The sequence below is a fragment of the Clostridium intestinale DSM 6191 genome (genome assembly GCF_900130055.1).
GTDB classification, from domain to species: domain Bacteria; phylum Bacillota; class Clostridia; order Clostridiales; family Clostridiaceae; genus Clostridium_T; species Clostridium_T intestinale.
Window position 1 is genome coordinate 1 of the sequence record NZ_FQXU01000021.1, and the last position, 46,705, is coordinate 46,705.

Consider the following 46,705-nt stretch of genomic DNA (forward strand, 5'->3'; position numbering starts at 1 on the left):
CCACCTCAAGATAAGATTTCCCATAGAGTAATCTAGTAAGATCCCTTGAAGAACACAAGGTTGATAGGTGAGGGGTGTAAGTGTGGTAACATATTTAGCTGACTCATACTAATAGATCGAGGGCTTGACCAATAAGTTAACTGGAATATATATTATTAAATGAACTTACGTGCAATTTTGAAAGAACAAAATTCTTTCATAATATATTTGGTGATAATGGCATAAAGGTAACACCCCTTCCCATTCCGAACAGGATCGTTAAGCTTTATTACGCCGATGGTACTGCATGGGAGACTGTGTGGGAGAGTAGGAAGTCGCCAAATATTATGGTTCACTAGCTCAGTCGGTAGAGCACATGACTTTTAATCATGGTGTCCGGGGTTCGATTCCCCGGTGAGCCACCAAAAGATTCTAGAATTTTCTAGGATCTTTTTTTATTTTAAAAAGTTTATAATAAAAGGATTGATTATTAGTTTATTTAATAAATTTTAAAAAATATAGTTGTGTTTTATATGTTTACACTTTACAATTGACATTATAAGGTTTTAAAACAGGTATTAGTTGAATGAAGTTAAAGTCTTATATTATCATTTTAGTAAGAAGGTGAATATGTGAATAGCTCTTTAAAAGAAGATTGTGAAATAATTAAAGCATTTAATAACAACATAGTACTTGTTCAATCGGAAGGAAAAGAAAAAATGCTCTTTCAGAAGGGGATTGGATTTAGCAAAAGACCAGGAGATAAAGTACTTAAAGGAACAGAAATAGAAAAGATATTCATAATTGAAGATAAAGATAATATAAGAAATTTTAAGACTTTAATAAGTAATTTAGAAGAAGAGTTTGTTGGTTTTTGTGAAGAGCTTATATTTTTTATATCTAAAGAATTAAATGAGGAGTTAAGTGAAAATATACATATAGGATTAATAGATCACTTATTCTTCGCAATAAAAAGATTAAAAGGTAATGAAGAAATACAAAATCCATTTATAGCTGAAATAGAGACTTTATACAATAAAGAGTTTACTTTAGCGCAACAGGTTGCAATAAAAATAGAAGAGTCTTTAGGTGTATATATACCTGATGGAGAGGCTGGATTTATTGCCTTGCATATACATTCTGCAAGAAATAATGGTAAACTTTCTAATACTATTAAATATAGCTTTATAAGTAACACTATAATCGAATATATTGAGGATACACTAGATATTGAAATAGATAAGAAATCATTAGACTATGCTCGATTTTTAACACATCTAAGATTTGCGATAGAAAGAATAAGAACTAATACACCTATAACAAATGATTTTATAGATGTCATAAAGCGTAAATATCGTAAATCATATAATATTGCTAAGTATGTTGCAGAAATATTAAAAGAAAATTTAGATGATGTGGATGTAGTTGAAGATGAAATAGCCTATTTAGCTATGCATATAGAAAGGTTTAGAGTTTCTCTATCAAAATAAAAAGGTGCTAAGATTTAGCACCTTTTCTTATTTTGTTTTATAAGTTAAAATAGTATCTTTTCCCGCTTCTACAGATTGACCTATAGAAGGATTAAGTGACTTTACAGAATCCATATTTGTAATAACTATAGGAGTTACTAATGGTAAATTTTTTGATTTTATGAATTCTCTATCTATTTTTAAAAGAGGAGTTCCAGCTTTAACCTTTGCACCTTGTTCACATAGAAGCTCAAAACCTTCTCCATCTAAAGAAACTGTATCCATGCCAATATGAATTAATAATTCTATTCCATTGGATAAAGTCATAGCTAGAGCATGTTTAGTTTTAAATACTAGAGTTAATTCTCCATCAGCTGGAGCTACTACTAAGTCTCCTGTTGGGTCTATTGCTATACCATCACCAGTCATTTTTTCTGCGAAAACTGGATCTGGTACAGCGGAAAGATCTACAGTTTTACCTGAAATAGGAGCTACAAGTTTTAATTCTTTACTAAATAATCCAAACATAAATATTAACTAATTATTTTATAAAAACAATTAGTACAGTTCACTTCCTTTCAATTACTAATTTAAATATACATGTTAAATGAGGTGTAATCTAATAAGCATTCTTTAAATAGTTCTTATAAATTTACACAACCTATTAAAAAAAGGCATAAGTTTAATACTAAACTTATGCCTGATTAACAGTTACATGTTCAATGTAATTATATACACTGATATATATTTTGTCAATCAATAGTAATTTGTATAAAAATAAAAATTTAAAAAATAATTTAATGTAACCGTTGACTAATAAAAAATAATAGTATATACTTGTCTTGTAATTAATAAGTAACTGATACAGCGTGTAACTAGTATAGGGCATTAGCTGGAAAGAGTATATTATGTGTATATTCTTTTCCAGCTTTTTTATTTGCAATTATTTATGATAATTTGCTGATATCAGTAAAAACTATATTCAGGAGGGATTTATATGTCAAAAGGAAACAACAGAGTATTAGCTTTCTTACAAAAGATAGGTAAAGCACTAATGACTCCAGTAGCAGTAATGCCAGCTGCCGCTATACTATTAAGATTAGGTCAAAATGATGTATGGACATGGACTGGTAATAAGTACTTAATGGAAAAAGGTATTCCAATAATAGCTCAAGCTGGAGATGCTATTTTTGGTACTTTATATTTAGGTAAAGGTGATGGGGCAACACCTATTTCGATACTGGGGTTATTATTTGCAGTAGGTATTGCAATTGGTTTAGCTGAAGAAAATAATGGAGTAGCGGCACTATCAGCAACAGTAGGATTTTTAGTATTACAAAAGGTTGCATCAGCTATTAACCCAACTATAAACATGGGAGTATTTGCAGGATTTATAGCAGGTATATTAGCAGGTATATTATATAATAAATTTAAAGATATTCAACTTCCACAGTTTTTAGGATTTTTTGCCGGTAAAAGGTTTGTACCTATAGCGACATCTTTCATTATGATCGCGTTAGGTGTATTAGCAGGTTATGTATGGCCAGCTATCCAAACAGGATTAGATTCATTTGGAAACTTCGTTGCTGATTCAGGTTCAGCAGGAACATTTGGATTTGGACTATTAAACAGATTACTAATACCATTTGGATTACATCACGTAATGAACTCTATATTCTGGTTTACATTTGGAACATTCACTAATGCAGCTGGTGAAATAGTTAGAGGAGACTTAACTAGATACTTTGCAGGAGATCCAGCTTCTGGAGCATTTATGACTGGATTTTTCCCAATAATGATGTTTGGTCTTCCAGCAGCTTGTTTAGCAATGATAACAGCAGCTAAAAAAGAAAAGAAAAAAGAAGTTACAGGAATGCTTTTAGGAATAGCATTTACATCATTCTTAACAGGTATTACTGAACCAATAGAATTCTTATTTATGTTCTTAGCTCCAGTATTATATGGAATACATGCAGTTTTAACTGGTATAGCAGGAGCAGTAACATATGCTCTAAACATGAAATTAGGATTTGGATTCTCAGCAGGATTTATAGATTATGCATTAAACTTTAGCAAATCTAATACAAGTAATCCATTAGGATTAGCACTGGTTGGTTTAGTATTTGGAGCTATATACTACTTCGTATTCTTATTCTACATTAAGAAATTTGATGTAAAAACTCCAGGTAGAGAAGATGATGATGAAGTTGAGATTGAAGTAAAGGCATCAACAAAATCTTCTGATTTAGCAGGTAAAGCTAAAGGAATACTTGAAGCAATAGGCGGAAAAGAAAATATACAAACAATAGATGCTTGTGTAACAAGAATAAGATTATCTTTAAATGACGGAAATAAGATAAATGAGAGAGAACTTAAGAAGTTAGGTGCTTCAGGAGTAATGAAGATGGGCGAAGGTAACTACCAAATAGTAGTAGGTACTTTAGCAGATCCAATAGTTAGTCAAATGAAAAAATTATTATAAGTAATATATTAAGAGGCTAGGAAATTTCCTAGCCTTTACTTTTATATTTTAATATTAACATTATAAATATCAAGCCACATATTTAATTGAATCAAATAAGCTATAAATTGAGGACCCATCATAAGCTGACCATACCAAGGAATTTTATATGATTCTCCTTTACTATCCACAATTTGCTGTATTTTTGTTTTATCAACAATTTCGAGTATAGGTGAAGATGGATTATTTAAAATCTTGTTCATCTCTTTGCATACAGCTTCAGTATAAATAGGATGATAGGTTTTTGGGTAAGGGCTTTTCTTTCTTTCAACAATTTCTTTCGGCAATATATTTTTTAATGAGCTTCTTAATAGACCCTTTTCACGTCCATGTAGGAATTTGATTTTTGAAGGAATATTAAATGCATATTGAACTAGTCTAGGGTCAGCAAAAGGAACTCTAACTTCAAGAGAGTTAGACATGCTCATTCTATCTTTTCTGTTTAATAAGTTTACCATAAACCACTTTATATTAAGATAAAATAATTCTCTCATTCTATGCTCATAACTATTTTCATTATCCAAATGAGGGACTTTAGCTAAAGAAGCATTATAATGATAATTTACCATTTCTTCTATCTTTAAATTTTTCATATTTGGACTTAAAATATCAAGTCTATTTGAAGTGAATCTAGACCAAGGAAAGGTATTGGCTTTATACATGTCTTTATTTGTAAACCAAGGATAACCACCAAATATCTCATCTGCACATTCACCAGATAGGGCAACTACGTAATCTTTTCTTATTTCTTTACAAGCCAAGAAAAGAGATGAATCTATATCTGCCATACCAGGTAAATCTTTTGCAATTAAAGCATCCTTTAAATAACTTACTAAATCTATATTTTTTATCATTATTGTTTTATGATTGCTATCTATATATTTAGATGTGAATAAAGCCCATTCCTCATCAGAGGTTGGTTGAAAAAGAGAAGCTTTAAAATAGTTTTCATTATCCTCAAAGTCAATTGAGTAGGTAGTTAATTTTTTACCTTTGTCTTTAAAGTTTTTTGATGCTACTGCAGCTATAGCAGAGGAGTCTAATCCTCCAGATAAAAAGGTACATAAAGGAACATCACCTACAAGTTGTCTACTAATTGCATCAACTAATAAAGACTCTAAATGTTCAACAGCTTCATCTTCGTTTTCGGTGTATTCCTCTGCCTTAAGAGTCCAATATTCTTTTAAATTAAATTCTTTAGGAGAAAAGGTTATAAAATTTCCAGGCGGAACTTCATCTATATCATTAAATATACCACTACCTAGAGCTGTAGCAGGTCCAAGTGAAAGAAGTTCTGTAATTCCAGTTTCATCTACTAAAGTTGATATATAAGGATGAGCTAAGAGTGTTTTTATTTCAGAACCAAATATTAAAGAGTTTCCTTTAACTGAATAGAATAGGGGTTTAACACCTAACGGATCTCTAGCTAAAAATATTTCTTTAGTTTTTTTATTAAAAATACAGAATGCAAAAATTCCATTAAATTTATCTAAACAGTCTATACCCCAATGAATATATGAGGTTAAGAGAACTTCTGTATCTGAATATGAATCAAATTTATATCCATAAGACAATAAATCTTTTCTTAGATCCTCTGTGTTATATAATTCACCATTATAAACTAAAACATACTCATTTCCATTGATAACTTTAGTCATAGGTTGGCTACCGCCCTCTGGATCTACTACTACTAGACGTCTATGACCTAATAGTACATTTTCATTGGTATAAAAACCTCCACTATTTGGACCTCTGAGTTTAAGAGTATCCGTCATACTTTCAATTATATGATAAAAAGAAGATAAATCTTTAGAAAAATCAATCCAACCAGCTATTCCGCACATAATCATTACCTCGCTATAAATTTAATATATTTTATTGTATAAGTTATACTATGAAATATTAAAAAATATAGTTACAAATGAATGTTTTACTGAGGATTTTAGTAAAGAGAAAAGGCTTTATAAAGAAAGTCTTTATAAAGCCTATATACAGAAATCTGGTTCGATTTTAGATTTATACTCATCCACTAAATCTGCTAAAGTTATATTATCAACAACATTATCAACAGCGTCCCTCATCTTATTCCATATTCCTATAGTTACATAAATAGTAGCATTATCGGAATTAGGTTTGTTAGTTGGATTGTAATCTACTGGGTAAAAAGGACCTTCCAATACTCTCAGTAACATACCTATAGTTATATCTGATGGATCAGAAGCTAACATATATCCGCCTTGAGATCCACGTACACTTCTAACATATCCAGATTTATTTAGTGGAGTTACTATCTGTTCCAGATATTTTTCAGAGATTTCTTGTCTTGCCGCAATATCTTTTAATGGTACTAAATCTTGATTATAATGAATAGCTAAATCAATCATTAGCTGAACGCCGTATCTACCTTTTGTGGATATTTTCACTACATACACCTCTTTTGATTAAAAATTCTTTTCTCATTATAAGTTATTATAAAGCATATCAAGTTACTAGGCAATTATAATATTTATGTAAACTGACAAGGTATTTGTACAATATAAAAAATAGTAATATTATTTTAGCTAAATTATAATAATATTATTGATAAAATTATAACTGTATTAAAATCCTATAGGAATTATATCAATTAACTATTTTCATATAAAAATTAAAATAAATTGATATTCACAGATAATAGAATTTAGTATAATAAAAACTATAAAACTTAAGGAGGAAAATCAATGGGAATTAAATCTAGAAAAGTAGCAATTGTAGGAACTGGATTAGTGGGATCTAGTATAGGATTTAGTTTGATTACTCAGGGTGTATGCGAAGAGATTCTTATGATAGATATCAATGAAGAAAAAGCACTTGGGGAAGCGATGGATTTAAATCACTGCATTGAGTATTTAGATCAACATACAAAAGTAAAAGTAGGAAGATATGAAGATTGTGGAGATGTTGATGCCATAATAATAACGGCTGGACCACCACCAAAGCCAGGAAAATCAAGACTCGATACCTTAGATGCATCAGCTAGAATAATGGAATCTATAATAACACCTATAATGGAAAGTGGATTTAGCGGTCATTTTATAATAATATCAAATCCTGTAGATATAATGGCTTATCATGTTTGGAAGTTATCAGGATTACCTAAAAGTCATGTTATAGGTACTGGAACTTCAGTAGATTCAGCGAGATTGAAACACTTTATTGCAGATTTATTTGATGTTGATCCTAGAAGTGTTCAGGCATATTCTATGGGAGAACATGGTGACTCTCAAATGGTGCCTTGGTCACATGTATATATAGGTGGAAAGCCATTTAATAAAGTTATAAATGATAACAAACATAGAGTTGGAGATATAGACTTAGATAAATTAGTATCAGATACAGCTAAAGCTGGATGGGAAGTATTTAATAGAAAAGGTACGACATATTATGGAATAGCTACTGCTGCAGTAGGTGTTTTAAAGGCTATATTTAATGATGAAAATAGAATTATACCCGTATCTACGCTATTAGAAGGTGAGTATGGATTTGATGGAGTTTTCGCAGGAGTACCAGCAGTATTAAATAGAAATGGAGTTAAAGAACTAGTTGAAATAGAGATGACAGAAGAGGAAAAAGTAAAATTTGATAAATCAGTTAACCTAATTAAAGATTACTGCAATACATTGAAATATTAATTATTATTGACAATAATAATTAAATAATATATAATTTAAAATTGTGTTATGTAGTACGGGATTCACTAGCTCAGTCGGTAGAGCACATGACTTTTAATCATGGTGTCCGGGGTTCGATTCCCCGGTGAGTCACCAATTATATAATTTAACAAGATAACTTGCTTAGCTTAAAATAAGAAAATGCTGTTTTTTGTATCTTACAAGAAACAGCATTTTTATTTAGTCTGTAATAAATTCTGCTTTTGGTTCTTCTTCAACCTTTAAAAATATTATTCCACCAACAATAAATAATATGATTAAACTTAAAATTCCATACCTAGATTCTCCAGTAAGGGTTCCAACAATACCTATTAGTAAGGGCCCAAATATTGATGAAATTCTTCCAAAGATATTATATATACCAAAATATTCAGCAGAATTTTCTTTAGGTATTAACTTTCCAAAATAAGATCTACTTAAAGCTTGTATACCACCTTGAGCACTAGCTACAAGAAATGATAATATCCAAAAGTCCAATGGTGTTTTTAAAAAGAAACCGTATATAGAAACTATGCTATAGGTTATTATCCCTACTAAAATCATTATTCTAGGAGAAAAAACCTTAGATAATTTGCCGTATAAAAGTGCAAAAGGAAAAGCTATTATTTGTATAAATATGAGTATTATCATTAGTGTATTGCTATTGATTCCAACATCTATACCATAAGCAGTAGCCATGGTTATTACTGTATGAACACCATCTATATAAAAGAAATATGCTAAAAGAAAATAGAAAACATTTTTATTGTTTTTAGTAGCCTTTATTGTAGTAATTAGCTTCTTAATGCTAGTGCTTAAATGTTTAGGACTACCTTCTATATAGTATTTTTGATGGACATTTCTAAACATAGGGACAGTAAATATAAACCACCAAACAGCTGTAAGTAGAAAAGAAATTTGTGTAGCAAGTATTGTATTCATATTTAAACTTTCAGCGTTTGTTATTAATAAAATAGATAAGATAAATGGAATTGTTCCACCTATGTATCCCCAGGCAAAACCAGAAGATGAGATTAAATCCATTCTTTCATTATCAGTTACATCTGTTAAAAATGAATCATAAAATATATTTGAGCCAGAAAATCCTATGGTTGTGATGATGTAAATAACTAAGCAATAAATCCAATTGTTTTCGCCAACAGTAGCTAAAAGTGCCGTTGAAATAATAGAAATAAGTGCAAAAATAGAAAATAATTTTTTCTTAAATCCTTTATAATCTGCAATAGTTCCTAATAATGGAGCTAGTACGGCTATTATTAAAGTAGCAAAAGAATTGGCATATCCCCAGTAGGCTGTAGAAATATTATCCGCTAATCCAACGCCTGCAACACTCTTAAAAAACACAGGTAAAATAGCAGTAGTTATGGTTATGGAATAAGCAGAATTTCCGAAATCTTGTAGTATCCAGCTTCTTTCTTCTTTATTCACTTACACTCCCCCTTAAACTTTTTCATAATTTAATTATAAATCAGAATAAGTGAAATATTTGTATAAATTGGGAGAGTTAACAATAATTAATTTAGCTTTAACAAATATCTCTATAATATTACATACTTTAATTAATTTTATGGAGGCTGTTTATGGATATATATGCTCAAATTACAATTTTGTTTTTAATAATGCTTATAGGAGGTTACGCTAGGAAAAAAGATATATTGAATGAAACCTTAGAAAGAGGATTATCAAATTTTTTATTAAATATAACATTACCGTTACTTGTAATTAATTCTTTTGATTTTAATTTTAGTAAGGATATGTTCAACAATATTATATTAGCACTTATTTACAGTATTATTGCATTTATAATTGCTATAATTTTGTCTAATATCATATTTAATAGAGTTGAAGTTGGAAGAAGAGAGGTATTAAAATTTTGTGGAGTATTTTGTAATTGTGGATTTATGGGATTTCCTATAATAGAAAGCATTTATGGAAAAGAAGGATTAGTTTATGCGTCTATATTTAATATGATTTTTACTATACTTATTTGGACCTATGGAGTAAGACTTTATGGAGGTAAGAGCAGTATAAGTAATTTAAGAAGTTTACTCAAAAATCCAGGAATACTATCCGTAATAATTGGGTTATTTATAATGGCTACACCAATAAATCTTCCCTCAGTAATAAAATCTGTGATTGAGATTGTAGGCGGTATGACGACTCCTCTATCTATGATAATTACGGGGAGTATGATGGCAGGTATATCATTAAAAGCACAATTTAAAAATAAAAGTATGTATTTAGGCATAGCTACAAGACTTTTGATTATACCGTTAGTTTTATATATTATTACGTTAGCAATAAATCTAAAATCTGTGCCAGCGAGTAGCATAGTAATAATTGAGGCTATGCCAGTTGGAGCTACGGCATCTATTTTCTCTCAGACCTTTAATAGGGAAAAAGAACTGTCAGCTTTTTCTGTTTTTATGAGTACATTAATATCAATGATTACTATACCTATAATAGTTGGGATTGTTGTATAGAGATAGGGAAAACCCTATCTCTATTTAAAAATATTTTTATACAAAACATAAAGTAAACGTTTATACTTAAGTAAAAATATGGTAAGATATAAGTGGTTTGATATAGTTTATAATTTAAGTATAGCTAGGAGTGTATATTATGACAAAAAGAACTCATATTATAGGAATCCGGTATAAATTAATGACAAGCTTATTATCTATTTGCTTAGTACCATTGTTAATATTGGGCATCGGTAGTTACTTGCAGGCCAGATCATCATTAATAGACAAGTTTGAGATTTCCAGTGAACAAGTGATTCCTGAAGTAATTGAAAAGTTTAATAAATACCCTGTGCAAATATCAATGGCTTCAAGTAACACTATACTTATGGATTCTAAATCAGAGCAGAAGGATATTAAGGATTATTTACAGAAATTCAAAGAGAGAAATGAAGATGTGTTAAATGTATTTTTCTTTACTGAAAAGGGAGAAGCTTTTTCTTATCCTGATGAGAAGAAAATAACTAACCCTAAAAGTGAAGTTTGGTATGAAAAAGCTATAAATAATAATGGAAAAGTTATAAATAGCGACCCGCATAAAAGTTTGATGGCTGATGAATCGGTAGTTACTTTTGCGAAAACTGTTGAAGATAAAGGAAAGATTGTAGGTGTTATAGGTATGGAGATATCTATTAATAAACTTTCCTCAATAACTAATAAATATAGAATAGGAAACAAGGGATACATTTTTGTGGTTAATGAAGAAGGAAATGTAGTTACCTACCCAAGCAGGATAATTGGAAGCGATTCAGATACTAAAATATCTAATTGGGATGTAATTAAAAATAATGAAAATGGATCTACAGAAATAGATTTTAATAAAAGTCATATATTTACGACTTTTGGTACAGATTTAGGTACTGGCTTTAAAATTATCGCTGCTATGGATGAGTCAGAGTTAAAAGCGGATATAAGTGGAATAAAAAATATGATTTTCATAACAATTGGGGCAGTGATTGTGATAGCAGCATTGTTTTCTTTTTGGTTAAGCAATGGATTAGCTAAAAGTGCAAAGAAGCTAGAACAAGGGTTTAAAAAGGCTGCCGAAGGTGATTTAACAGTTAAAGTTGACATAAAGTCAAAAGACGAGTTTGGAGAATTAGGAAAAAACTTTAATTTTATGATAAAAAATATGTCAGCACTAATGCTAGAAGTTAAAAATTCTTCTAAAACGGTATTTGATACATCAACGAATTTAGGAGTTATGGCAGAGGAGAGCACGGCGTCTGTAGGACAAGTATATAATTCTATAGAAGAAATATCTAGGGGAATAATAGGGCAAGCTGGAAGTGCGCAAGAAGGAGTAAGTAATATAAATGAACTCTCAAACGAGATAGATGGAATAGTTGAAAATACTAAGGTTCTAAAATCTGTATCCTTAAATGCCTTAGAATTAGGAAATAAAGGCTTGAACATGGTTAAAGTTCTTGGTGAAAAATCAGATAGAAGTAAAATATCATCAAATGAAGCTAGCAAAATTGTATTAAATATGAATAAGAATACTGAAGAAATTAATAGAATTTCTGATGCTATAAAGGAAATAACAGAACAAACTAACCTTTTATCACTAAATGCGAGTATTGAAGCTGCAAGAGCAGGGGAAGCTGGAAGAGGATTTGCTGTGGTAGCCGATGAAATAAGAAAACTAGCAGAGCAATCTAGAAAATCTACTGAAGAAATAAGAAAAATAATTGAGAAAGTTCAAAGTATGTCTAAAGTAGCTATAAGTGCTATGGAGGAATCAAAAGTAACTGTAGAGGAGCAAGAGGTAGCAGTAAATGAAACAGAAAAAATATTTACACAAATACTAGATGCTATAAATCAGTTAACTAATAGAATAAAAGGTATTGCAGAATCAACTAGTGAAATATATTCAAAGAAAAATAAAGTAGTTCAAAAAATAGAAAGTATATCTGAGATATCGGAAGGGACAGCAGCTTCGTCGGAAGAAGTAGCAGCATCTACTGAACAGATAAATACAACTATGGATGAGGTAGCAAAGGGAGTAGAGGAACTTAGTTTAATAGCAAGTAATCTACAGTATGCTGTAGGAAAATTTAAATTATAATATATTAGTTAGCCGTTGTATAGAGTACAACGGCTTTAGATTTTTTAATAAAATATATTGACATCTATTTAACTATGATTTAATATAGTATAAAGTACATCGGAATAGTAGGAATAAAAACTATGAAAAAGTAGAGTAGCATAGAAAGTAGTTTCAGAGAGAAGGATTATGGTGGAATTCCTTTACGAAAGTCTATGTGAAGTGCACTTTTGAGATGAAGCTTGAACATATCTTCTATGTATAGATGATAAAGTATGGCTATCCGGAGTCATCCGTTATAATGATAGAATATGTAAATATTCAATAAGTGGAGTCATTTTGACTTAAATAGAGTGGAACCGCGGGGTAATCTCGTCTCTGTATATTAAATTATATAGAGGCGACTTTTTTATATAGTAACAATAAGGGGAGTGGTACTATGAAGGTGGAAAAATTATTAAGAGATAGTCCGGTTAATGAGCAAGTATCCCAAAAATTAAACGAGCTAATAAAAGGAATCAGTTATGGAACAGTTACAATAGTAATTCAAGACGGCAAGATTATACAGATAGAGAAAAATGAGAAATTCAGAATGAGGTGATGAGTATAATTACAAAACTAGATATAGGTTTAATAAACCTTATAAATAAGACAAGTTCAACTATGGATATATCCATTTATAATGAAAGTTTTTGGCATAGTATTTCTAAGGGAGGACTTTACAGTAATAAGCAAGGAAAACTTGTGTGTTTTCAAGAGGTACAATCACCAATGATAAATAGAGATATAGTAAATAGTAGGATTGAGATAAACATTATTGAGGACAAGAAAGTAAGCTTAAGGGTAATTGGAATTATTGAGAGATTTATAATAGATGAAGATGAGTTTAGGGGTTATGAAGAGACAATTAATAAGCTATTTGAAGATGTATTTTTAGATAATATATCTATAATTCGTCCTTATGAGATAATCAGCGATGACTTTGTATTTAGATTAGGGTCTGGGTATATTAATACATTAAGCATTCAGATAGATAAGGTGGTCTAGGGAAACTTGAAAGTTCAAAATTTAAATTAGAGCAAAGGAGAGTTTATTATTAATATATCAACTAAAGGAAGATATGGATTAATAGCTATGGTTTTTATAGCAATGAATCAACAAGAAGAGTACATTCCTTTGAATTTAATTGCTGAAAGACAAAATATTTCTCAGAATTATTTGTCTCAAATCTTTTTTTTGCTAAGGGGGGCTAATTTAGTTAAGAGTGTAAGAGGGTTTCAAGGAGGGTACTCACTTGCTAGAAAAGCCTCAGATATATATGTAGGAGATATACTTAGGGTAATAGAAGGAGAAACAAATTTAGCAAACATTCATAGTCACAATGACATTGAGGAAAGAATAAATATAGCGGTATGGGAAAATATAGATAAGCAGATAAATTCAGTATTATATTCAATTACTTTGGAACAATTAGCCAGTTCAGAGGGAGTATTCTTTTTAAATTCTATAAATTAAATATAGTATAGTATAGTAAAGTAAATACTGACTAGAGAACTAGAGGTATAAATCATGGAATAGTGATTTATACCTCTATTTTTTATATAAACGGAGGAGATTTTATGGCAGATTTTAATTTAGTTAAAAAGAAAAGCAGTGATTTTACACACCTTGCAAAATCCCATCCATGTTTGGGGGGAGAGGCACATAATAAGTTTGGTAGACTACATTTGCCAGTCAGTCCATCTTGTAATATACAGTGTAATTTTTGTAAAAGAGATTGTAATGGAGATGAAGACAGACCAGGAGTTGCTAATGGGATATTAAATTATAAGGATGCAGTAGATACAGTAAGAAAAGCTTTGGAACTTTGTCCTGAAATAACTGTTGTAGGAATAGCTTGACCAGGGGACACATTGGCAACCCCACATGCGTTGAAAGCTTTCGAATTAGTGGACAAGGAATATCCAGATCTTATAAAATGTTTGAGTACAAATGGGTTACTACTCCCTAAATATTATAAAAAAATTTATGATGTGGGTGTAAGAACTATAACAGTTACAGTTAATGCAGTTGATCCTAAGATACAAAGCCAAATAACTTCCTATATAGTACATGATAAAAAAGTATATTATGGGGAAGAAGGAGCTTCAATATTGATAAAAAACCAATTAGAGGGCATCCGCTTAATTAGTAGATTAGGAGTAATAGTAAAAGTAAACTCTGTATTAATACCTGGAATTAATGATGAGCATATTGAGGTTATATCTAAAACAGTTAAAGAAGCTGGAGCTACTTTATACAATATAATTCCACTTATTCCTCAACATGATCTAAGCCATATCAAGGCACCAGATTGTAATCAGCTAGATAAAGCAAGAATTGAAGCTGAAAAACATCTTGAAGTATTTAGGCACTGTAAACATTGCCGTGCAGATGCTTGTGGTATACCAGGGAAACAAGATTTATCAAGTAAGTTATATGGGACTAATAAATTTCTTGAAACTTTTTCGCATGGATAGAGTTTGGTTAAGTTTCTTACGGGTATAAAATTCAGGTATTTAAAACTTTAGAAACGTAGAAAATTAGAAATGTAGAAACGTAGAAATTTACAAACGTACAAATTTAGAAAATTAGAAACGTAGAAATTTTTAGTTTACAAAAAAGAACTTCTATGAAAAATCACAGAAGTTCTTTAAAAATAACTAAATTATTTTACTTCAGGAAACATGTTTACAACTCTATCTAAAATTCCATTTAGATGAGCAATAGCAGTACCAAAGTTTGTTATAGGCATATCATCAGCTTCAGCTTTAATAAGCCTGCTCATTAATTGTTTTCTTGTGAACATACAGCTTCCACATTGAATTATAAGCTTAAATTCTTTAAGATCTTCAGGGAAGTCTACTCCAGTTAAGTTTACGAATTCAACATCGCCGTACTTTTCTTTAATCCATATAGGAAGTTTTTCTCTTGCTATATCACCTTTTAATGCATGGTGAGTACAAGCTTCTGCTATAAGAACTTTATCTCCAGATTTTAGAGAATCCATAGCTCTAGCTCCTCTAACGAAGGTAGCTAAATCTCCTTTATATCTTGCCATAAGAATTGAGAAAGATGTTAAAGGAATATCTTCAGGAACTATTTTACTTACCTTATCAAACATTTGAGAGTCTGTTATAACTAAATCAGGAGCGCATTTTAAATCTTCTAATACGTCTATAAGCTCAGTATCTTTAACAGTTAGAGCCATTCCATCATAGTCTAATATGTCTCTGATTATTTGAACTTGAGGAAGTATAAGTCTTCCTTTTGGAGCTTGGATATCTTGAGGTGCTACTAAAACAACTCTTGCTTTTGGTCTAAGTATATCTCCAACTATAGCAGGAAGTTCAAAATCTGTAGGAGCAACATCTATGATAGCTTGTTTAAAACTACCTATGTTTTTCTTTTCCTTAGCACTTAAAGATACAAAAGGAATATTAAAATCAGATTTTAAAGAAGTTTCATCTAAAGAAAATTGATCTATCTTATTTATTACTCCTATTATAGGAATATTTCTTTTAGTTAATTCTTCTTTCCATGTCATCTCCATTGAGAAATCAGTAGATTCTCCTGTAAATACTAAAATAGCTAAATCTGTTCTATCCATTATATCGAAGGTTTTCTTTATTCTAAGTTCTCCTAAAGCTCCTTCATCATCTAAACCAGCTGTATCAACTATCATTACAGGGCCTAATGGAAGTAATTCCATTGCCTTAAATACTGGATCTGTAGTAGTTCCAGGAGTATCAGACACAAGGGCTATGTCTTGATTTGTTAAGGCATTTACTAAACTTGATTTTCCTGCATTTCTCTTTCCAAAAAAAGATATATGGAGTCTATTGGCTTTTGGGGTATCTAACATGTTTTTATTCCTCCTCTTAATTAGAAACGTAAATCTCTTTCTCCATTTTCTATTCTTTCAAGCTTCTTTAAGCAAGCTTCTTTAGCAGCTTCATTTGGTATGGTTTCAAGGTTTTTAAGTATAGCTTTTTCACCAACTTCTTTAGTTTCTTCATCAGCATAATCTATTAAATATTCTTTAAAAGTAAGTAAGGCATTAGGAAGACATACATTGTGTATTTGTCCAGATTTAGCTAAAGCCATAAATCTTTCTCCAGTTCTTCCTTCTCTATAACAAGCTGTGCAGTAACTTGGGACATATCCTTGATTACATAGGCTTCTCATAACTTCGCTAGGACTTCTTTCATCACTTACTTCAAATTGTGCTGTGTTTTCTTTAATTTTATTTTCATCAGCATATCCACCTACTCCAGTACAAGAGCCAGCAGAAACTTGAGATACACCTACAGATAATACTTCTTCTCTAAAATTAGCTTCTTCCCTAGTTGACAATATGATTCCTGTGTAAGGAACAGTTATTCTAAGGATTGCTACTAATTTCTTAAATTCTTCATCTTTTAACATGTGAGGATATTTATTTGTATCAACACCTTCAGCTGGTCTTAACCTTGGAACAGATAAAGTGTGTGGGCCTACCCCTGTTTCTTTATCTAAATGTTCTGCATGCATAAGTAAAGCTATAGTGTCGTATTTATGTTCATATAATCCGTAAAGTACACCCATTCCAACATCATCAATCCCAGCAGCTCTAGCTCTATGCATTGCTGTAGTATGCCAGTTGTAATTATGTTTTGGACCATTTGGATGTAGATTTTCGTAAGTAGGCTTATGGTATGTTTCTTGGAATAATATATAAGTACCTATACCAGCATCTTTAAGCAGTTCATATTCTTCAACAGTTGTTGCAGCTATATTTACGTTACATCTTCTGATAGCTCCATTATCAAATTTTAATGAATATATAGTTTTTAAAGATTCAAGAACATACTCTATAGGATTATTAATTGGATCTTCTCCAAGTTCTAAAGCAAGTCGTTTATGACCCATAGCTTCTAAAGCTTGTACCTCTTTTGCTATTTGATCTTGAGTTAATTTCTTTCTTAATAAATCGCTGTTGCAGTGTTGATAACCGCAATATTCACAATTATTTACACAGTGATTAGAAAGATATAAGGGAGCAAATAAAACGATTCTGTTTCCATAAATTCTTTCTTTAATTTCTCCAGCAACTTTAAACATTTCTTGAACTAACTCTTCATCTTCTACAGATAAAAGTACAGCCGCTTCTCTGTGGGTTAATCCTTTAAAGTCCCTAGATCTTTCAAGAAGGTTTTTTACGTATTCTTTATCTTGGGCTAATTTTTCACCTTCTTCAATACTTGAGTAAATTTCTTCATCAATAATAAATTCTTCTGCCTTATATTCTCTTATCATAATAAAAACACACTCCTCTAATATTACTTCTTTGTAATAGCAGACTTAACTTGAACGTACTTTATTCTTCCAAGCTTACCTGTTAAAGCACCTATTTCATCCGTTGTGCCGTCAACAATAATAGAAATTACAGATACCCCTTTTTCTCTATAGGGAATACCCATCCTGCCTACTATTATCTTGGCATAGTCATGAAGTATTTCATTAACAGAAGGAGCAGCTTCTAAGTTATCTAAAACAATGGCAACTACACCGACTCTATTTTCCATAATTACCTCCAAAAAATAAAACCCTCTGTCAGCAGAGGGTTAAAATTTTAACAAACTAGGAAAAAACAAAAATTTAATTAATCCAGTTGTCATATTAATCCTTTTGCTTAGAAACTTCCTTGCAATTAGAATGAAACTATATAACTAATTCCTAAAGTCAACTAAAAGAGAAAAGCTCTTCTAATTCAGTTTAAGAAGAATTACAATATATATTGTACATCAGTTAAATCCAGATATCAATAAACGGATACAAATAAAGCATATGAAAAGAGGTTTGAAAATATGAAATGGTATATAAAAGAATTTAAAGATTTAAGTATAAATGAACTTTATGAGATAGTTAAATCAAGGTTTGAAGTTTTTGTTTGCGGACAGAAAATAGATGAACAAGACTTTGATGATGTTGATAAAAAATGTGCACATATATTTTGTGTAGATAATGATAGAGTGGTAGCTTATAGCAGAATAATACCAAAAGGAATAAGTTATGATGCCCCTTCAATAGGAAGAGTTTTGGTTTTAGACAGCTATAGAAGAAGAGGATTAGCTGTAGAAATGATGAATAGAGCCATTGAATATATAAAGGATGTTTATAAAGAAAAAGAAATAATATTATCTGCACAAGAGTATGTAGTAGCTTTATATAAATCAGTAGGATTTGAAGAAATATCTGAGGTTTATTTAGAAGCTGGAATTCCTCATAAAAAAATGAAGAAATATTTGTAGTTATAGAAACCTCTAACCATCACTATCCTCTGTGTTTTCGCATATTATGGAAATATGTACCAAAGAACGATAAAGAGGAAGTGGTCGTATGACACCTAATATTATTAATTACTATGGGGGAGGAAATACAGCACGAGGGTTCGTGAATTACTATGACTCTATATTAGAAAATATAAAGGACATATATGTTATAAGAAATGCTCCCCAGGTGATAAAGACATCGGTTATAAAAAATATTGCACAAGCCTATTTAGCAAAAGGTTACGAGATAGAACTTATAAATAGTTACATGGGAGATGAATATGTAGAAGGTGTAGTTATTCCTAATGGGAATGTGGCTTTTATTGATGGAAACCCTATATACGGAACAAAACTTGAGAGTATAAAAAAAGATAAACAATATATAGACTTATCTCAAATTATGGATGAAAACTCATTAAAAAAAAGGCACAAAAATATAGAAAACTTAAAAGTATTAATGAAGGAAGAAATAAAAAAAGCTCATGTTGCATTTAGGGAGGGACTTAAAATTCATGATAAATGGGAAGCAATATATATAGAAAACATGGATTTTAGTAGAGCAGATGATTTTGCAAAGGAATTAATAATTAGAATATTAGCAGAAACAAACTTAAATAAGAAATCAAAAACTGTGCATAGGTTTTTAGGAGCAGCGACTCCGGATGGACCAAAGGATTTTATACCAAGCATTACTAGAAACGTTGGGAAGAGGTACCTTATAAAGGGCAGACCAGGCACAGGAAAATCAACTATATTAGGAAAGCTTTTAAATGAAGCTGAAAAAAGAGGATATGATATTGAAGCTTATCATTGTGGATTTGATCCTAAAAGCTATGATATGATAGTTCTTAGAGAACTTAGTATTGCAGTTTTTGATAGTACTAGACCTCATGAATATCTAGCAGAACGACATACAGATGAGATTGTAGATACCTATGAAGAACTAGTTTATCCAGGAACTGAAGAGAAATATAAAGACGATATTGAAAATATTAAACAAGAATATACTAAAAAAATAAAAGAAGCAACAAGTTACCTAGCCCTAGGTAAAAAATATATGCTAGAACTAGAAAGCCTATATCTTCAGTCTATAAACAAAGAGAAGTTAAGAAATCTTGAAAAAGGCTTAGGTACATTAATTGAGATGTTTGTTAAATAGAGTAAAAAAGAAATCCATAAATTAAGTGGATTTCTTTTTTGTTTCTTATTTTCTATTTAACTCAAAAAATATTCCGTCCCATAAAGTTATCAAAGTATTGTCGTCTTTAACATAAAAGGTGTTTCCAAAAAAAGAAGCCCAGTTAGAATTAACATTTTGAATAACATCAACCTTTTTAACAGAAGCTGAGCTTATTCCTATAGTTTTTAAAGAAACTTTGTTTTCTGAATTAAAATCACTATCAGACAAAGTAGTTTCTTCAAAGGTAGGATTAACTAGATTCTCCTTATCAAAAGATACCTTTTTTTCTGTTAAATAAAGCTCTTTTCCTATATAAAACTTTATCTTATCTTCAGACATAGCATACACTGGAGTAGTTGCAATTTTCTTACTTACAACCCAGGTTCCGAAATAGGGCTTAGAAGATGTACTAGTGTCGTCAGTATTAGTTATAGGAGAAGAGGGTTTTTCAGAAGATTTATTAGAATTAGAAGTAGTTTCTTCTTTATTAGAATCGCTAGTATTTTCATTTTTTGTGGTTTCTTTATTAACCTCTTCTTTTATTTCATTACTACTAGTATCCTCTTTTGTGTTTCTAGAGCAAGATATTAAAGTTAAAGTTAGCATTATAATTGATATCATTAAGACAAATAGTTTGTTTTTTTTCATAATTTCCTCCACTTGACATTACTTTAATCATTTATAATTATAGAACTATAGATTTGTAACTTAAAGTTTTTAGTGTAAGAATTAAGAAAAAATTAGTTTTTGAGATTATTTTGTAAATTAATGATGTTATTTTGTTTTTTCGTAAAGTGAATAGCTAGTTGTTATGGTAGATTTATCAACTTTATCTTGTTCAGAAGTTTGAGAAGTATATTTAGCGGTGATAAGTTTACTTCCATCTTCACTTAAGTGAAACCATAGGTTGGTTTTCTCTCCATAGATAGAACTATACAGAAGTTGTGTATTAGTTAATGAATCTTCAGATATATTTGCTGCATAAAACTTTGATTCATAGCAAGAGGTATCGTAAGTAAATGCATATATGATAGTATTATCTGTTGTATAAAAATTAATCCAAGATAACTTGTCAGTAGATTCTTTAGGAGATACTTTTAGTAAAGAAGTATCTTTTCTAGTTAATAAATCAAATTTACTGAGATATAGATCTCCGTTAGACTTATCCTTTTGAGGGAGATAAATATAGTCTCCTTTATCACTTAATTGAAAATTATAGCCGCCCATCTTTGAAATGTCTAAAATATTCCTAGGGATCATGTTATCGAGTGAAAATTCCATAATATTTTGTGAGGTAATTGATGATGTATAGAATTTGCTTGTTATTTCACTATAAAAAATTTCTGGAGAAATACCTTGGTCTTCCATTAGAGGACTGCTATAAACATTACCAGATTTTAAATCTATTATGCGAATAATACTTTTATAAGTATCTCTGGATGGAGTAAAAGATAATATACTTACATAGTCATTGTTACCATATAATTTATGTGGGTATGTTGATAAATCATCTTTTATATCAGGAAGATTAATAATTAGACTCTTTTCTTTTTTATTAATATCATATGACCATAATTCAGTACCTTTAAAATAAGTAATAAGTATATTACTAAAATCTTTATAAATGTTGACTGAAAGATTTTCTATTAAATTAATAGAGTTATCTGAATTTAAGGTAAATAAATCATCATAAAGCTCATTTGAATCTTTAAGAAACTGTCTAAAAAATACAGGAGAAGAGTCATTTGCAACTGAGATTATAGAAGATCCATCTATTTGGGGCATGTCTAAATCCCTAACCTTAGCAAATATCCTACCATCCTCATCTAATTCATTACTCACCTTCTGAACATCATCCTGTAAAGTAACTGTCTTTTCTTCTGTTGTACAACTAGTTAAAAATAAAGAAGAGATTAAAATGGATATTGTAATAACTTTTAATAGATTGTTTTTAAACATAAAATTTCCCCCTTTCAGTGTTATTTTCATGATAACTTTTAGTAGTTACAAAACTTAATTAAATTGTTTCAGAGATATTACAGAAAGAAGGAAAAGTTGTTATAAGCTTAAAGTTTTTTTCAGTTAGTTCTATGGTGATTTCTCCATTTAATGAATGAACTATCTCCTTGCATATATATAAACCTAGGCCATTGCTGTCTTCTGTTGAGTTAGTACCTTTAACAAAAGGTTCAAACAGCTTGTCTTTTGCAAATGAAGTAGAGCCTTCATAAGAATTTTCTACTGTTAAATAAACTAAGTTATCTTGAGTTTTTAGATTTATGGATATAACTCCATTATCTAGAGAATATTTTATGGCGTTATCTAAGATGTTTGTTAATAATGAAGTGATATTTTCAGTATCTGACAGTATTAATGTATCCCCCATATCTAGACTTAGTAAATAAGATTTATTTTTCCACTTAATTTTTAGGTTATCAAGAATTCTTGATATAAATGTGGATAATTCTATTGGAATTAATTCTTTCTGTGGATTATTTAAGTTTTTAGATATATTTATTAGCTCCACTATTAAGGAATGCATTCTTTCACTTTCTTGAAAGATACCATTTATAGCTCTGACTCTAAAATTCTTATCCTCTACCTTGGGCGAAAGCAATAACTGACTATAACCTGATATAGTAGTTAAGGGAGTTTTAAGCTCATGAGTTACGTTATTAAAGAAGTTATTTTTACTTTTTTGAAGAAGTAGTGCATTTTCTTTTTCTTTCATAAGATATTCTAATTGTTTTTTTATCTCTTTTTTCATATTAGAAAATTCTTGTGATAATATCCCTATTTCATCTGAAGATGAAGATTCAAAAGAATAATCAAAATTACCTAAAGAAACTTCTTTAACGCCTTTAATTAATGAGGATATAGGTTTAGTTATACGAGAAGAGATTAGATATGTAATCAAAAGTATTAGAATACCCAAAAAAACTTGAAGCAAAGTTATAATATTTAATATTTTTATATAATCCAAATAATTTTCACTAAAATCTTTTGTTAAATAAAGAGTATAATCACTTTTATCATTTATATAAATAGGATAGGAAATTGAAGCTGTGTAGGTGTTTTTAACTCTATATAGTTTTACTACAGCTTTGTTTTGTGAAGCTTCATTAATTAATGATATATCCTCTTCTGAATTATTTGTGGTGGTTAAGGAGTTCTTATTATCTGAAGAATAAAGGCTTCCATAGGTTTTATAGAGTTTTTTTATATCCCATAAAACCTCAGAGCCAACATCAATCCAATCAGAGTTAGAATAAGAATCTTTTAATAAAAGTTTGTTTTTTATTAATTCTCTTGAATTTATCATTAAATTATTCATTGAATTAGTCGTGTTTTTTTCAAAATCATTTTTAAGAAAAAATCTTATAGATAAATTAAGCACAATGGAAAAAATAATAAATAAACACATAAACCACAAGGTTATTTTGCTTTTTATACTTTTCATAAATTACCTCATTACATATCCAACACCAAATACAGTCTCTATATGAGAAAAATCAGGTGTATCTATTTTAGCTCTAAGTCTCCTTATATGAACATCAACTGTTCTATCTTCTCCAAAATACTCATAACCCCAAATAGTGTTTAATAAAGCATCACGAGTGAAAATTTTATTTCTATTTTTAGAAAGTAAAGAGAGAATTTCAAATTCTTTTGGATTCAGTTTTATCTCCTCGTTATTTTTAAGAATTATTCTGCCATCAAAATCAACCTTTAGCACTGGGCTTATGGCTACAGGCTGGTTTGATAAATCATTTGTGAATATAGAAGAATATTTAGTTGTGGATCTTAAGGCTACTCTAATTCTAGCTATAACTTCTTTTATATGAAAAGGCTTAGTTATATAATCATGAGCCCCTAACTCTAAGCCTAGAACCTTATCAACAACGTCATTTCTAGCAGTAATTAAAATTATAGGAATACTAAGTTCTTTATTTATGTATTTGCACAACTCAAATCCATTTATATCTGGCAAATTAACATCTAAAAGAACTATATCTGGAGCAAAATCCATTAAGTTTTCCTTTAATGATTCTCCATTAAAAAGACTTAAAACTTGAAATTTTTCTTCCTCTAAAGCAGTAGTTAAAATATCATTTATATAAAATTCATCCTCAACAACAATAATCTTTTCTCTCATAAACAAATACCTCTCAAATTATACTAAATATATTTTAACATGAGCTTGTTACAAAGTTGTTATAATTTAGAAAATACTAATTTATAGGAGTTTCTTCTCAAGCGTCATTAGATTCCTTCTTCCTCAGCTTCATCAAAGACATTCTAGCTAATAAAAACTTAAATATTAAAAAAACAGAAAAACAGAAAAACAGTTAACCAGTTAAGAATATAAGAAGTTAACCAGTTAAGCAGTTAACAATTTAACTGGCTAAAAATAGATTTAAATTAGTATAGTGTTTGTGAAGATTAAGATAATTTTTAAATTAAAAGTAATAACAGATTTTGAAAATTAGGCATAGTTTTCCATGAGGTTGAGTTATAATTTATATTGAACGGTTTGCTTATTTAAATAAAGATGGAGATGAAGTTTTTGAAGCATTATAAGAAGTATATAAAAAAATATAAAAAACCATTTATTATAGCATTATTTTTTCTATCCATAGAGGCCATTTGTGATCTTATGCAGCCAACTATAATGTCAAAGATAGTTGATGAAGGCGTTGCTAGTAGAAATATGGATTATGTTTTAGTAAATACGCTAATTATGTTTGGAGTGACTCTTATGGGAGCTATAGGAGCTACTATGAGGAGTATAATAGCAAGTCATGTATCTCAAAAGTTTGGGAGAGATTTAAGAGTTGATATGTATGAGAAGATTCAAAGTTTTTCCTTTGATAATATAGATAATTTTGATAAAGCTTCATTGGTTACTAGACTTACTAATGATGTTAATCAGGTGCAGATGTTTGTAAATGGAATGATGAGGGTTTTTGTTAAGGCGCCTATGTTATGTATAGGAAGCTTAATAATGGCTTCTAGATTAAATTTATCTTTATCAGTAATTTTTTTAATAATAATTCCACTCGTTATTGGGATAATAATTTTAAATATGAGGATAGGATACCCTAATTTTAGAAAGATACAAAAATCTTTGGACAATGTTAATAGTAATATAAGAGAGTATTTATCTGGGGTTAGAGTTGTTAAAGCATTTAATAGGTTTAAATACGAAGAAGAACGATTTGGTAAGAAAAATGATGAACTTTTTAATATTTCTACTAAGGCTATGAAGACTATAGCCATATTTAGTCCAACTATTACGGCTACAGTTAATATTGGAATAATAGCAGTGCTTTGGCTAGGTAATATAAAGATAAATAACGGCAGTATACAGGTCGGAGCAGTTATGGCATTTATAAATTATATGACTCAAATACTGTCTTCTCTTATGACCATGACCTTTGTGTTTAATATGTTTGTTAAAGCCAGAGCATCTTCTGAGAGAATAGTTGAAGTTTTTGATCAAGAACCAACTATAGAAAATGGGGATGAAGAAGTTAAAAAGGGAGAATTACAAATAAGTTTTGAAGATGTAAGCTTCACTTATAGTGGGGGAGTTAGGGAAGCTGCTCTTAAAAACATCAGCCTTAATATTAATTCTGGCGAGCTTTTGGGAATAATAGGGTCTACGGGTTCTGGGAAGAGCACTTTAGTTAAATTGCTCCTTAGATTTTATGATGTTACTAAGGGAAAGATAAAAATCAATGGAGTTGATATAAAGAATATTTCTATGGAAAGTTTAAGAGATAGGATTTCTATAGTTCCTCAGGCTTCTTTATTATTTACAGGAAGTATAGTAGATAATATAAGGTGGGGGAAGGCTGATGCTACTATGGAAGAGGTTATAAATGCAGCTTCATTAGCAGAGGCTCATAAATTTATATTAAAACAGGCAAAAGGATATGACACAAAACTCGGTCAAGGTGGAGTGAATCTCTCTGGAGGACAAAAACAGAGGATATCAATAGCTAGAGCGCTAATTAAAAAACCTCATATCTTGATATTAGATGATTCAACTAGTGCTGTAGATGTTACTACTGAAAAGAAAATAAAAGAAGGATTAAAGAAGTTCTCAAAAGACTTAGTTACTATAATAATATCTCAAAAAATAACATCAGTAATAGAAGCAGATAATATACTGGTACTTGATGATGGAGAGATAGCAGGTTTAGGTTCTCATGATGAGCTTATGGATGGCTGCAGTGTGTATAAGGATATATTTAATTCTCAGATTGGGAAGGAGTTAATATAATGGGAGAAAAAAATAAGAAGATAGACGAAATACCTTCCATAAATATATCTGGAAGAAGAACTACAAAAGGCATGGATAGATTTGCTCCTAAAGCTAAACCTAAGAATTTTAAGAGAACTCTAAAAAGAATTTTTGGATATATTTCTAGTGAGAAAAGATCCCTTGTAGTTATATTTAGTTTAATAATAATAGATAGCTTTATAGGACTTATGGCACCATATCTAATAGGTAGAGCTATTGATTATATGGCAGATTTTCAGGGGACTAAAAATTCAAGTGGTTTAATAATAGTGATATTTGTTTTACTTATTTCTTATATAGTAAGCGGAGGAATAAATATTGCTGAAGGTAGAATCATGGCAAAAATATCTCAAGGAATTGTTAGAAAGTTAAGAGGAAATTTATTTTCTAAACTGCATAAGCTACCTATAAGCTTTTTTGATACTCACAGCCATGGAGAAGTTATGAGCAGACTTACTAATGATATTGAAAATGTAAGTAGTACTGTTTCTAGCTCAACTACTCAGTTAATGTCTGGAGTAATAACAATATTAGGGTCATTTATAATGATGCTTATTTTAAGCCCGATTTTGACACTTGCAAGTTTAATAACAGTACCTTTGGTAGGAGGGTTAACAAAAGTAATAGCCAGTAAAACTAAGGTTTTATTTAAGAAGCAACAAGTTGAGCTTGGAAATTTAAATGGATATATAGAGGAAACCATATCCGGAGTTGATATAGTGAAGGCTTTTAATCGTGAAAAAGAAGCTATGGATTCCTTTAGGGGGATTAATGATAGACTTTGTGAGGTTGGATTAAAGGCTCAGATTTGGTCAGGATTTTTAATGCCTATCATGAATGTAATAAATAATATAGGTTTTATGGCTGTAGCTTCTGTTGGAGGTATACTTGCTGTTAAGGGACTTATAACTGTAGGACTAATAGCCAGTTTTTTAAGTTATTCAAGACAATTCTCTAGACCTTTAAATGATTTGGCAAGTATATTTAATAATTTGCAATCTGCAGTGGCTGGAGCTGAGAGGGTATTTGAGATTTTAGATGAAAATGAAGAGAGTGTAGATAGCGAGGAATCTAAGAAGATAACAAATCCTAAGGGTGAAGTTGTATTCAATAATGTGAGTTTTGGATATTCAAAAGATATAAGTGTATTAAAAAACATAAGTTTTAGTGCTAAGGAGGGAAGTTCTACTGCTTTAGTTGGAGCTACAGGAGCTGGAAAAACCACAATAATAAGTTTACTTACTAGATTTTATGAGGTTACGGATGGAAGTATATTAATAGACGGAGAAGATATACGTAAATATACAAGAGACAGTTTGAGGAATATATTTGGTATAGTACTTCAAGATACTTATCTATTTAGTGAAAGTATAAAAGATAATATACGTTATGGAAATCCAAAGGCTACAGATGAGGAAATAGAAAAAGCAGCAAAATTGGCCTGCGCAGATAGTTTTATAAAAAGACTTCCAGAAGGATATGAAACTAAAATTGTAGAAGGGGGAAGTAACCTTAGCCAAGGTCAAAGGCAACTTATAACTATTGCTAGAGCTATGTTATCTAAACCTTCTATATTGATTTTAGATGAGGCAACAAGTAGCGTTGATACTCGTACAGAAAAGCAAGTTCAAAAAGGTATGTTAAATATAATGAAGGGAAGAACTAGCTTTATTATAGCGCATAGATTAAGTACTATTAGAGATGCAGATAATATACTTGTTGTTGGAAACGGGGAAATTTTAGAAAGTGGAAATCATTATGAACTATTAGATAAAAAAGGTGTATATTACAATATGTACTTTAGCCAGTTTAATAACGAAACTAATGATATTTAGTTATGGTGTATGTTATAATTGAAACTGATAAAATACTGTAAGATAAGGGGTATGGTTGATGCGAAAAATGCTAGCTACTGATTTAGATGGAACTTTAGTAGAGGGTTTTGATATTACAGATGATAATATTAAGGCAGTAAAAAAACTAGAAGAACTAGGACACGCTATAGCAATTACTACTGGAAGACCCTACAATGGAGTAGAGTTTTTGAAAAGTAAATATGACATAACAGCGGACTACTTTGTTCTACTAAATGGAGCACTTATTTTTGATAAGGATTTAAATCTAATGCATAGCGAGGAGTTAGATTTAAATATATGTGATTCAGTTATTAAGGATTTTAGACATAGAACTACTGGGGTGGCTCTAGAAACTGGGTTTACTACTTATATAGTAGGTAGAGGTTTTGAAAATTTTAAGGTTCCTAGCATGAAAAGTATAGATACCTTAGTAGAGTTAGGAGATGACAAGGTATCATTACTTTGCTTCGAGTTTCAGGGGAAGGATGCAGCCTATATTAAAGAAGTTTGTGATGATATCAATAAAAAGTATGGGGATTATCTTGTAGCTTATAGAAATACTAGATATATAGATATAGTTAAGGTAGGTTGTTCAAAAGGAAATGCCTTAGAAATGATTATGGAAAAAGAGATAATAGATGCAAGCAGAGTTTACTCTATAGGAGACTCATGGAATGATTTATCAATGTTTAAAGTCGCAGGAAATTCCTTTACTTTTACAAGCTCAGAGGAAAGCTTAAAAGAGCATGTAGACTATGTAGTTGATTCAGTAAGTGAATGTATATTAAATAATATGGTATCATAACTTTAAATAGGTATGGTATTAACATATTATTAATGAAATCAGATGCATATTATCAAAAGTATACGGTTAGAATAATAAATTTAAACAAAACAAAAAATAACAGTTGATTTTTTAATAGTATGAGAATATAATATTAACAAGATTTAGTCGAACAACGGTGTTCTACAGAGTTACTTACAAATTTTTAAAAGTATTTCTAGTAGTGCGCCGTTTTATTGCATATGTAATTTTGCAAATAATTAATGCGAAAAGGGGAGTATATTATGGCAAAGTATTCTAAAGAGGATATTATTAATATCGTTAAAGAAAATGGTATTAAATTTATAAGACTTCAATTCACTGATTTATTTGGAACACTTAAAAATGTTGCGATAACTGATAGTCAACTTGAAAAGGCTTTAAATAATGAGTGTATGTTTGATGGGTCTTCTATAGACGGTTTTGTAAGAATAGAAGAATCAGACATGTATCTTAGACCAGATTTAGATACATTCGTTATTTTCCCATGGAGACCTCAACAAGGTAAAGTTGCAAGATTAATTTGTGATGTTTATAGACCAGACGGAACTCCATTTGAAGGAGATCCAAGAAATATATTAAAGAAAGTATTAAAAGAAGCTGAAGAGTTAGGTTACAGCATGAATGTTGGACCAGAATGTGAATTCTTCTTATTTAATACAGATGAAAAAGGTGAACCTACTACAGTAACTCACGATGAAGCTGGATACTTTGACTTAGGACCAGTAGATTTAGGAGAAAATGCTAGAAGAGATATGAGTCTTGCATTAGAAGAAATGGGCTTTGAGATAGAAGCATCTCACCATGAAGTTGCAGCAGGACAACACGAAATAGATTTTAAGTATGCAGATGCACTTACAACAGCTGATAATATAATGACTTTTAAATTAGTTGTTAAAACAATAGCTCAAAGACATGGAGTGCATGCTACATTCATGCCTAAACCTGTATATGGAATTAATGGTTCAGGAATGCATGTTAATATGTCATTAAGTAAAGATGGAAAAAATGCTTTTGTTGATGAGAATGGAGAATTAGGTTTAAGTAAAACTGCATACAGTTTTATAGCAGGTCTTGTTGATAATATTAAGGGAATAGCAGCTATAACTAATCCTTTAGTTAACTCATATAAGAGATTAGTTCCAGGTTATGAAGCACCAGTTTATATAGCATGGTCTGGAAGTAACAGAACATGTCTAGTAAGAGTACCAGCTTCAAGAGGTGCTGGAACAAGAGTAGAATTAAGATGTCCAGATCCAAGCTCAAATCCATATTTAGTATTAGCTACATTGCTTTCAGCTGGTCTAGAAGGAATAAAGAAAGATCTTACACCTCCACCATCTGCTGAAAAGAATATATTTAAGATGAATGAAGATGAAAGAGAAGCAGAAGGAATAGATTCGTTACCAGGAAGCTTAGAAGAAGCCATTAAATATATGAAAGAAAGTGAATTGGTGAGAAAAACATTAGGTGAACATGCATTTAACACTTATTTAAAGGCTAAATCCTCTGAATATAAAGATTATGCTATAAGCGTTCACCAATGGGAAATTGACAACTATATCAAGAAATATTAATCAGAAAAAAGGTGAGTTTGCCATGGACTTTCGCAGAGGAATAATTATAGCCTTAAACAATATTGATACAGCTAAAAAGGTAGAGATTATTTTAAGAAATGAAGGATACGAAGTACTTGGAGTATGTACTTCAGCTAATGATTTAATAAGAAGAGCCATGCAAGAATCTCCTAGCTTAATAATAATGAGTTATAAGCTTTCTGAAATGACAATTATAGATATTAGTAGTAATCTAGGTGATATATGCGGATTCTTGGCTATAGTAAATGAACCCTACAAATCCTTCGTTCAAGAAGAAACGGATATATATTGCATAAGTAATCCTATATCTAAACCAGTTCTATTAAATGCTGTTGATTTAATCTTTCAAAGTCAAAGAAGAATAATGAAGCTTAGAGAACAAGTTGAGAAGTTAGAACACAGCATTGAAGATAGGAAGCTTGTTGAAAAAGCAAAGGGAATCTTAATGACGAATAAAGGACTTTCTGAAAAGGAAGCTTTTAGATACATTCAGAAGACAAGTATGAATAATGGACAAAAGATGAGTGAAGTTGCAAAGGCAATTCTTGCCCAAGAAACTTAACTTTCTTTACCAGTAAACCCCAACAATTTAACTTATTTTTTAATTGATTTTGCGAGTGCTATATTTTATGATATAGTTACTCGCTGTTTGTTCCTACAATGATATCAAAGGCGATATTAATAAACTAAGGGGGGGCTATAAATGCACAAAAATTATCCAGAGAAAATGGGATTATATAATCCTAGTTTTGAGCATGATGCATGCGGAATTGGTGCAGTTGCTAATATTAAAGGAATAAAGACACATAAGGTTTTAGAGGATGCTCTAAACATTTTAATCAACTTGGAACATAGGGGTGGAATAGGTTCAGAAGAAAACACAGGAGATGGTGCGGGAGTATTATTTCAAATACCGCATAGATTCTTCAAACAAGAAGCCCAAAAACTTGGAGTAATTCTGCCACAAGCAGGAGATTATGCAGTAGCAATGGTGTTCCTACCTCAGAAGGAAACTATGAGGATAGAAGCAAAAACTCTTTTTGAGGAAACTCTTAAAGAAGAGGGAGTTAAATTGTTAGCGTGGAGAAAGGTGCCAGTAAATTCTAAGGATTTAGGGGAAACTGCGCTTTCTTGTATGCCATACATACTTCAAGCAATTGTTGAAAGACCAGAAGAAGTTAATAGGGGTATAGACTTCGAAAGAAAATTATACGTAGTTAGAAGAAAAGTTGAGAAAAAGGCTCTTAAAGATACTTTACTTCATGGAGAGACTTTCTACATTCCATCTTTTTCTTCTAGAACAATAGTTTATAAAGGAATGCTTTTAGCAACTCAGCTTAAGGATTTCTATAGAGATCTAGGAAATGCTAAAGTAGAATCATCTTTAGCATTAGTACACTCAAGATATAGTACTAATACATTCCCAAGCTGGGAGAGAGCACATCCTAACAGATATATGATACACAATGGGGAAATTAATACATTAAGAGGTAATGTAAATAAAGTTCACTCAAGAGAAGCAAAACTTGTCTCAAAATACTTAGGTGAAGATTTAGGTAAGGTGTTGCCTATAATAGATCGTGAAGGATCAGATTCAGCCATTTTAGATAATACCTTAGAATTCTTATTAATGAATGGTAGAGACTTGCCAAAAGCTGTAATGATGGCTATTCCTGAACCATGGGCTAAAAATGAAACTATGAGTAAGGAAAAAAGAGATTTTTATGAATATTATGCTACTATGATGGAACCATGGGATGGTCCTGCTGCCATAGTATTTACTGATGGAGAAAAATTAGGTGCCGTTTTAGATAGAAATGGGCTTAGACCAGCTAGATATTATGTAACAGATGATGATTATTTAATACTTTCATCTGAAGTAGGGGTATTAGATGTTGAGCCTCATAAGGTAGTTGAAAAGAATAGACTAACTCCAGGTAAAATGTTATTAGTTGACACTGTAAAGGGTGAATTAATAGATGATAAGGAATTAAAAGATAAGTATGCTAAAGAAAATCCTTATGGAGAATGGTTAAAAGAAAATCTTATAAATATAGAAGATATTGATGATATAGAAGTTAAGGATGAGGCTATAGAACCAGAAGAAAGAGCGAAACTTCAGAAATCTTTTGGTTATTCTTATGAAGATTTAAAGAATAATATTTTAAAGATGGCAGAAGTGGGAGAAGAAGCTCTAGGAGCTATGGGTATAGATACTCCGCTTGCTGTATTATCAGAAAAACCTCAACCGTTATTCAACTACTTCAAGCAACTATTTGCTCAGGTTACTAACCCTCCAATAGATGCTATAAGAGAAGAAATAGTTACAGCTACAGATGTTTTCTTAGGTACAGAAAGAAACTTATTAGAAGATGTTAAAGAAAATTGTAGACAAATAAAACTTAGTTCTCCAATATTATCAAATGAAAACTTCTTAAAAATTAAAAATATAAACAGAGAAGGCTTTAAGGTTAAGACTTTAAGCATATTGTTTGATAAAAATAAAGGTGAAAATGCTTTAGAAGAAGCTTTAGAAGGTTTATTTAATGAAGCTGATAAAGCATTTGCGGATGGATATAATGTATTAATACTTAGTGATAGAGGAGTAGATAAAAATAATATTTCTATTCCATCACTACTAGCAGTTTCTTCTCTTCATCATCATTTAGTAAGAAAGGGTGCAAGAACATCCTTAGCTCTTATACTTGAAAGTGGAGAACCAAGAGAAATACATCATTTTGCTACGTTATTAGGTTTTGGAGCTTCAGCTATAAATCCTTATTTAGCATATGAATCTATAAGAGAACTTATTGAGGAAGAGTTATTAGAAATTCCTTATGAAAAAGGTGTCTACCATTTTAATAAAGCAATACTTAAGGGAATAGTTAAGATATTATCTAAAATGGGTATATCTACTATACAATCTTACCAAGGAGCACAAATATTTGAGGCTCTAGGAATTGCAGACAAGGTAATAGATAAATACTTCACTAATACTATAAGTAGAATTGGTGGAATAGAGATAAAGGATATACAAAAAGAAGCTGAATTAAGACATGCAACTGCATTTGATAAGAGAGGACTTACTCTAGATTTAACTTTAGATTCAGTGGGAAGCCACAAGTTTAGAAGTAATCAAGAAGAACATATGTATAATCCTCTAACAATTCACAAGCTTCAAGAAGCTGCAAAAACAGCTGATTATAGATTGTTTAAAGAATATACTTCTTTATTAAACCAAGAAGAAAGTACATTAACATTAAGAGGATTAATTGACTTTGATTACTCAGGGGTATCAGTACCTTTAGATGAAGTAGAGTCAGTGGATTCAATTGTTAAGAGATTTAAAACTGGCGCTATGTCTTATGGTTCTATATCTAAAGAAGCACATGAAACTTTAGCTATAGCTATGAATAGATTAGGTGGAAAATCTAATACTGGTGAAGGTGGAGAAGACCCAGAAAGATGGATACTAGATGAAAATGGAGATTCTAGAAATTCAGCTATAAAACAAGTAGCATCAGGTAGATTTGGAGTTACTTCAGAATACTTAGTAAATGCTAAAGAGTTACAAATAAAAATGGCTCAAGGAGCAAAACCAGGTGAAGGAGGGCAACTTCCAGCTAGTAAGGTATACCCATGGGTTGCTAAAACTAGAAGATCAACTACAGGGGTTGGTTTAATATCGCCACCACCACACCATGATATATACTCAATAGAAGATTTAGCACAGTTAATATATGACCTTAAAAACTCTAATACAGGAGCAAGAGTATCTGTTAAACTTGTTTCTGAAGGTGGAGTTGGAACTATAGCAGCTGGAGTTGCTAAAGGTGGAGCAGATGTTATCCTTATATCAGGTTATGATGGAGGAACTGGTGCATCACCAAGAACATCTATTCAACATGCAGGATTACCATGGGAGCTTGGACTTGCAGAAGCTCATCAAACTCTAGTTATGAATAACCTTAGAGAAAGAGTAGTAGTTGAAGCTGATGGTAAACTTATGACTGGTAAAGATGTAGCTATTGCAGCTTTATTAGGTGCAGAAGAATTTGGATTTGCTACAGCTCCATTAGTAGTTATAGGCTGCGTAATGATGAGAGTATGTAATTTAGATACATGTCCAGTAGGTATAGCAACTCAAAATGAAGAGCTAAGAAAAAGATTTGCTGGAAAACCTGATTACGTAGTTAACTTCATGAGATTCATAGCTGAAGAGTTAAGAGAATACATGGCTAAGCTTGGCTTTAGAAGTATCGATGAAATGGTTGGTAGATTCGATAAGTTAAAAGCTAAAGAAGATATTAAGGGTTGGAAAGCAAAGAAAGTTGATATAAATTCAATCATAAATGCTCCACAATTAGAAAAAGGGAAGGCTATAAGCTTTAAAGCAGACAAAGCTTATTCTCATAAATTAGATGAAGTTTTAGACAGTGAATTATTCTTAAAGTTAGCTAAAGATGCTCTAGAGAATGGAAATAAAGTTGATATAGAAGTTGATATAACTAATATAAATAGAACTTTAGGAACTATATTAGGTTCAGAAATAACTAGAAAATATGATGCCTCAGGACTTCCAGAGGATACAATAACTATAAAATGTAATGGATCTGGAGGACAAAGTTTTGGCGCATTTGTACCTAGGGGGCTTACTTTAAAAATAGAAGGAGATTCTAACGACTACTTAGGTAAGGGATTATCAGGTGGTAAGCTTGTAGTTTATCCTTCAAAAGATAGTAAGTTTAAAGCTGAAGAGAATATAATAATAGGAAATGTTGCTTTATATGGAGCAACTTCTGGAAAAGTATTTATAAATGGTATAGCAGGAGAAAGATTCTGCGTAAGAAACTCTGGAGCTACAGCAGTAGTTGAAGGAGTAGGGGATCATGGCTGCGAGTACATGACTGGAGGTAGAGCTGTTATCTTAGGATCAACAGGACTAAACTTTGGTGCAGGTATGAGTGGTGGAGTTGCTTATGTTCTTGATGAAGATGAAAGCTTTAAGAATAAAGTTAACTTACAAATGATTGCAGTAGAAGAATTAGGTGAAGAAGATATAGAAGAGCTTAAGGGTTTAATTGAAGAACACGTAGAAGCCACTGGATCTAATAAAGGAAAATCAATATTAGAAAACTTTAATGAGTTCTTACCTAAATTCCATAAGATTATGCCTCACGACTATAAGAGAATGCTTTCTATTGTAAAAGAGAAAGAGAAGCAAGGGCTTAAAGGTGAAGAAGCTTTAATAGCTGCATTTTATGAAAATACTAGGATTAACAAGTAGGAGGGAGGAAGTATTATGGGAAAACCAACAGGATTTTTAGAATTTGAAAGAGAAGAAGGTAAAAACATTGATCCTATAGAAAGGTTGGAAGGCTTCGAAGAATTTCATAAACTCCTACCTAAGGAAAAGCAAGAAAAGCAAGGCGCAAGATGTATGGATTGCGGTATACCATTTTGTCAATCTGGAATATTGATAAATGGTATGGTTTCAGGATGTCCTATAAATAATCTTATACCTGAATGGAATGACCTTATTTATAGAGGTAAATGGAAATTAGCACTTAAACGTCTTTTAAAAACAAATAACTTTCCTGAATTTACAGGAAGAGTATGTCCAGCTCCATGTGAAGCTGCATGTACAGCAGGTATTAACGGACCGGCTATTACAATAAAAGAGAATGAAAGATCAATTATTGATAGAGCATTTGAGGAGGGTTTAATAAAACCAGAACCTCCAAAAGTAAGAAGCGGTAAAAAAGTAGCTGTAATAGGTTCAGGTCCAGCAGGACTTGCAACAGCTGACTCCTTAAATAAGAGAGGACACAATGTAGTTGTGTTTGAAAGACACGATAGAATAGGTGGACTTCTTATGTATGGAATTCCAAACATGAAGCTTGATAAATCTGTTATAGATAGAAGAGTTAACTTGATGAAGGAAGAAGGAGTAGAGTTTGTAACTAATGCAAATGTAGGAGATGACTATAGAGCAGAAGATATTCTAAATAATTTTGATGCTGTAGTTCTAGCTACAGGTGCTTCAAATCCAAGAGATTTAAAAGCTCCAGGAAGAGAGCTTAATGGTGTACACTTTGCTGTAGATTTCTTAAGAGCTAGCACTAAGAGTTTATTAGATTCTAACTTAAGCGATGGCAACTTTATTTCAGCAAAGGACAAAAATGTAATAGTTATTGGTGGTGGAGATACTGGAACAGACTGTGTGGGAACTTCATTAAGACATGGATGTAAATCTCTTGTTCAATTTGAAATTATGAATAAACCACCTTTAGAAAGAGCTGATAATAATCCATGGCCACAATGGCCAAGAATTCTTAAAGTTGATTACGGTCAACAAGAATTTGAAGCAAAATATGGAGAAGATCCTAGAAAATATGCTATAAATGTTAAGAGTTTTGAAGGAGATAGCGAAGGCAATCTGACAAAGGTTAACACTGTAGATGTTAAATGGGAAAAAAATGATAGAGGTGCTTTTATGCCTGTAGAAGTACCAGGTAGCGAAAAGGAATGGAAAGCTGAGCTAGTATTATTAGCAATGGGATTCTTAGGAACTCAAGACTATGTTTCAAATGCTTTCGGAGTTGAACTAGACGCAAGAACTAATGTCAAAGCAGGTTATGGAAACTTTAGAACAAATGTAGATAAAGTTTTTGCAGCTGGAGACTCAAGAAGAGGTCAGTCCTTAGTAGTATGGGCTATAAATGAAGGTAGAGCTGTAGCTAAAGAAGTAGACAGCTATTTAGCAGAATAATAAGTAAAGAGAGAAATCTAAATTTTATGATTAGATTTCTCTCTTTTTTAAATTATATAAAAATAAACTCAATAAAAGATTAAATAATGTAGCATATTTTTATTGATTATGTAAATAAATGATGAATTATTGATTAATAGGACGAGCTTTGTTAATATATAATTAAGTAATTTGATATGGCAAAGGAGCTAAAAAAATGAAAAATATTATTCCAGAAATTTTTGTAGATAACTGCAAAGAGGCATTAGAGTATTACAAAGAGATCTTTGGTGGAGAAATAAAAAATGTTCAATTAGCTGACGGAAACCCTATGTTTAAAGGTAAAGAGGGTAAAATCATTCATTCTGAGTTACATATTAATGAAAACTGCATAATATATTTAGTTGATATATTAAGTGAGGAACACGATAGTAAAAACGTAAATATATTGCTTGAATTAGAAAATGAAGAAGAAATAAATAAAATATACGAACTATTGAAAAATAAGGGATTTGTAAAGTTTGAATTGCAAAAAACTTTCTGGGGAGCTTATCATGCCGTAGTTACTGACATAAACGGAATCATATGGGGATTAAATTATTCTAATAACTAAAAGAAGAAATGCATTGTAAAATTTCACAGTGCATTTCTTTTTTTTATTACTTGACAAAAGCATGTGAAATTTGATAATATACTTACATAAAGTAAGTGAAAATAATTATCAATTATGATTATAAAGGAGATAGAAATGAGTAAAGTATTATATATTAAAGGAAATGCACAATTAGAGGAAAAATCAAAGTCATTACAAGTAGGAAAGATATTTTTAAATGAGTATAAAGGGGTTAACCCAGAAGATGAAATCATAGAGATTGATTTATATGAAGATAATATACCAATGTTAGATAAAGAAGTGTTTAATGCATGGGACTCTTTAGCTAAAGGTGAAGCTTTTGAAAGTCTATCAGAAAGTCAAAAGAACAAAATAATAAGATTAGGTGAAATAGTTGATCAGTTTATGGAAGCAGATAAATATGTATTTGTAACACCTTTATGGAATTTCTCAATACCTCCAATGGTTAAAGCATATATAGATGCTATATGTATAGCAGGAAAAACATTTAAATATACTGAAAATGGACCTGTAGGTTTATTAAAAGGTAAAAAATTATTGAACATTCAAGCTAGCGGAACTAAATTCTCTGAGACACCAATAGAAAATCTTGAACATGGTTCAAACTATATTAAAGTTGTAGCAAACTTTGTAGGTATAGAAGATGTCAGTGTATTCCATGTTGAAGGGATTGCTCAAAACCCTGATAGGGCAGAAGAGATATTTGATAAAGCAAAAGCAGATGTTGTTGCAGTAGCTAAAAACTTTTAGATTGAGTATATTAAAAGACATTCGTAAGAGTGTCTTTTTATTATATAAAATAATAAATTACATATACTTATAGAAAGATATTGACAAGGAATTTATTGATGATATAATAACATTAATAAGAGTAATAAATAACTCATAAAGAGTTATTTAAAATTAAAGGAGGGTATTATGATAGTAACAACAACTAACAATATTGAGGGAAAAGTAGTAAAGGAGTATTTGGGAGTAACATTCGGAGAAGTAATCACTGGAGTAAACTTTGTGAAGGACTTTATGGCAGGAATAAGAGACTTAGTAGGTGGAAGATCTAAAACATATGAAGATGAACTTATAAATGCTAGAAGAGAAGCTATGGAAGAGCTTAAGAGAAGAGCTGCTTCAATGGGTGCAAATGCAGTTATAGGAATCGATGTAGATTACGAGGTTTTAGGAGCTAGTTCAGGTATGTTAATGGTAACAGTTTCTGGAACTGCTGTAATAGTTGAATAGATTAATCTAAGTTTGAAATAATAAAGTCAGAATGATATCATTCTGGCTTAATTTTTTTATTGACAATGGAATATAAAAGCTATAAAATTTAATTGTACACAATTTAATTTTATAAGGAGAGGTTGGTTAATATGAATATATATGATTTTAAAGCTGTAGATTCAATGGGAAAAGAGAGAAATTTTGAAGAGTTTAAGGGTGAGGTGTTATTAATAGCTAATACTGCAAGTAAGTGTGGATTTACACCTCAATATAAAGAACTAGAAGAATTGCATAAAAAATATAAGGATCAAGGGCTAAAAGTTTTAGCATTCCCTTGTAATCAGTTTGGAAAACAAGAGCCAGGTAGTAATGAAGAGATAAAGAACTTTTGTGAAATAAACTATGGAGTAACCTTTGATGTATTTGAAAAAGTTGATGTTAATGGAGAAAATACTCATCCTGTATTTAAATACTTAAAAGAACAAACTGGTGGGATATTAGGAAAAAGCATTAAGTGGAACTTTACTAAGTTTCTAATAGATAAAAATGGTAATGTTATTGACAGATATGCACCAACTACAACTCCGTTAAGCCTAGAAGGAAAGATAAAAGAATTACTTTAGAAAATAGATATAGAGTATAAGGATGATGCAGAATTAATAAAAATTAGTTTTGCATCATCCTTATTATTTTAGCCACCTAAAGTTATATCTTGAGTATCATACCAATTTAATGCGTCATATATATGATCAGTTTTAAAATTAGGCCAATAATCATTTATTATATAAAAATCAGAATAAACAGATTGAACAGGAAGAAATCCACTAAGTCTTCTTCTCCCACCCCATCTTATAATTAAATCAATTCTAGATATTTCAGATGAAGCTAAAGAATTTATTATCTCTGAAGTTTTTTTACCTCGAGTTTTATCTGTTAGACAATAGTTCAGATCCCAACTCCAACCGTAATTAATAAGGAAGTTTACATTAATAAGTCCCTTTCCAAAATTAACACGCTTATTAGCATAAGGAAGCAATTCTTTAGGGAAAACAGATGAATCACTATTTCCAACAACTAATATATTGGCATCTTTATTAACTAGAGAAAATACCGCATCTACACATGCTTTTTGAAAAGCTTTGGTTTGAGAAGATGGTCTTTTGGTATTATCAGTTGTAAATCCATAAAAGGTTAACTCTTTAACTCCTAAACTTAAGCAAGTATCATATAATTTAATACCAGGTTCAACACCAAACTCATAACCTTCATGTTTTTCTTTATTATTACTTTGAGCCCAACGTCTATTTCCATCAGGAATAATTCCAATATGAGAAGGAATTCTTTTATAATTTATATTGTTCATAATATACTTCCTTTCATGTCGTATATATGAAATTATTTCCTAATTATCTTAAATTATTACTTAACTAATCTCAAATCTTTTAATATAAAAACAAAAAAATCCTTTACTCCCTCAATATCTTCTTTCATAGTACTATCCTCTTCGCTGGTCAAATATCCATTTATGTACATACCTAAAAATAAAAATAATATTGATAGATTTATATATATATCTTTAAAATCAGCTATAAATAAATTACTTATACCTATAAAATCTAAACTTCCTCCATAGAATACCTTATCTATTAAGGAACATAGGCATCCTGCTATTAAGAAGACAAAACACATATCGCCCCAGAAATCTTTATTTCCTTTGAAATTATAATATCTATAAATCTCGATGAAAAAAAGTAGGGCTAAAATGTTCAGTACAATTAATAAATTAAAGCTTACACCAGCACCAAAACGTGCATTTAGCCAAGAACCTTCAGTATTAATTATAGGTGAAAAGTATAAAAAGTCTTTTATAATAGTAAATTCTTTATGGAAAAAATATAGTTTAATGATAAGTTTGAGACCTTGATCAATTAAAAATATTATTCCGAATATTAGCCAAAGGACTTTAGCTGAAAAGCCATTTTTGTGATTTATACCTATTTTATATATTATATAACCTGTTAAAGCGAATAATATAGTTATAAGAAGATTCATAATAATACTATAGGAATCGGTTAATCTTCCAGTTACTAATTCGAATAAAAAATAGGCAAGCCACATTACAGGCAATACACCTATTGCTACAAGTTTTTCTTTTTTCATAAAAAATCCTCCCATTTATATCTTATGATATTATATCATAAATCCATAAATGGATATATTAAAACAGTTAAAGGATTTTAGGTAGAAATTTTCAGAAAATTGAGATATTATAGGATTATATAGGAATAATATAGGGTATAAAAGGAGTGCTTAAATATGTTAACAATGTATGCAATATCGGATTCTATAGGTGAAACTGCAGCACAAGTAGCAAATGCAGCAGCAAGTCAGTTTAAAGAAAAAGTTGAAGTTAAAAGAATACCATATGTAAAGACATTAGAGGATGTAGATGATGTTATAAAAACTATAGATGCTTGTTGCGATCAATGTATGGTCATATCTACAGTTATAACAGTAAATGTAAGAGAATTTTTGACTCAAAAATGTGTAGAGAAAAACATTAATATAATAAATGTATTAGGTCCTATAATAAATGTAGCGTCCAATATAATTAATACTTTACCAGACTACAATCCAGGAGCTATGTGGAAAACTGATGAGGTATATTTTAAGAGAATTGAAGCTATGGAATTTGCGATGCAATATGATGATAGTAAGGATTATAGAGGGCTAAAAAATGCAGATGTTGTTTTACTAGGTTTATCAAGAACCTCAAAAACTCCTTTATGTATGTACTTAGCAAACAAGGGTATAAAAGCTATAAACATACCACTAGTTCCAGAGGTAGGTGTACCTGATGAACTTTATCAAGTAGATAAGAAAAAGGTTTTTGGATTAACTATAAATCCACTTCAGCTTATTGAAATAAGAAAAAGAAGATTAGATAAATTCCATCGAATATCCTCTAGTATAGAATATGCAGGGGACGCAAGAGTTTTAGAGGAATTTGAATTTGCCGATAAAATAATGCGAAAAGTTGGTTGCAAAACTATAGATGTCACACAAAGAGCTATAGAGGATACAGCATTAATAATAATGGATTATATAGGACATAACAGAAATAAATAAAATATTTTTATAGTCAAGAGTCGTCATATAAGGCTCTTGGCTTTTTTTATACGAGAAAAACAGAAAATATTGTCTATTCTAAATATTGATAATATTCTAACAATTTATATTGTATACATATGGAAGAGGGTGTAAAATTAAGATATCATTGTTAAATTATTAGCATTAAATAATGAAAGGAAGAAACAATATGTGTGATTGTAAGACAAGTTCTAAATTCAAAGATCTGGACAGATTTATTGAAACACAAAATAACGATGAAGCTGCCCTAATACCTGTACTTCATAAAGCCCAAGAATTATATGGTTATGTCAGTGAAGAAACTCAAGTATTTATTGCAAAAAGGTTAGGTATTCCGCCATCACAAGTTTATGGAGTTGTTACATTTTACTCTTACTTCTCAACAAAACCTAAAGGAAAATTTGTTGTAAGCGTATGTACAGGAACAGCATGTTTTGTTAGAGGTGCGGGAGATATACTTCAAGAGTTTAAATCCCAGCTGTCTATTAAAGAAGGCGAAACTACCGAAGATGGTCTTTTTACATTAGATACCTTAAGATGTGTTGGTGCATGTGGAATAGCTCCTGTAGTATCTATTAACAATAAGGTATATGGACACTTTTCTAAATCAGAAGTAATAAACATTCTAAAGAGTTGTGAGGAGTTTGATAAAGATGGAGATCATAAACAATTATAGTGAATTGATTGATTTAAAAAATAAATACGCACATAAATTAAACTTAAGAAAATCAAGAGGAATGAGAACTGAATTAGTAAAAGAAAGAAACATAATGGTTTGCGGAGGGACAGGCTGTAAATCATCTGGCTCAGATGAAATAATAAATGCACTTAATGAAAATATAGAGAAACTTGGTCTTAAAGATAGTGTTAAAGTAATAGCTACAGGATGTTTTGGATTCTGTGCTAGAGGCCCAATTATGCATATACAACCGGACAATATATTTTATACTCAGGTAACAGAAAAAGATGTTCAGGAAATAGTTTTTAGTCACCTATTAGAAGGGAATATAGTTCAAAGATTATTGTATGAAGATCCAGAAACAAAAATAAAGTTATTGTCTCAAGAAGAAATGCCATTTTATAAAAAACAAAATAGAATAGCACTAAGAAACTGCGGGATAATAGACCCTGAAAACATTGAAGAAGTCATAGCTAGCGGAGGATATCAAGCACTAGGAAAAGCTGTATCAGAAATGACTCAAGATGAAGTTATTAATGAGGTTAAAATATCAGGGCTTAGAGGTAGAGGAGGCGGAGGTTTCCCTACAGGCAGGAAGTGGGAAGCAACAAAAAGAGCTAATAATGATACAAAATACGTAATTTGTAATGCTGATGAAGGTGATCCAGGAGCATTTATGGATAGAGCTATATTAGAAGGTGATCCACACAGTGTAATAGAAGCTATGGCTATATGTGGATATTCTATAGGATCAAGCAAGGGATTTGTATATATAAGGGCTGAATATCCCTTAGCTGTTCATAGATTAAAGATTGCTATTTCACAAGCAAAAAACGCAGGCTTATTAGGAGAAAATATATTAGGAAGTAACTTTAACTTTGATATTGAAATAAAATATGGAGCTGGAGCCTTTGTATGTGGAGAGGCTACTGCTTTAATACATTCTATAGAAGGAATGAGAGGGGAACCTACAATGAAACCCCCTAGAACTTCAGAAAAAGGATTGTGGTTAAAACCGACTTGTGTAAATAATGTTGAGACATTTTCAAACATAGCTCCTATTATAAATAACGGAGGCTCATGGTATGCATCTATAGGAACCCCTAAATCTACAGGAACTAAAGTTTTCGCTTTAGCTGGAAAGATTAATAATGTAGGACTTGTTGAAGTTCCTATGGGGATAACATTAAGAGAGATAATATATGAAATAGGTGGAGGGATAAAAGATGGAAAAGCTCTAAAAGCAGTACAGAGCGGTGGTCCATCTGGTGGATGTATACCTGCATCTTTAATTGACACGCCTATTGAATATGAAACTTTATTAGAAATAGGTTCAATGATGGGTTCTGGTGGAATGATTGTAATGGATGAAGATAACTGCATGGTAGACATTGCAAAATTTTATATGGAATTTATAGTTGATGAGTCCTGCGGTAAGTGTACTCCTTGTAGAGTAGGTAATAAAAGATTACTAGAAATACTAAATAGAATAACCGATGGTAAAGGTAGTAGAGATGATCTAAGTGCGTTAAGAGATTTATCAGAAATCATTCAAGATACATCCTTATGTGGACTTGGACAATCAGCTCCAAACCCAGTTTTAAGTACTATGAATTATTTCACCAATGAATATATGGATCATATAGTTAATAAAAAATGTGCATCTAAGGTTTGTAAAAACTTGCTTACTTATACAATAGAAGATAATTGTATTGGCTGTACTAAGTGCGCTAGAAATTGTCCTGTACACTGCATTAAGGGTAAGGTTAAAGAAAAACATGAAATAGATGTAGATAAGTGCATAAAATGTGGAACTTGCTTTAATGAATGTCCAGTTAAAGCAGTAATAATGGTATAGGGGGAAGTATTATGGATAAAGTAAAAATTATTCTTAATGATAAAAGCATAGAAGTAGAAAAAGGCACAATGCTTCTAGATGCTGCTAAAGAATTAGATATAACAATACCTACATTATGCCATATGGTTATGCAAGATGGTGAAATAAAAAATTGTAAAGGTACCTGTAGAGTATGTATGGTTGAACTGGAAAATAGAAAAAAATTAGTCCCAGCATGTTGCACTGAGGTTTCAGATGGTATGGTAGTTAGAACCAATTCTCCAAGAGCATTAAATGCTAGAAAAATGATGATTGAGTTACTATTATCAGATCACCCAACTGATTGCCTTGAATGTGTTAAAAATGCTAACTGTGAGCTTCAAAAATTAGCAGCAGATATGGGTATAAGAAAGATAAGATATAAAGGTGAGATATCTATGCATAAACTAGATTTAACCTCACCTGCAATAGTTAGAGATATGTCTAAATGTATATTATGCAGAAGGTGCGTTACAGCCTGTAACGATGTTCAAAGAGTTAATCTTCTTACAACAATAGGGAGAGGATTTGACTCCGTAGTATCAACCTTCTTTGATGAACCCTTAACTGAGTCTAACTGCACTTTTTGTGGACAATGTATAGCTGCATGTCCAGTAGGTGCATTAACAGAAGTTCAAACTTATCCAAAGGTTTGGGAGATGTTAGATAATAAAGAGAAGTATGTAGTAGTGCAGACCGCTCCAGCGGTAAGAGTAGCCCTTGGAGAAGAGTTTAATTTAGAACCAGGAACTATAACCACATCTAAGATGGTTGGGGCATTAAAAGCTTTAGGCTTTGATAAGGTGTTTGATACCAACTTTGCAGCAGATTTAACTATAATGGAAGAGGCAAATGAGTTTATTCATAGATTAGAGAAAAATGAAAACTTACCACTAATAACAAGCTGCTGTCCAGCTTGGGTAAAGTTTGCAGAAATAAAATTTAAAGAAAATATGAATTTAATATCAACATGTAAATCTCCACATCAAATGCTAGGAGCAGTAACTAAAACTTATTTAGCAGAGATGCTTAATATAAATCCAGAAGATATAGTTGTTGTATCTGTAATGCCTTGTGTTGCTAAAAAGAATGAGGCAGATAGAGAAGAAATGATGATAGATAACATGAAAGATGTAGATTTAGTTATTACAACTAGAGAATTAGCTACAATGATAAAAGAAGCTGGATTAGATATAAGAAATATAAAAGATGGTGAGTTTGATAATCCACTAGGAGTAAGCTCAGGAGCAGGTGTTATCTTTGGAAGCAGCGGAGGCGTTATGGAGGCTGCCCTTAGAAGTGCATATGAATGGATTACCAAAGAAACTTTAGAAAATGTGAATTTTAACGAAGTAAGGGGAATTCAAGGAGTTAAAGAAGCTACAGTTAACATAGCTGGAAAAGAGATTAATATAGCAGTAGTAAACTCCCTTAAAAATGCTGAAAAAGTAATGAAGGATATAAATGCTGGAAACTCAAAATATCAATTTATAGAAGTTATGGCCTGCCCAGGAGGATGTATAGGTGGAGGAGGACAACCTTATATAAAAGGAGACAGAAACATTCTTAAGAAGAGGATGGAAGCCATATATAAGGATGATTTAAATCACGAACGCAGAAAATCCCATGAAAATGAAGCAATATTAAAACTATACGAGGACTACCTAGGAGAAAAAGGTGGTAGTAAAGCCAAGAAAATACTACACGTACACTATACTAAATAAACAATAAAGAGCTGTAGCTTTGTGCTGCGGCTCTTTATTCTTTTCAAGCCTCATTAAAGCCATCGATTGATAATTATATTTATTAAGAAGTTAAGCACTTTATTGCTGTGGAAGCATTACTCAGCTTCGTTAAAGTCATTTTACTTAAACGTTGGTGCTAGTATAAAATTGTGGACACAAAATAATTAAAAATATTAAACTATAATTTTTAAGTTAGGAGTGTGTTCACATGAGAGAAACATCAAAAAGATATACCGATGATTTTAAAAAAATGATTGTTGAAGTTTATGAAACTGGAAAAC

General features: G+C 30.9%; 38 protein-coding genes, 2 tRNA genes, 2 rRNA genes, 1 pseudogene and 1 other annotated feature. Of the genes and pseudogenes, 30 read left to right on the forward strand and 13 right to left on the reverse strand.

What is annotated here, in order from left to right:
• The 4 genes from BUA92_RS21380 to glcT form a co-directional block, all read left to right on the forward strand.
• A 23S ribosomal RNA gene (locus tag BUA92_RS21380) occupies positions 1–132 on the forward strand; the annotation flags it as partial.
• A 74-nt stretch (positions 133–206) separates the two neighbouring features.
• Positions 207–323, forward strand: a 5S ribosomal RNA gene (rrf, locus tag BUA92_RS21385).
• 5 nt (positions 324–328) lie between these two features.
• Positions 329–404, forward strand: a tRNA-Lys gene (locus BUA92_RS21390).
• Between the two features lie 207 nt (positions 405–611).
• A complete protein-coding gene (gene glcT / locus BUA92_RS21395) occupies positions 612–1,469 on the forward strand; it encodes a glucose PTS transporter transcription antiterminator GlcT (protein ID WP_073022676.1) in 858 nt (285 codons plus the stop codon).
• Between the two features lie 27 nt (positions 1,470–1,496).
• Here the strand turns inward: glcT and BUA92_RS21400 are convergent, their stop codons facing one another.
• Positions 1,497–1,976 (reverse strand): PTS sugar transporter subunit IIA, encoded by a 480-nt coding sequence (locus BUA92_RS21400; protein ID WP_073022677.1) that lies wholly within the window; start codon positions 1,974–1,976, stop codon positions 1,497–1,499.
• Between the two features lie 469 nt (positions 1,977–2,445).
• Here BUA92_RS21400 and nagE point away from each other — a divergent pair, with 469 nt between their 5' ends.
• Positions 2,446–3,930, forward strand: coding sequence for an N-acetylglucosamine-specific PTS transporter subunit IIBC (gene nagE, locus BUA92_RS21405; protein WP_073022678.1), 1,485 nt, complete (start codon positions 2,446–2,448; stop codon positions 3,928–3,930).
• Positions 3,931–3,971: 41 nt separating this feature from the next.
• Here nagE and asnB read toward each other — a convergent pair whose 3' ends face one another.
• Together asnB and BUA92_RS21415 are read right to left on the reverse strand one after the other, a co-directional pair.
• Positions 3,972–5,813 carry an asparagine synthase (glutamine-hydrolyzing) gene (asnB, locus tag BUA92_RS21410; RefSeq protein WP_073022679.1) on the reverse strand — a complete coding sequence of 614 codons (1,842 nt, stop codon included), beginning with the start codon at positions 5,811–5,813 and terminating at the stop codon, positions 3,972–3,974.
• A 141-nt stretch (positions 5,814–5,954) separates the two neighbouring features.
• Positions 5,955–6,392 (reverse strand): RrF2 family transcriptional regulator, encoded by a 438-nt coding sequence (locus BUA92_RS21415; RefSeq protein ID WP_073022680.1) that lies wholly within the window; start codon positions 6,390–6,392, stop codon positions 5,955–5,957.
• Positions 6,393–6,689: 297 nt separating this feature from the next.
• Here BUA92_RS21415 and BUA92_RS21420 point away from each other — a divergent pair, with 297 nt between their 5' ends.
• Together BUA92_RS21420 and BUA92_RS21425 are read left to right on the forward strand one after the other, a co-directional pair.
• The gene (locus tag BUA92_RS21420; RefSeq protein WP_073022681.1) at positions 6,690–7,640 is read left to right on the forward strand and encodes an L-lactate dehydrogenase; all 951 of its coding nucleotides are present in this window, start codon (positions 6,690–6,692) and stop codon (positions 7,638–7,640) included.
• A gap of 59 nt (positions 7,641–7,699) precedes the next feature.
• Positions 7,700–7,775 (forward strand) — tRNA-Lys (locus tag BUA92_RS21425).
• Between the two features lie 84 nt (positions 7,776–7,859).
• Here the strand turns inward: BUA92_RS21425 and BUA92_RS21430 are convergent.
• Positions 7,860–9,107, reverse strand: coding sequence for an MFS transporter (locus BUA92_RS21430; protein WP_073022682.1), 1,248 nt, complete (start codon positions 9,105–9,107; stop codon positions 7,860–7,862).
• 152 nt (positions 9,108–9,259) lie between these two features.
• Here BUA92_RS21430 and BUA92_RS21435 point away from each other — a divergent pair, with 152 nt between their 5' ends.
• The 6 genes and pseudogenes from BUA92_RS21435 to BUA92_RS21460 all read left to right on the forward strand — a co-directional run bounded on the left by BUA92_RS21435 (position 9,260) and on the right by BUA92_RS21460 (position 14,767).
• Positions 9,260–10,162 (forward strand): AEC family transporter, encoded by a 903-nt coding sequence (locus BUA92_RS21435; protein WP_073022683.1) that lies wholly within the window; start codon positions 9,260–9,262, stop codon positions 10,160–10,162.
• Between the two features lie 139 nt (positions 10,163–10,301).
• On the forward strand, positions 10,302–12,269 hold the full coding sequence (locus BUA92_RS21440; RefSeq protein WP_073022684.1) for a methyl-accepting chemotaxis protein: 1,968 nt from the start codon (positions 10,302–10,304) through the stop codon (positions 12,267–12,269).
• A gap of 113 nt (positions 12,270–12,382) precedes the next feature.
• Positions 12,383–12,631: a binding site (T-box leader), on the forward strand.
• Positions 12,632–12,687: 56 nt separating this feature from the next.
• A complete protein-coding gene (locus BUA92_RS21445; protein ID WP_073022685.1) occupies positions 12,688–12,849 on the forward strand; it encodes a YezD family protein in 162 nt (53 codons plus the stop codon).
• A complete protein-coding gene (locus tag BUA92_RS21450; RefSeq protein ID WP_073022686.1) occupies positions 12,849–13,295 on the forward strand; it encodes a hypothetical protein in 447 nt (148 codons plus the stop codon). Before BUA92_RS21445 ends, BUA92_RS21450 begins: the two co-directional genes overlap by 1 nt.
• Positions 13,296–13,349: 54 nt before the next feature.
• Positions 13,350–13,763: an RrF2 family transcriptional regulator gene (locus BUA92_RS21455; RefSeq protein ID WP_278335158.1), complete on the forward strand. Its 414-nt coding sequence runs from the start codon at positions 13,350–13,352 to the stop codon at positions 13,761–13,763.
• A 104-nt stretch (positions 13,764–13,867) separates the two neighbouring features.
• Positions 13,868–14,767: pseudogene (locus tag BUA92_RS21460) on the forward strand (radical SAM protein).
• A gap of 188 nt (positions 14,768–14,955) precedes the next feature.
• Here the strand turns inward: BUA92_RS21460 and hydF are convergent.
• From hydF to BUA92_RS21475, 3 genes are read right to left on the reverse strand one after another with little or no spacing between them, the layout of a single operon-like run.
• Complete coding sequence (hydF, locus tag BUA92_RS21465; RefSeq protein WP_073022688.1) at positions 14,956–16,152, reverse strand: [FeFe] hydrogenase H-cluster maturation GTPase HydF; 1,197 nt, start codon at positions 16,150–16,152, stop codon at positions 14,956–14,958.
• Positions 16,153–16,172: 20 nt separating this feature from the next.
• A complete protein-coding gene (gene hydG / locus BUA92_RS21470; RefSeq protein ID WP_073022689.1) occupies positions 16,173–17,585 on the reverse strand; it encodes a [FeFe] hydrogenase H-cluster radical SAM maturase HydG in 1,413 nt (470 codons plus the stop codon).
• A 23-nt stretch (positions 17,586–17,608) separates the two neighbouring features.
• Entirely contained in the window at positions 17,609–17,854 is a 246-nt protein-coding gene (locus BUA92_RS21475; RefSeq protein WP_021803840.1) for a TM1266 family iron-only hydrogenase system putative regulator, read from the reverse strand.
• Between the two features lie 282 nt (positions 17,855–18,136).
• Here BUA92_RS21475 and BUA92_RS21480 point away from each other — a divergent pair, with 282 nt between their 5' ends.
• Both BUA92_RS21480 and BUA92_RS21485 read left to right on the forward strand, forming a co-directional pair.
• On the forward strand, positions 18,137–18,580 hold the full coding sequence (locus tag BUA92_RS21480; protein ID WP_073022690.1) for a GNAT family N-acetyltransferase: 444 nt from the start codon (positions 18,137–18,139) through the stop codon (positions 18,578–18,580).
• Positions 18,581–18,668: 88 nt separating this feature from the next.
• Complete coding sequence (locus BUA92_RS21485) at positions 18,669–19,760, forward strand: hypothetical protein (protein ID WP_073022691.1); 1,092 nt, start codon at positions 18,669–18,671, stop codon at positions 19,758–19,760.
• Between the two features lie 45 nt (positions 19,761–19,805).
• Here BUA92_RS21485 and BUA92_RS21490 read toward each other — a convergent pair whose 3' ends face one another.
• From BUA92_RS21490 to BUA92_RS21505, 4 genes are all read right to left on the reverse strand, one after another.
• Complete coding sequence (locus tag BUA92_RS21490) at positions 19,806–20,429, reverse strand: hypothetical protein (RefSeq protein WP_073022692.1); 624 nt, start codon at positions 20,427–20,429, stop codon at positions 19,806–19,808.
• Between the two features lie 126 nt (positions 20,430–20,555).
• Positions 20,556–21,740 (reverse strand): hypothetical protein, encoded by a 1,185-nt coding sequence (locus BUA92_RS21495; protein WP_073022693.1) that lies wholly within the window; start codon positions 21,738–21,740, stop codon positions 20,556–20,558.
• A 58-nt stretch (positions 21,741–21,798) separates the two neighbouring features.
• Entirely contained in the window at positions 21,799–23,241 is a 1,443-nt protein-coding gene (locus BUA92_RS21500) for a sensor histidine kinase (RefSeq protein WP_073022694.1), read from the reverse strand.
• Positions 23,242–23,244: 3 nt separating this feature from the next.
• Positions 23,245–23,937, reverse strand: a complete 693-nt coding sequence (locus BUA92_RS21505; protein ID WP_073022695.1) for a response regulator transcription factor — start codon at positions 23,935–23,937, stop codon at positions 23,245–23,247.
• 402 nt (positions 23,938–24,339) lie between these two features.
• Here BUA92_RS21505 and BUA92_RS21510 point away from each other — a divergent pair, with 402 nt between their 5' ends.
• The 11 genes from BUA92_RS21510 (at position 24,340) to BUA92_RS21560 (ending at position 39,597) form a co-directional block, all read left to right on the forward strand.
• Positions 24,340–26,070, forward strand: a complete 1,731-nt coding sequence (locus tag BUA92_RS21510; RefSeq protein WP_073022696.1) for an ABC transporter ATP-binding protein — start codon at positions 24,340–24,342, stop codon at positions 26,068–26,070.
• Entirely contained in the window at positions 26,070–27,926 is a 1,857-nt protein-coding gene (locus BUA92_RS21515) for an ABC transporter ATP-binding protein (RefSeq protein ID WP_073022697.1), read from the forward strand. The genes BUA92_RS21510 and BUA92_RS21515 overlap by 1 nt, the downstream gene beginning before the upstream one ends.
• 58 nt (positions 27,927–27,984) lie before the next feature.
• Positions 27,985–28,752, forward strand: coding sequence for an HAD-IIB family hydrolase (locus BUA92_RS21520; protein WP_073022698.1), 768 nt, complete (start codon positions 27,985–27,987; stop codon positions 28,750–28,752).
• A 263-nt stretch (positions 28,753–29,015) separates the two neighbouring features.
• Positions 29,016–30,347 carry a type I glutamate--ammonia ligase gene (glnA, locus tag BUA92_RS21525; RefSeq protein ID WP_073022699.1) on the forward strand — a complete coding sequence of 444 codons (1,332 nt, stop codon included), beginning with the start codon at positions 29,016–29,018 and terminating at the stop codon, positions 30,345–30,347.
• A 22-nt stretch (positions 30,348–30,369) separates the two neighbouring features.
• Positions 30,370–30,930 carry an ANTAR domain-containing response regulator gene (locus BUA92_RS21530; RefSeq protein WP_021803828.1) on the forward strand — a complete coding sequence of 187 codons (561 nt, stop codon included), beginning with the start codon at positions 30,370–30,372 and terminating at the stop codon, positions 30,928–30,930.
• Between the two features lie 141 nt (positions 30,931–31,071).
• Positions 31,072–35,655, forward strand: coding sequence for a glutamate synthase large subunit (gene gltB / locus BUA92_RS21535; RefSeq protein WP_073022700.1), 4,584 nt, complete (start codon positions 31,072–31,074; stop codon positions 35,653–35,655).
• A 15-nt stretch (positions 35,656–35,670) separates the two neighbouring features.
• Positions 35,671–37,140 (forward strand): glutamate synthase subunit beta, encoded by a 1,470-nt coding sequence (locus tag BUA92_RS21540; RefSeq protein WP_073022701.1) that lies wholly within the window; start codon positions 35,671–35,673, stop codon positions 37,138–37,140.
• A 196-nt stretch (positions 37,141–37,336) separates the two neighbouring features.
• A complete protein-coding gene (locus BUA92_RS21545; protein ID WP_073022702.1) occupies positions 37,337–37,732 on the forward strand; it encodes a VOC family protein in 396 nt (131 codons plus the stop codon).
• A 135-nt stretch (positions 37,733–37,867) separates the two neighbouring features.
• Positions 37,868–38,503, forward strand: a complete 636-nt coding sequence (locus BUA92_RS21550) for an FMN-dependent NADH-azoreductase (RefSeq protein ID WP_073022703.1) — start codon at positions 37,868–37,870, stop codon at positions 38,501–38,503.
• A 168-nt stretch (positions 38,504–38,671) separates the two neighbouring features.
• Positions 38,672–38,992: a heavy metal-binding domain-containing protein gene (locus BUA92_RS21555; protein ID WP_021803823.1), complete on the forward strand. Its 321-nt coding sequence runs from the start codon at positions 38,672–38,674 to the stop codon at positions 38,990–38,992.
• Positions 38,993–39,123: 131 nt separating this feature from the next.
• Complete coding sequence (locus BUA92_RS21560) at positions 39,124–39,597, forward strand: glutathione peroxidase (RefSeq protein ID WP_073022704.1); 474 nt, start codon at positions 39,124–39,126, stop codon at positions 39,595–39,597.
• Between the two features lie 68 nt (positions 39,598–39,665).
• Here the strand turns inward: BUA92_RS21560 and BUA92_RS21565 are convergent, their stop codons facing one another.
• The gene (locus BUA92_RS21565) at positions 39,666–40,337 is read right to left on the reverse strand and encodes an undecaprenyl diphosphate synthase family protein (protein ID WP_073022705.1); all 672 of its coding nucleotides are present in this window, start codon (positions 40,335–40,337) and stop codon (positions 39,666–39,668) included.
• Between the two features lie 56 nt (positions 40,338–40,393).
• A complete protein-coding gene (locus BUA92_RS21570; RefSeq protein ID WP_073022706.1) occupies positions 40,394–41,134 on the reverse strand; it encodes a signal peptidase II in 741 nt (246 codons plus the stop codon).
• Positions 41,135–41,290: 156 nt separating this feature from the next.
• Here BUA92_RS21570 and BUA92_RS21575 point away from each other — a divergent pair, with 156 nt between their 5' ends.
• The 4 genes from BUA92_RS21575 (at position 41,291) to BUA92_RS21590 (ending at position 46,403) form a co-directional block, all read left to right on the forward strand.
• Entirely contained in the window at positions 41,291–42,103 is an 813-nt protein-coding gene (locus tag BUA92_RS21575; protein WP_073022707.1) for a pyruvate, water dikinase regulatory protein, read from the forward strand.
• Between the two features lie 190 nt (positions 42,104–42,293).
• A complete protein-coding gene (locus BUA92_RS21580; protein WP_073022708.1) occupies positions 42,294–42,800 on the forward strand; it encodes an NADH-quinone oxidoreductase subunit NuoE family protein in 507 nt (168 codons plus the stop codon).
• Positions 42,801–42,861: 61 nt separating this feature from the next.
• Complete coding sequence (locus BUA92_RS21585; protein WP_420022626.1) at positions 42,862–44,661, forward strand: NADH-ubiquinone oxidoreductase-F iron-sulfur binding region domain-containing protein; 1,800 nt, start codon at positions 42,862–42,864, stop codon at positions 44,659–44,661.
• A gap of 11 nt (positions 44,662–44,672) precedes the next feature.
• Positions 44,673–46,403 (forward strand): NADH-dependent [FeFe] hydrogenase, group A6, encoded by a 1,731-nt coding sequence (locus BUA92_RS21590; protein ID WP_073022710.1) that lies wholly within the window; start codon positions 44,673–44,675, stop codon positions 46,401–46,403.
• Positions 46,404–46,705 lie beyond the last annotated feature (302 nt).

What these genes read in the sequence shown, in the direction of transcription:
- BUA92_RS21475 (WP_021803840.1), bottom strand. Translation starts at nt 17,854, where the DNA reads ATGGAAAATAGAGTCGGTGTAGTTGCCATTGTTTTAGATAACTTAGAA.
- BUA92_RS21445 (WP_073022685.1), top strand. Translation starts at nt 12,688, where the DNA reads ATGAAGGTGGAAAAATTATTAAGAGATAGTCCGGTTAATGAGCAAGTA.
- BUA92_RS21485 (WP_073022691.1), top strand. Translation starts at nt 18,669, where the DNA reads ATGACACCTAATATTATTAATTACTATGGGGGAGGAAATACAGCACGA.
- BUA92_RS21495 (WP_073022693.1), bottom strand. Translation starts at nt 21,740, where the DNA reads ATGTTTAAAAACAATCTATTAAAAGTTATTACAATATCCATTTTAATC.
- BUA92_RS21420 (WP_073022681.1), top strand. Translation starts at nt 6,690, where the DNA reads ATGGGAATTAAATCTAGAAAAGTAGCAATTGTAGGAACTGGATTAGTG.
- asnB (WP_073022679.1), bottom strand. Translation starts at nt 5,813, where the DNA reads ATGTGCGGAATAGCTGGTTGGATTGATTTTTCTAAAGATTTATCTTCT.
- BUA92_RS21400 (WP_073022677.1), bottom strand. Translation starts at nt 1,976, where the DNA reads ATGTTTGGATTATTTAGTAAAGAATTAAAACTTGTAGCTCCTATTTCA.
- BUA92_RS21550 (WP_073022703.1), top strand. Translation starts at nt 37,868, where the DNA reads ATGAGTAAAGTATTATATATTAAAGGAAATGCACAATTAGAGGAAAAA.
- BUA92_RS21450 (WP_073022686.1), top strand. Translation starts at nt 12,849, where the DNA reads ATGAGTATAATTACAAAACTAGATATAGGTTTAATAAACCTTATAAAT.
- BUA92_RS21540 (WP_073022701.1), top strand. Translation starts at nt 35,671, where the DNA reads ATGGGAAAACCAACAGGATTTTTAGAATTTGAAAGAGAAGAAGGTAAA.
- BUA92_RS21500 (WP_073022694.1), bottom strand. Translation starts at nt 23,241, where the DNA reads ATGAAAAGTATAAAAAGCAAAATAACCTTGTGGTTTATGTGTTTATTT.
- BUA92_RS21490 (WP_073022692.1), bottom strand. Translation starts at nt 20,429, where the DNA reads ATGAAAAAAAACAAACTATTTGTCTTAATGATATCAATTATAATGCTA.
- BUA92_RS21505 (WP_073022695.1), bottom strand. Translation starts at nt 23,937, where the DNA reads ATGAGAGAAAAGATTATTGTTGTTGAGGATGAATTTTATATAAATGAT.
- BUA92_RS21480 (WP_073022690.1), top strand. Translation starts at nt 18,137, where the DNA reads ATGAAATGGTATATAAAAGAATTTAAAGATTTAAGTATAAATGAACTT.
- BUA92_RS21435 (WP_073022683.1), top strand. Translation starts at nt 9,260, where the DNA reads ATGGATATATATGCTCAAATTACAATTTTGTTTTTAATAATGCTTATA.
- nagE (WP_073022678.1), top strand. Translation starts at nt 2,446, where the DNA reads ATGTCAAAAGGAAACAACAGAGTATTAGCTTTCTTACAAAAGATAGGT.
- BUA92_RS21590 (WP_073022710.1), top strand. Translation starts at nt 44,673, where the DNA reads ATGGATAAAGTAAAAATTATTCTTAATGATAAAAGCATAGAAGTAGAA.
- BUA92_RS21545 (WP_073022702.1), top strand. Translation starts at nt 37,337, where the DNA reads ATGAAAAATATTATTCCAGAAATTTTTGTAGATAACTGCAAAGAGGCA.
- BUA92_RS21555 (WP_021803823.1), top strand. Translation starts at nt 38,672, where the DNA reads ATGATAGTAACAACAACTAACAATATTGAGGGAAAAGTAGTAAAGGAG.
- BUA92_RS21585 (WP_420022626.1), top strand. Translation starts at nt 42,862, where the DNA reads ATGAGAACTGAATTAGTAAAAGAAAGAAACATAATGGTTTGCGGAGGG.
- BUA92_RS21510 (WP_073022696.1), top strand. Translation starts at nt 24,340, where the DNA reads ATGAAGTTTTTGAAGCATTATAAGAAGTATATAAAAAAATATAAAAAA.
- BUA92_RS21520 (WP_073022698.1), top strand. Translation starts at nt 27,985, where the DNA reads ATGCGAAAAATGCTAGCTACTGATTTAGATGGAACTTTAGTAGAGGGT.
- BUA92_RS21580 (WP_073022708.1), top strand. Translation starts at nt 42,294, where the DNA reads ATGTGTGATTGTAAGACAAGTTCTAAATTCAAAGATCTGGACAGATTT.
- BUA92_RS21440 (WP_073022684.1), top strand. Translation starts at nt 10,302, where the DNA reads ATGACAAAAAGAACTCATATTATAGGAATCCGGTATAAATTAATGACA.
- BUA92_RS21515 (WP_073022697.1), top strand. Translation starts at nt 26,070, where the DNA reads ATGGGAGAAAAAAATAAGAAGATAGACGAAATACCTTCCATAAATATA.
- BUA92_RS21575 (WP_073022707.1), top strand. Translation starts at nt 41,291, where the DNA reads ATGTTAACAATGTATGCAATATCGGATTCTATAGGTGAAACTGCAGCA.
- BUA92_RS21565 (WP_073022705.1), bottom strand. Translation starts at nt 40,337, where the DNA reads ATGAACAATATAAATTATAAAAGAATTCCTTCTCATATTGGAATTATT.
- BUA92_RS21530 (WP_021803828.1), top strand. Translation starts at nt 30,370, where the DNA reads ATGGACTTTCGCAGAGGAATAATTATAGCCTTAAACAATATTGATACA.
- gltB (WP_073022700.1), top strand. Translation starts at nt 31,072, where the DNA reads ATGCACAAAAATTATCCAGAGAAAATGGGATTATATAATCCTAGTTTT.
- hydF (WP_073022688.1), bottom strand. Translation starts at nt 16,152, where the DNA reads ATGTTAGATACCCCAAAAGCCAATAGACTCCATATATCTTTTTTTGGA.
- glnA (WP_073022699.1), top strand. Translation starts at nt 29,016, where the DNA reads ATGGCAAAGTATTCTAAAGAGGATATTATTAATATCGTTAAAGAAAAT.
- BUA92_RS21560 (WP_073022704.1), top strand. Translation starts at nt 39,124, where the DNA reads ATGAATATATATGATTTTAAAGCTGTAGATTCAATGGGAAAAGAGAGA.
- BUA92_RS21570 (WP_073022706.1), bottom strand. Translation starts at nt 41,134, where the DNA reads ATGAAAAAAGAAAAACTTGTAGCAATAGGTGTATTGCCTGTAATGTGG.
- hydG (WP_073022689.1), bottom strand. Translation starts at nt 17,585, where the DNA reads ATGATAAGAGAATATAAGGCAGAAGAATTTATTATTGATGAAGAAATT.